The sequence below is a fragment of the Anaerotaenia torta genome, assembly GCF_050433395.1.
GTDB lineage: Bacteria > Bacillota > Clostridia > Lachnospirales > Lachnospiraceae > Mobilitalea > Mobilitalea torta.
In genome coordinates, this window is record NZ_JBNPXH010000006.1 from 57,672 (window position 1) to 115,342 (window position 57,671).

The following is a 57,671-nucleotide window of genomic DNA, read 5'->3' on the forward strand; positions in this document are numbered from 1 at the left end:
GGTGAAATACTGCATGAAACACCCTTGCAGGACGGTGAAACGGCAGCACGGTTACTATCATACTATGCGGTTCCGAAAACACATCCGCTTGTTAAGAATTTTGTTGCTGCCATGCGTGATGAGGATATTCTCCGAGAAGAGTTTTCCTATATTCCTCCGGAAAAAGAGCGTTATGAAAATCGCTTCCGTGGAATTGGCAGTGGTTTTTGCCTTATGCTTTTAATCTATACCATGCAGGCAATGCTTGGCTATGGTGATGACGATTATGTAAAGCCCTTTCAAAATGTTGCCTTGGAAGCGTTTAAGAGCATATTGCTGCTTTCATCATTTAGTGAAATGACGAAGAGGCGTCAGAGCAAGGCAAGATACAATTATCCATATATTGAGGAAAGTGCAAGTTTCCCCTGTCAGTATCATTTAGAGACGCTGGCTTATACAAATGCATGGCGGACGCCTGAAAATATACGGTTGATGGCGGATGCACTCAATCACTATAATGAGATTCTACAGGGTGCAAATCCCTTTCATGTCAAGATCGGTACAAAGTATTATGTTCCATTTCCGTTAAATATGCAAAACAGCCCCATCCGGCCATTTCATCCGGATTTGATTGACATCATAACGTACCGTCGTTTATTGACGGAGATCGCCATGCTTGGTGTGGGTGACAGTGTCCGGGTTATAAAAGAGTCAATGATCAATGTTGAGAACGCCATCGGCAGTGACGGCATATTGAAAATACACTTTGATTTGCCGCACAACAAGCGTTATTCGCCAAAGAAGATAGAATACCCTACTGCCTATGTTGATGTGCGGTTAGAATCAGACTATAAACGCAAATATGCTCTTGAATGCGATCTGACCTTTTGGGCGGTGCAGTTCTTGCATTTATGTGATGGTGAGAGAGTGCGTATCAAGAATTAGAATACGGAGTCATAGTTCTTTCTTGAGAAAATGGAAACGAACGGTTATGAATATTTTGGATAGGGGTTGATATTTTTGAAAAAACTTATATTTGTTTGTGGAGCAAGTGGTATCGGTAAATCGACAACATGTGCAGCTTTATATAAACAATTAGACAATTCTGCATTAGTTGACAGTGATTATTGCAGAATGATTCATCCGTTTGAATTTTCAGATGAACTTAAGGAAGTAGTTACAAACAATATGTTCACCATGTTGCGTAATTATATAAATTGTTCCTCTATCAATAACATAATATTTTTATATGGGTTTCATGGACCAAGGAAGCAAATATTTGATAATATTATTGACCAGCTATCTGAAGCAGGCCTAACATATACATTTGTGCCAATAATTTTGGAATGTGAGCTTGAAGAAAATATTCGCAGGGCAAGAAATGATGGCCGTCATGAACAACGTATACAATATGGAATTGAAGCATCAAGAAACATTTATCATCAATATGATTATCCTCGTATTGATATAACACATTTAACTGTGGACGAGGCAGTTAAGAAAATGATAGAACTTATAGGTTGAACGGTATAATTCCAATGGTGAGATAGAAAAAGCCTACCGCTATATTTATGATACTTGGCTGCCAAACTCCGAGTATTGTATGCCCGGTATCGTTCATAGTATCCTGCCAGAAAAAAACATCGAACGGCAGTTTTTGATATCTGCTTCCCCTACTTTGTTTCATGATTTTTTTGTGCATGGATTATCAGGAGTGCAATTGAAAACATTGATATAATTTATCTCGAAAGGAGGGATAGGATGGATTGGCTTGACAGAATGAACTGTGCAATGAACTATATTGAAGAAAACTTAACAGATAATGTTGACTTTGACAAAGCTGCTAAAGAAGCCTGCTGCTCGACATATCACTTCCAGCGGATGTTTTCCTTTATCACCAATGTGCCGATTTCAGAATATATCCGGCGCCGCAGGCTGACCCTGGCCGCTTTTGAACTGCAAAATACCAATACAAGGGTTATTGATTTGGCGTTCAAATACGGATACGAATCGGCAGAAGCATTTTCCAGAGCTTTTACAAAGCTGCACGGCGTTACACCAATGTCAGCGCGCGACAAAGGGGTTATCCTGAAAGCTTATCCTCGTATGTCCTTTCATATTTCTATTAAAGGAGACAGCGAGATGAATTATCGTATTGAAGAAAAGGAAGCGTTTGAAGTATTTGGGCTGGAGCTTCAGACAAATGTAATTAATGGCCAGTGCTATAAGGATATTCCTGCTTTTTGGGAAGCCTGTGAAAAAGATGGCCGTTGTATCAGGCTTGCGCAGGAAGCGGGTAAAAAGCCCGGAGAACTTTTAGATGCCGGAGTAACCTATGATCATAATCCGGACGGAAGTATGAAATATATGATCGCTTGCATTAAGAAACCGGATATGGTTGCCCCGGAATACACCTTACTCAAGATACCAAAACAGACATGGGCGGTTTTTTCCGTTGCATGGAAAAATGAGCAGGACGATGGTAATCTCCACGATACATGGGGAAGAATTTATTCCGAATGGTTTCCTTCGGCGAGCTTTGAGCATGCTGATTGTGACTTTGACTTGGAAATCTATTTCGGCAGTCAAGAATCAGAACACGGAGTTGAAATCTGGATTCCGGTTGTGAAAAAATAAGGATTTGTATCAAACTTCTTCACATTGTTATTCCCAAAGCATATCTTCCATGAGGGGGAAGATATGCTTTGTCTTATACAATAAAATATATTACGGTAGATATAAATGATCATATCATTCATAGACAAATTTCTACTTGCCTTTTGACAGGCATAGTTGCCGTTCTCGCTGCAGGCCAGGCTTTCCCTGATGTAATAACGAAAGCCTGTTCTTGTCCTTCAACAAGTTCATTGGTAATATCATTGTACTTCGTGGTGAAATTTGGTATAATAAGTCAACGGTGGAGCATCTGTGTCCGCGCAATAGTATTTTGTGTGACAACATATTTAACGGTGGACGAGGCAGTTCAGAAAATGGTATAATGATCCATAGATTTCATTCCTATTCTTTACATCACAAAATTGCATAAGTCATAGTTATTGAAAATAAAGATACACTGCAAAAGCTGGGGAACTGCCGGGATCCGAAGCAGTCGTTTTTACCGGAGACACCTCTTGCCATCGTGGTGTTGGGCAATACACAGAAAACCGATACCGAGTGTTCGAAGCCTTCCCATTCAAGATATTATTCGTGATACCATTACAGATGGTCCTGTTCCTGAACTGGAAGAACAGGTTCACCAACTTCATTGTCGGTATCATACAAAGGGACGCTGAGATTTAAATTGCTTTATCGGAATAAAACAAAATCTATATTTGCAGGTGAGCGTATCATGATTAATAAATTAAACTTATTGCATTATCTCTCCGAGAAAACTTATAAAAGCATCTGCCGTAATTTGGGATTAGATGAGGGCGACAGCAAAGTGAGAAACAATCACCTGTTACTTTCTGATGAACTGGTGTGCCGTATCCATCCGTTTAATATTTTATATAACCAGTTTGGACATGTATGGTTTTTATCAGTGGGAATAAATTTTCAGAAGTTTCAGCAGGCTTATGAAAATTTTGAAAAAGTGTTATTTGGTGAATATGAAAAACTGTTTGGAAAAGATGCTATGAGTGATTTTCCGGTGTTTCAGGATATTTATTGTGACTATATTGAATATTCCAATGTTATAAAGATTAACAGTGCTGAAGAAACAATAAGAAGCATGGCAGCATCCGGCTGCTTGCCGGAGCAGCTTGAAGAGAGCAGATGGGAAGAGTACAAAAAACCACATGGAACCATTGAGTTTTGTGTTTCCAGGGTTGATGATACCCATATGAAAACACTGGCCAGATGCCATGGGACCGCTTTGCAAAAACGTATTAAAGATACGTCACTGCATCATATGGGTGCGGGAATAAAAGCTGCAAAAATGGTTAGTGAAGAAACAGAAAGTGAAATTATGAATTGGTTATATTCAAAACAGAAGATTACCATTATACGATAGTACCGGAGAAAACTTTCGTGTGAAAATCTGATCGATTGATTGGAGGATGACGGCTTTATATACGAGCAAGCCGTTGCCGCAGATGAAAACGGACTTCAAGTTGCTGGCAGTTAAATATTGGCTATAGAAAAATTATACTTTAGGTGGTTAATGAATGATGAAAATTAAGGAACTTAGCAAGTATGATTATCCGATATTGGAAGAGTTCAGCTATTGGGCTATCTTTACGCCACCCGGCATAGAACTGCCGGATAGAAATGTTATCTTTCATCCCGATTTATTTATCTATATTGAGAATTACGGCAATGAGAAGGATTGCGGAATATTCGCAGAAGTTGACGGGAAAGCGGTTGGCGCGGCGTGGACAAGGATTGTCCCCGCTTACGGGCATGTTGATGATGATACGCCTGAGCTTGTAATCTCTGTTTTGCCGGAATACCGTAATCAAGGGATCGGATCAAAGTTAATGGAAAAATTGTTTGAACTTTTATCCCAGCGTGGATATAAACAAACGTCACTTTCCGTTCAAAAAGAAAACATTGCCGTCAATTTCTACCGTCGCTTGGGATATGAGATAATAAAAGAAAAATCAGAGGAATATATAATGCTGAAAATTTTAGCAGGTTAAACCGGCGTCAGTCCCATGGACCCATGCTGATTGAAAGGCAATCATCTGTTTCCGCGGTTAATCTAAGCAGTACAAATCCGAACCTATTTATGATGGAAGAAAGGTTCGGATTTGTTTCATTATAGGGTTATTATTGAATGGATTTCAACATTAAGGCGAATAAAAATCAAATCGTACGAAATTTTCGGGTACAGAGAAGCTTAGACTTTCAGACTTTCGCCAAGGGAAAGGTATACCTTTCTTTATGCATAAAAATCTGGTATTATATCGATGGAGATTATTTTTGCAGTGATTGAAAGAATGACATTAATTGAACCTGAAAGGAACGATAGGAGGAATACCGTAATGAAGATAGGATTTATCGGAGTAGGCATCATGGGAAAATCCATGGTGAGAAATTTAATGAAGGCTGGATTTGATGTTTGTATCTATACAAGAACCAAGTCAAAAGTGTTAGATGTTATAGAAGAAGGAGCTGTTTGGACGGATACCATCCGGGAATGTGCTGCTGATAAGGATGCAGTAATCACTATGATTGGATATCCAAAGGATGTAGAAGAGGTATACTTTGGACAAGATGGAATTATGGAATGTGCAAAGCAAGGGGCGTATCTCATCGACATGACGACAAACAGTCCCGAATTAGCGATTCAAATATATGACAGAGCGAAGGAAAATGGCTTCTTTGCCCTTGACGCACCGGTTACCGGAGGAGATATCGGAGCGAAGGAAGGTACTCTGACTATAATGGTTGGCGGAGAGGAAGGGGCATATCATACATGCAAAAGAATATTTGAGGCAATGGGGGACCATATTGTCTATGAGGGTAAGGCTGGCAATGGGCAGCATACTAAGATGGCAAATCAAATTGCAATTGCAGGCACCATTTCTGCCGTATGTGAGGCAATGACTTATGCGAAAGCGGCCGGTCTGGACGTTGAGACGATGATCAATACCATAAAAAAAGGTTCTGCGGCAAGCACTCAGCTGAGCAGTGCCGCCCCTAAAATATTAAAAGGAGATTATGCACCTGGGTTTTTTATCAAGCATTTTATAAAGGATATGAGAATTGCCGCTTCCGAGGCAAAGGCAAGAGGCCTGGAGCTTCCTGTTTTGGAAGAGGTTCTTAAGATGTATGGGAGTCTGGAAGAAAGAGGTGCAGGAGACTTGGGCACACAGGCATTAATCAAATACTATGAAGAATAACGCTGTGGGAGTTGTCAAAACTTATCCGGATTGCAGATAAAAGTAAGTAGGAAGAAATATTTTATCCAAGGAGGAAGGCATCGGGAAACCGATGCCTTCCTCCTTGATCAGAAAGTAAGGTATGTCAGCGCCGGAGGTTTCTCTGTGGTTGATTTTGTTAATAAAAATCAACCACAGATCCATTGAAGTTGATTTTGTCAACCTGTATAATAACAGCAGAGGTGAAAAGTTTGAAAGAAACGGAATATATAGATGAAAGGGGGACCGGGTCCATGCCAGCACTTCCATGGTGATTTGTAAGAGACAGGGTATGGACATAAACATGAAAGAAATCAATATTGCACGGATGATTGTAAATAAGCGCAGGGAAAAAGGACTGACACAGGATGAACTTGCAAGCTACATTGGAGTATCCAAGGCGTCCGTATCTAAATGGGAAACAGGCCAGAGCTATCCTGACATTACTTTTCTCCCGCAGCTTGCAGCCCTTTTTAACATTAGCATTGATGAGCTCGTGGGCTATGAGCCGCAAATGAGCAAAGAGGATATTCGTAAATGGTATCTGGGACGATCCGCCGATTTTGCTTCCAAACCCTTTGATGAAGTATTGGAGCATTGCCGCGAGACGGCTAAAAAGTATTTCTCCTGCTTTCCCCTGCTGTTCCAAATTGGCGCGTTGCTGATAAACAACAGCATGGAATCAGGTGACATGGATAAAGCCTTCTCTGTGATTGCAGAGGCCAAAGAGCTGTTTATCCGGGTGAAAAAGGAAAGTGAAGATGCGGAGCTTAAGCAGCTGGCCTTGAATATGGAGGCCTTCTGCGCCTTGACGCTGGGCAATCCCAATGAGGTGATAGAACTGCTTGAGGGAACAAGCCGGAAGATCATTTCCGCGGAATCCCTGCTTGCGCCGGCTTACCAAATGATCGGCAAGTCCAGAGAAGCAAAATCGGCGCTGCAAGTCGGCGTCTACCAGCATATGGGTTCCCTGTTTGGTGCCTGCTCCGATTATCTCCTGCTCTGTGTAGACGAACCGGAACAGTTTGATGAAACATACAGGCGGGCGATGGCCGTCGCTGAGGCTTTTGATTTGAAAAATCTTCACCCGTCGCTGCTCATGAAGTTTTTCATCTTCGCCGCGCAGGGGTATACGATGCTCGGAAATACAGACAAAGCTCTGGAAATCCTGGAAAGATATGCAGAGCTTGTTACAGGAGATATTTATCCGCTGCAATTAAAAGGAGACGGTTACTTTAATCTGATCGATGAGTGGCTTGATGAGCTTGATTTAGGAACCGCCCTGCCCCGGGATGAGAAAATCGTCCGCCAGAGCATGATCGACGGGGTAGTAAATAATCCCGCATTTACCGCGTTGGCTGACGAGCGTCGTTTTCACAGAATTGCGGAAAAACTAAAAAACAATTGTTAGGGAGGATTATATTATGGGTTTGGATACGCTGAAAGAATATTTGCCGTTTCTCATTCCGCTGGCTGTCGCGCAGCTTGCGCTTGGCATTACTGCCCTTGTTCATGTGCTGCGGCATCCCAATTACCGTTTTGGGAATAAGGTGATGTGGGCCTTGATCGTCATGCTCGTGCAGACCATCGGCCCGGTTGTATACTTTGCTTTTGGCAAGGGGGAAGAATAATGGATGTATTGGAGGTTAACCAGCTTTGCAAAGGGTTTGGAAACCATGAAGTGCTCAGCGGATTTGACATGCATGTGCCGGAGCATTCGATATTTGGCTTTGTCGGGCAGAATGGTGCGGGCAAAACAACAACGATGAAAATTGTTCTCGGATTATTGAAGCCGGATAGCGGGAGTGTAAGGGTATGCGGGGAAAAGGTTGCGTTTGGCGAAACAAAAACCAACCGCAATATAGGTTTTCTCCCGGATGTTCCTGAGTTCTATGGATATATGAGGACCATGGAATATCTGAAGCTATGCGGTGAAATAACCGGCCTTACGAAAGCGAAGACCAGGCTGAGGAGCGAGGAATTGCTCTCGCTGGTGGGGCTGAAGGATGAAAACAAGAAAATCAACGGGTTTTCACGGGGGATGAAGCAGCGCCTTGGTATCGCACAGGCACTGCTGAACGAGCCTAAGCTTCTCATATGCGACGAACCGACCTCTGCCCTTGATCCAATCGGAAGAAAGGAAATACTTGATATCCTGCTTGCGGTGAAAGGAAAAACGACGGTTGTCTTTTCGACCCATATCCTGTCGGATGTGGAAAGAGTGTGCGACCGCATCGCGGTATTGCACAAGGGCAGACTGGCATTACACGGTACGCTTACGGAAATCAAAGAGCGGCATAGGCATAGCGGGTTTATCATCGAGTTTGCCAGCCCGGAGGAAGCGTCTTCCTTCGAGAACACGGAGGAACTCAGGCAGCCGGCAATTAGTTTGTCACGCAATGAAAACACGGTGACGGTGCTTTTTGCTGATCACAATATGGATGGGCATTTTCTGCTGGGCGTATTATCGCGGAAGCGGCTTCTTCCATTGAAGTTTGCGGTTATGGAGCCGACGCTGGAAAGTCTGTTTGTGGAGGTGGTAGGGTGAGAAACTACTATGCTTTTCTGAAAAAAGAGATTCTGGAATATGCAAAAACCTATAAGCTGCTCATTATGCTTATTGTCTTTGCGGTTTTTGGAATCACCAATCCCCTTATGGCTAAGCTGCTGCCTGACATACTTGGAAGCCTTATGACGGACGGCATCACCATGACCTTGCCGGAGGCGACTGCCTTTGATGCCTGGACGCAGTTTTTCAAAAACGCAACACAGATGGGACTCATCGTGATGGTGATCTTATTCAGCCCTGTTCTGTCATCGGAGCTGAGTAAGGGGACACTGATCAATATGCTGACCAAAGGCTTGTCCCGGACGGCGGTCATACTTTCAAAATACACCGGTATGGTTCTGATTTGGACGGCCAGTATCGCGCTATGCTTCGGACTGACTTATGGCTACACGGTATATCTCTTCCCGGCGGGTGAAACAGTAAATCTGTTGTTTTCTGTATTTTGCCTGTGGCTGTTTGGCGTGTTTTTGCTGGCTATACTATTGTTTTGTGCAGCTCTGACGAAAAGTAATTACGGATGCCTGCTCGGCACAGGTGCGGCAGTAGTAGTCTGTATGCTTGTGAACATCATACCGGTCGCGCATAGGTATAATCCGATTTCATTAGCGACGGATAATTTGGGACTCATAACAAACTCCATAGAGGTATCTTCGCTCTATTGCAGTGTTTTGATCTCCGGCCTGCTTTTATTACTTTTCACGGTATTATCAATATTGATATTTAGAAAGAAGCAACTATAAGTATTTGTTCTTCCAATATAATTTACATAAGATATAGTATTTAACCGGAGCAGAGAGGGAGAGGAATATCACTAAAAATGCTTTGTTATAATAAAGTAATTATACTCCTTTTGATTTTCATTTTAATAGATAAACGCCCACAGACATTGATCTGCGGGCGTTGTTATTATCGCGGTATAACTGTAAAATCGTATTCTTCAAGCACCTCTCCGGTACTGACAAGAGATACTGTCACATATCCTGATCCAATTCCGCCTTTTCCTGTCTCAAAAATATAGAATACACGGCCGTTGTTCTCTACACTATCAATTATTTTGGTCCGCGTTTCCCCATTTGGGAAATAGCAAGTGATAGAAACATCTTCAGGAGATGATATACCGCTTAATGTACCCTCAATCGTAATTAAATTCTTGAATTTGGTTTCTTTAGTAACCTCTGCTGTGAATTTGGGCTCATTAACGATTGGAACAGGTGTAGGTGTAGGGGTAGGGGAAGGCGTTGGTGGTTCCGGCGTCGGAGTGTTTGTCGGTACGGAAGGTGTTGGCGGTTTTGGTGTCGGAGTATTCGTCGGAGCGGAGGGTGTTGGTTGTTTCGGTGTAGGAGTATTCGTAGGGGCGGATGGCTTGGTTTGTTTTGGTGTGCTGGATGGTGTTATTTGCGGAGAGATATTCTGTTTTGGCTGCGATGTGGGCTGCGTTTGTTTACATAGAACAAATGTGATATACTCTATTCAGACAGAATTGAGCAAACCAGGTTAGGACAGAAGGGAAAGAATGCCTTACAATCTAAATGAGGTGATGAACAATGGATTGTATTCAGAGTTTACAAAAAGCAATCGATTATATGGAAGAACATATCATGGACAAAATCAGTTATGAGGATGTTGCAAGGCAGTTATACATGTCAAGCTATCATTTTCATCGGATTTTCAGTATGATTACGGGGATAACGGCAAATGAGTATATCCGAAACCGAAGGCTTTCCATGGCAGGGCAGGAGCTTATCATGTCAGACAGGAAAGTAATCGATATTGCACTCAAATATGGCTATGAGTCCCCTGAAAGCTTTACAAAAGCTTTTTCCAGATTTCACGGAGTAACGCCCAATGTGGCAAGGCGCTCCGGAACCGGATTGCGGTCCTTCAATCGCCTCATAATAAAAATCAAATTGGAAGGCGGTACAGTTATGGACTACAAAATTGTAGAGAGGGAAAAATTCAAACTCCTGGTAAAAACACAGGCATTCAGGAATGAATCTATTTCCGAGGAAGGAAATACCGAGATACCGGATTTTTGGAAAAGTTGCGGTACAAACGGAGTTTTTGACGTGCTGAAGAAGCATACGAAGACCCACGACATTTATGGTGTATGTGCTCCAATCTCAAAAGAAAATACACATTTTCGATATGGTATTGGGATGATCTATGAGGACGGCGATGTTCCGGAGGGTTTCTTTGTCTGGGAAGTAACGCCCACTCTTTGGGCAGTATTCAAATGTATCGGAGAAGACGGAAACTGCATCGGAGAGACATGGGAAAGAATTTTCAAAGAGTTTCTGCCTGGCTCGGATTATAATATGTTGGATGCGGATGATTTTGAATTGTATCCGAACAGCAGTAATCTAGATTGTTTTTGTGAAATATGGATACCGATAGAGAAAAAGTAAGATTAATGAAACCTGCCGAAGAAGCTAAAATTGTTTTTTCGGCAGGTTTTTGTTATAATGGAAGCGTTCACAGAAATTCTAATGAAGATCGCGGATATTCAGACTGAGTGAGAACATTCCGTGCATTTCAAACTCCAACATTCCGGTTACTTGTATTTTGTGCAGTTTATTAAAAGGATGACTAAAAAATGATTTCTAAGAAAAACATAGAATGTTATCAGGGAATATCCTTAAGCCGTGGGGAAGACTTTTTGTATATACCGCCCAATGTTTTGCTACGGCCCTATATTTCCTGTTATACCATTACATTTCCGGCAAATATGTCGGATGAATATACCATATTACCCTCTGCAAGCTCAACAATGGTAATATCCGTAAGCGACCAAAAAATCACCGGTGCATTACGGGGAGTAAACACAAAAATCTGTAATGTTGGAAAACATGCAAATAAAATGAGATTCTTATTGCTGGTTGAATTTCATTCCGGTTGTTTATTCCCACTGATCCGGGCAGACCAATCCGAATTTGTCGATTTATCCTTTGATCTGAAGGATATCGATAAACCGCTGATGCAGGCCATCGAAAACGAACTGCTTAATTCGGAAAGTATCGAAGCCTTAGTCGTGTCACTGGATAGCATATTTCTTAACCGCCTGGCGGATTTGCGGGAAGAAAAAACAATCATAGCAATAAAAAACAAGATATTAGCACATAATGGGAATATAGGCGTACGGGAATTATCTTCCGAGTTCTTTTATAGCGAAAAGCAGATACGGCGTTTATTCTTACAGCAGATCGGTACAAGCCCTAAGACATTTTCTCGTATTGTACGAGTAAATTATGCTTTGCAATTACTGCAAAGTACCGATATGCGTTTTACGGATATAGCGGTACAGACAGGTTTTTTTGACCAGCCCCATTTTATTCACGACTTCACGTCGATCTGCGGAATGACTCCGCAGAAATATGTGCAGGGTATGTCCTTTTTTTACAATGATAATTACAAGTTTTAAGGTAGGATAGAAGAAATAAAATAAGAAAGGACTTAAAACATATGATTATGCCTTATTTACGGTTCAACGGCAATTGCGAAGAAGCCTTCCGCTTCTATGCCAATGCCTTCGGTGGGAGGATCACCGCTTTATCACGGCTGAATAACGACCCGAATAACCCGGTAATGCACGCCATGGTTACATTGACAGAATCAGGCGGCGGGGTCAGCGGCGGCGATACGGATGCGGCGGTTCCGGTCTCTGGGATGCCTATCCTTGTTCTTCTTCCGTCCCGTGAGAGAGTGGAGGAAATAATTCCCAATCTTGCCGAAGGAGGTACGCTCGTTCGCGGTTTCCTGCCTCATCCGCCCCCGGATGATAACGGCGGAGGAGCAGAGGTGCTGGACAAGTATGGCTATACCTGGTTTTTATGTTCGTGAAGGCATCCGTATCCTTCATAGAACGGAAACGAATGAGCAATATAAGGAAGCGCAGCCTTGCGCTATGGAAAGGGTAGACGGTAGCGACAATGCCAATTTTAACGAAGCAGCAGATGGAAGGGGGGTATTTCTATCCAATTGGAGGGTTTCCTCTGCTGAATGTGACAGAGGATAGAAGTGACTACGCACGGGAAGTTAAGGAATACAGGGGACAGGATAAATTATGTATCTGTTGTACCCAGCTTGATCATTATGGATACAGCGAGCGTGAGAAAAAGCGTGTATTGTCTGAGTGGATTGATTTTCTGCGGACAAATACAAAGGCTTTCACAGCGCTGCACTTTAATTCCTTGGTTCCGTAAGCCCTGTTTAATGCAGCCTGCTGCCAGGAGAAGCTGGAGGAGCTCCGGTTCAAATGGGGGTCGTATTCCGACCTGTCTTCACTGGAGGTGCTGAAAAAAATTAAGTTTTTGTATCTGGGCTCCGGCACAAAGGTGCAGGATGTTCAAGAAATCTTGTATTTTTTCCTGTAAGAACTGGGAGTTATCCCGTTAATTTGTCTAAATAATTTAGTAAAATATGACAGAGTATCAATTCCAATTGCTGCGGCTACTTCTGAAATAGGCATAGAAGTAGTTAGCAGCAATTCTTCTGCTCGATTAATTCGTAGAAGATTATTAAAATTAGCATAGTGAAAACCAGTTATTTTTTCAAAGAAGCGGCTGAAATGAGAATAACTCATTCCGACGATATGGCTCGCTTCCTGCATACTGATTTGTTTCTCAGGATGCGCCAGTATTTTGTTGATTAACGGATTAAGGCTTATAATATCTGAATAGGTGGCACCATTCATATCAATAACTAGTTTTTTTTTGCTTAACATAAGAGAAATCAATTGAAGACATAGGCTATTAAGGTTTAATGCTAAGCAAAACTTTTCGTTAAGAAAACTATCGTCTTTATTCGCAAGCGTATCTCGTAAATGACAAAAATCCTTTATGGATTTCAGAATTTGGCATAGATCATCGGAAGGCTCTAATTGAAAATAATCCCCTTGTTCCGCCATTGGCTTTAATAAATATCGATTATCAAATAAGGTGGAGGAATTGCGTAAAAATTGATGATCAAATTGGATAACAACATCTTCTACATCGGTTATGTTATGAAGATGATGTATGACAAGCGGAGGGATGAAGATTAAAGAATTTGTTCCAACTTCATACCTTGTGTTATTTAGCATTTCATAACGTTTTCCTTGGATGATATATGAAATTTCATAATAAGAATGGCAATGCCTTGATACATTACCGTGTGAATCACCGGTATAGGTATAACAACTCAGATGAGCCTGCGATGGAGGTTCCTGCTGTTGGAAAGTATTTTGGTAATACATTACCTATTCTCCTTTGAAATAGTTTTTAATAATATATAAATTAAGCTTAGCATAATTACAGGATTGTATCAAGTGATGACTACAAAATGAGGCACCCACGTCAACTGGCGCAACAAGTAAAACTCTTCCATAACGGTATCAAAGGTCGTTTTCTATCCGTAGGTTTTACTCGATAGGATAAAAATATATAAGAATTATCATATATATCATAAAGTACTCCATTGTCAATGATTTTCATGACTTTGGAGTATTTTTATGTGAGGTTATTATTAATAGGATAAAAATTAAAGCAAAAAAAGATAAAAACGGAGCAAAGTACTGAGTTGTCGAGTGACGGGTAATACTTTACTCTTAAATAAACTGATGAAATGAGGTAGAAAATTTAATGTCTAATCCATATTTACCAAAATGGGAGTATATACCGGATGGCGAGCCTAGAGTATTTAACAACCGGGTGTATGTGTATGGTTCCCATGACCGAGTGGCTTCTGAGGATTTTTGCGATTTTAAGTTAAAAGTATGGTCAGCTTCTGTTGATAATTTGAACAATTGGGTCTGTCATGGTGATGCATTCCACACAAGACCTGATGTAGATCATATATCCGATACCGCTGATTGGACGGATTATGAATTATATGCTCCTGATGTTGTGGAGAAAGATGGAAAGTACTATTTATATGCTTATATTATTCATTCCAGGGGGTGTGTAGCTGTCAGTGATAATCCGGAAGGCCCGTTTAAGCTGCTATCACAATATCAGGTTACGGATGAAGAGATAAAAGATTTACAAGAAGGAATTTTTATTGATCCCGGAGTATTGGTGGATGATGACGGGAGGGTATATATTTATTGCGGATACACACATTCCTTTATGGCAGAGCTAAATGCATCCAATATGTATGAGGTACTGGGAGGAACTTATCAAAGGGATATTATACCGGCGGACGAACCGTTTGAATTCTTTGAAGCATGTTCGCCTAGAAAGGTCGGCGATACTTACTACTTGATTTATTGTCCAAAACGTAGCACCAGATTGGTGTATGCCACTAGTAAGAGTCCGAAGGGACCTTTTGATTATCGAGGAGTTATTATTGATAACGGTATTGATTATCCGGGAGGGAATAATCATGGATCAATAATCAAGATTAAGGATCAATGGTATATTTTTTACCACCGGACAACCAACAATACCATCATGTCACGAAGAGGATGCGTCGAAAGGATTCGCATACTGGAAGACGGTACTATTCCACAGGCGGAGATGACATCATTAGGTTTTGAAGAAAGTCTGTCTCCCTATGAGGAAATAAAAGCTGAAATTGCCTGTGTTTTAAAGGGCGGTTGCTTTGTTACAGAAAAAAACGTCCTGGAGCGTCCTATTGTAAATATTATGTCAGGTGCTGTAATTGGTTATAAATATTTTGATTTTGGTCAGGATTATTCATCAACAAGCATGACAGTATATATCAAGCTATATGGAAGAGGTCAATTAGGGATTGTCCGTATTAAATTGGACAGCGAAGACGGCGTTGAGCTGGGGCAGGGAGAGATTACCACGGATAGCGGTATTCTGCAGATTCAGATACCTAATGTAACTGGCCGGCATGCGATATTCTTTACCTTTGAAACAGGAAGAAAAAACTGGTTTAAAGACAGCTTTGAGGGCAGAGAATTGTGTCAGATGGTCAGCTTTACATTTTATAAATAGGTATGAGGGTGTAAACAAAAAGAAGGAGGATTATTTATGAAAAGAAGCAGGAGAAGGGTATCATCAGTAGTTGTAACCGTACTTATGGCATTCGTTATGACGGTATTGCCGGGTACAAAGGTATCAGCAGCAGAGGTGGGAAGGGAAACGGTGCAGATTAATCAATCCCTTACCTACACAGGGACACAAGCTCCGGGCTACACCTTTGAGAGTTCTCAGCTATCCGCTCAGGAGAAGGTCGGTGCAATGGTATTTAATATAACCATTGATCTTCCGCTGGAAGGAGAGGTCAGCTGGAATGACTGGTGCGGAGAAGCGCTGGCAGTAAGAATAGGAGATACCATAAAGTATTATGATTTTGGCGGTGCACAGGTTGGCTGGGGAACGGATCTGACAGGAGATGATACTCCGGATACTACCGGAGTAGGAACACCTAGCTGGGTTGGTACTGCCGCAAATGGAACCTGTACCGTTGTGGTCCCGATTAATGCAGCTGAATTTGCGGTGGATTTCTATGATAATTGCTGGGATACAGCTGCCGATATCAATCATTACACAATTAACAGTGCAACGGCAGTCTATGGTGAAGTAGCGGTCACGGAGCTGGTAACTATTGCAGAGGATCTGAGTTATACAGGGCTGGCAGCAGATGCCGGATATGTATTTTCCAGTTCAGCCTTGACGACAAAGGGAAATGTAACAGCAGTCGCATTTAACATCAGCGTGGATCTTCCGCTGGAAGGAGAGGTCAGCTGGAATGACTGGTGCGGGGAAGCCGCTGCTGTGAAAGCAGGCGATACAGTAACCTATTATGATTTTGGCGGTGCGCAGGTTGGCTGGGGAACGGATCTGACAGGAGATGATACTCCGGATACTACCGGAGTTGGCACAAGCAGCTGGGTTGGCAGTGCAGAAAACCGTTCCTTGTCGATTGTTGTTCCCGTTGATGCGGAAGAGTTTTCCATCACCTTATATGATAATTGCTGGGATACGGCAACGGATATCCCTCATTTGAAAATTAATAATGCAATTGCATTATTTGGAACTGCAGAAGCGATAGCTCAGGAGCCGACAGAGGCAGTGGAAAAACCGGAGATACCTGCATTTGATCCCAACGGTACATATCATGCATATTTAGGAATACAGTCAGAAAGCTTTATTTTCCGCAATCCATGGTCTGACGCCAGCTATGGAGCAAACGGAACAGAATGGGAAAAGCATGGGATAGGCAATAATTTTAATGGGCTGACAGGCTGGGATGGAGCAGATATCATAACGTATCCTGCAGTATTTACCGATTGCGAAATAAAAGGGAATGGTACCTATCAGGTTAGTATCTCGGATTTTGATTTTGGAAATGACAGCTCGTTCAACACCTTGTTTGTATCAACAGATATTCCTCTGGAAGGTAATAATCTGACATTTACAAACATTAAGGTCATTATGGGCGGAAGCACGAAATATACCTTCGACCAAGGCATTGTTCCTGGAATTGATTCGACTGATGAAAAGGATTATTATGAAGTTCATTGCATCAACATCTGGAATAAAGAGAAGCTGGGCGGAGAGGAAGGTTTGTTCGCTTATTCTATACCAAGAGACTCCATTATATTAGAATTCACAGTTAGTGGTTTTGCGTATGATAAGGCCGAGGAGACAGCGGTTACCGAACCACCGGCGGCAACCGAAGCAGCAGGTACGGAGGATGCAATTGAAGCGAACAGTTCTTCAGAACAAGAGGGAAGTCCTGTTAACCCTGTTGTAGTTGTTATTGCTGTGATTCTTGCATGTGCAGTTATCGGTGCTGTAGTGACCATCGTGGTAAAGAATAAGCCGAAGAAGCAATAATTAATATTATAACAAAGGTATAATGTATCGGAGGAAGCATAATGACAAGAGTAAAACCGGTTACAGAGCCAAAGGCGCTGAATAGTCATGTTTCTGGGCGTTTGAGCGTCGCATTGCAGCTCATGGCACTATTGAACGTAGTTATTTTGTTTTTATCAGGACTGAATCCCGCACGTATTACAAGCTATATAGGAAAGAATGTGTCTTTATTCACCAGCGGAATATCCTGGGGAATATTAACACGGAATATGGGGCGGGCCTTTAATCAGGGTTGGATTAACAGATCAACTATGGCAATTGTGTTTGGGGCCAGTATGATCACCATTATTGCCGCCATTCTTGGGATGGTAAATGCGTGTTTGTCCTTAGGAAATCTAAAATTAAAAAATAAGGGAATTCACCTGGCACTTCTCAGTGGTATTCTGGAAGTGATTGCGTGCACTGGCTTTCTCATCGCTTATAGGATAGCCGCCGAAACAGACAGACCGGATAAAGTAAATCCCCAATTTCCGAAGGCAGTGATTATTTATTTCATATTCGGTTTGCTTATGCTGCTTATATCCGTCATACAGCTATTGATACAACCCAAGGCTTCGAGAGATATGGAATACAAGCTGGATGCCAAATATAAATTATTTCTTATGTTCCTGCCGGTAATTATACTATCATTCCTGTTTAGTTATTTGCCGCTGCTCGGATGGAGATATGCTTTCTTTGATTACAAGGCAGGCGGGCAATTATCATCTGACAATTTTGTCGGAATGAAATGGTTTACACAATTATTTCTTAATGCAGCGACCCGCAACGATGTTGCCAGAGTATTGAAAAATACTCTGGCAATGAGCGGCCTGGGAATCCTGACAGGCTGGGCACCCATGGTATTTGCCATGTTCCTGGCCGAAATAAGCAGCCATAAGTTAAAAAGATTTATTCAGACTTTAACAACAATCCCTAATTTCATAAGCTGGGTGCTTGTGTATGCAATTGCTCTGTCTATTTTCTCGACCGATGGTTTTATTAATACGTTTATGTCTCAAATAACCGGGAATGCATACGGAATTAATTATCTGATGGACAATTCGCACATGTGGCTGAAAATGTTGGCATGGGGGATATGGAAAAGTCTTGGATGGAGTGCAATCATATATATATCCGCCATCTCCGGCATAGACAGGCAGCTTTATGAAGCGTCTACCGTGGATGGTGCCGGAAGATTTCAGAAGATGTGGTTCATAACAGTTCCAAGCCTGCTTCCTACCTACTTTGTTCTGCTGTTGATGTCAATCGCCAATATCTTAAGCAATGGAATGGAACAATACCTGGTATTCTCTAATCCTGCAAATGTAAACAGCATTGAAGTGCTGGATTTGTATGTCTATAAGCTTGGTATCGGGAGCGGGGCGATTCCACTGTCTACCGTTGTTGGAATGATGAAGTCGCTGATTAGTGTGATACTGCTGTTTGCTGCTAATCGATTTTCAAAAAGTGTCCGCGGCGAGAGCATAGTGTAGGAGGGATAAACAATGAGTAAATCACAAAGATTTAAACAAAAGCCGGGAGATATTGTATTTAATATAGTAAATAGTTTGGTGTTCCTGGCATTTACCATCAGCTGTATCTTCCCGTTTTATTACTTATTCATCAATACCATCTCAGATAATGACCTGGTAAAAAGAGGATTGATCAACTTTTTTCCCAAGGGGCTTACTCTGAGTAATTATATTGCTCTTAGTAATGTAAAGGATTTATGGAACTCCTTTGTGGTCACCTTGGGAAGAACAATTATAGGAACAGTTCTGATGGTGGTAATATCTGCCTTCGCCGGTTATCTGGTTACAAAACGTGAGATGTGGCATCGTGTGTTCTGGTATCGCTTCCTTATCATTACCATGTACTTTAATTCGGGATTGATTCCATGGTATATGAATATGTCCATGCTTGGGTTAACGGATACCTTCCTGTCGTATATCATACCAGGCATTGCGGCTCCGTTTAACATAATATTAGTGAAAACGTATATTGAATCCATCCCGGCAGAGCTTGAAGAAAGTGCATTCATGGATGGTGCCGGGTATATGACCATATTTCGTAAGATCATATGGCCGCTAAGCAAACCAATTCTTGCTACTGTAGCTATCTTTGGTGCCGTGGGAAATTGGAACTCATTTCAGGATTCCTTGATATTGAATTCAAATTCCCCCAACCTATATACGCTACAGCATCGGCTATACATATACCTGAACAGCGGATCCAATCTGGCCTCCATGATGGGAACCGGTGTCAGCGCAACACAGGCCGCCAATGCGATGCAGAGTGCTTTAAACACCAAAACAATACAATATACAATCTCTATGGTAACAATCATTCCGATTTTATGCTTATATCCTTTTATGCAGCGCTACTTTGAGGAGGGTATTATGCTGGGGGCGGTAAAAGGTTAAAATTAAGCGATGAAAGGGGTAATACATTGATGAAAAAAAGAAGAAAAATAATATCAATTCTATTGATATGTACTCTTTTGATAGGAATAGTACAAGTAACAGGCTGCAGCAATAAAAATAATAACGAGTCCATAAAAAGTAAAGAGCCGGTTCAAATAGTCGTGTACAGCCAGCTGGCTAATTATTCCGGTAAGCTGACAGGTTGGTTTGCTAAGGTTCTTTTAGATAAGTTTAACTGTGAAATGACAATTGTTCCGGATACGGACGGAGCCTTTGAAACACGGCTTGAAGTTGGTAATCTTGGAGATATTATCGTGTTTGGCAGTAATTCGGACGGTGATTATCATCGTGCAGTTACAGGCGGATACCTGTATGACTGGAACGAGGATGATTTATTGCAAAAGGAAGGAGCTTATATTCTTGAGAACATGTCAAACGCACTGGAGGGTAACCGCAGGTTGACGGGAGAGATATACAAGGAATACGGAATCGACAAAGAACCCTCTGTTTATGGCTTCTCGCAAAATGTGGCAACCTCCAATACAGATCATAATGACTTTATATATACCTGGGATATTCGCTGGGATTTGTACATGGGATTGGGAGCACCGAAGATTATCAATTTAGATGATTACTATAATCTTTTAATGGCAATGAAAGAGAGTAACCCGTTGGATGAGAATGGAAACCCTGCGTATGCATTTTCAATGTGGCCGGAATGGGACGGTCATATGATGATGTACGCGAAGTGCATTGTGACGACCTATTGGGGCTATGAAGGTGATTTTGGCGTCGGAATATTTAATACAGAAACGGGTGACTACTATCGTCCCATTGATGAAGAGAGCCATTACTTCGATGCACTTCGTTTCTTAAACAAGCTTTATCGTGCAGACTTAATTGATCCTAACTCGATGACACAGACAACTCAGATGGCCAGTGAAAAGGTGTTAAATGGAGGGGCCTTTGCCAGTGTGTTTAATTATGCGGGCTCCGCGGTATACAACACAAAACAGCATCAGGAGGAAGGGAAGATGATGCTTCCGCTTGTGCCTGAGGAAGCGAAGCCTATTGTCTATGGCATGAGTACAGAGGGAAGCGGAAGCTTATGGACGATAGGAGCGAATACTGAGTATCCAGAATTATGCATGAATATCATTAACTGGCTGTCAACTCCGGAAGGTTACCTGACCTATCTGTATGGTCCGCAGGCAGAATATGACGAGGCGGCGGGAGAATATGATCCGGAGAGCTGCTGGTACATCAAAGATGGTCATGCTTATTTTACCGAGCTTGGAGAAGCCGCTTATAAAAGTCGCAGACAGACACAGATGCCGGAAAAATGGGGCGGCGGTACATTCCAGGACGGCGTTTGCGAGATAAATTGCAATACTTGGGATAATGATGCCTCCAATCCTTTAACGAATGGTGAAACCTATAATGCCGTAAACTGGAGCAGCAGGCAGGATATGCCGTCAAATGATACGGAACAAAATTGGCGTGAGTTCACTGGAGCCAAAACAGCAAATGAATATATGGGTAAGCGTGGTAATTATGTAGTCAATCATTCCACAGGATCTTTTAATTATGTATCTTTGCCGGATGAACTGAAGGTTATTGTATCGCAGCTGGATAATTGTGTGTCTACCTATAGCTGGACTGCCATTTATGCAGAGACCGGGGAAGAATGTGAAAATGTACTTAAAAAAATGACTGAGGAATATAAGGCATATGATCCTGAGAATCTTGTTTATGACTGGTATCTTGAGGAAGCAAAAAAAGCTTATTCCATAGAGCTGCAAAGAAGCAGTTTGGATTAGGAGGATCAAAGGTATGAATTTTACTAAGATACGTAAAGTTGTGACCTGTTTGATGTTTATTTTACTGACTGTACTGTTATATGGGTGCCAGAAGGGGCCTCAGGATAGTAAGGGACAGAACAGCGGAACTTCAGCCGATGATAACGCTAGCAAAGATCAGACTGCCGGGGATATCTCTCCGGTCACGGAATACGAGGGAATGCGGGTGGAATTAACATCTCTTGAGCTGGTGAGACTGATGGGGAATGGAATCAATCTCGGTAATACGATGGAGGCCTACGGACGCGCGAGTCTGGGTACGCAGGCAGAGGTAAAGCAATATGAGACCTATTGGGGACAGCCGGTTACAACACAGGAAATGATCAGCGGTATGAAGGCAGCCGGCTTTGATACTTTGCGGATTCCTGTTGCATGGACCAACGCCATGAACTTTGAAAACGGAGATTATACCATACGAGAGGATTACTTAAATCGTGTCGAAGAGATTATCAATTATGCTTTGAAGGAAGAAATGTATGTCATCGTTAATGATCATTGGGATGGCGGATGGTGGGGAATGTTTGGCTCAGCATCTCAGGAAATCCGTGATAAGGCAATGGATATCTTCATATCGATGTGGACGCAGATTGCTGAAAGATATAAAAAATATGATGATCATCTTATCTTTGAGGCGGCTAATGAAGAGCTTGGTGACAGGCTTAATGATATTGATCTTACCCCGGATGGCAATACCCTTTCAAAGGATGAATGCTATGAGATGTTAACGACGATAACCCAGGTGTTTATTAATACGGTCAGAGGAACCGGAGGGAATAATGAGCAGCGTTTCTTATTAATTCCAGGTTACAATACAGACATTGAGGCTGCCAATGATGAGAGATTTGTCATGCCTGCAGATCAAGCTAAAAATAAGCTTCTGCTCTCTGTTCATTATTATACGCCATGGGGATATTGCGGAAATTCCAGTTTGAACAGCTGGGGTTCTGAAAGAAACTATAAGGAACAGAATGAATTACTCGCTATGATGGAGAAGTTCACCGGGATGGGTTATGGTGTGGTTATCGGTGAATATGCAGTAGCCTTCGCTGAGGATGGCTCTCTTAAGAATAATATCATTGATTTTTTGGATAACTTCTTAAATAACAATGATTTGTATGGCTATTGCCCAATTCTGTGGGACTGCAACGGATTGTATAATAAGGAAGCAAATACGATTATTTATGATGAGGTCGCTGAGCTTTATGCCGGAAGGAGTTATACAGCACAGTCCTCCATGACGGAAGAAGAAATAAGAAGCAATGCCCGACAGGCAATGGACAAGGCATATGAACAGGCACGGGCGGCTAATAGCACTCCAGTTCAGGAAGCTGACAGTTCAACAGCATGGATCATGTTTAACAGCAGTGACTGGAGTTTGATGTATAGTGTTGGTGATTCCTATGATCCGACAGCAATGACGGAAGGAATTATGGCAACTGACACCGAGGTTACAGGAGCAGGAACCTATACGGTTGCATTAGATTTTACCGGGACTGGTGCCGGGTTTGCCAATGGAACATTATTTTCTGCGATTGCCATAAGCAATGGGGAGGTGCTGTACCCAGGGTATATTATAACAATCAAAGAGGTATTAGTTAATGGAGAACCGATTGGACTAATAGGAAAGCCATATACCACAAGTGATGATGATATATGTACCAGGGTTAACCTATATAATTCCTGGGTTGCAAAAGCACCGGACAAGGCACGTACCATGGATGGTGACCTGTCAGATGCCACTGCAACAATATTGGATAATAACTTGCTTGGTCACCTGGAAACCTTAAGCATTACCTTTGAATACGGTTTACCTGAATAAAAGTACATTAAATGATAAAGCCTGATCCTCTTGAGAGTCAGGCTTTATCTATACTGTTTTTTTGTAAATCGGAAACTATGATTATTTATATCTGAGGTCGTTTGCCCACGAATTTATTTTTTCGCATGGTTTATACTTCGTTTTGTATCCCGCATCATCAATGATGAAAAATGGATTAAATGCAGTTGCTTTTATTTGTGTACCGTCAGTTTTTGTTATTGTAATTACCACTCCCTGACCTGCATAATCTCTGTAAGAATTGTCTTTATTGTAAATCACTACGGCATGGAGCATTTCAACTATTTCTTTCATCTCGCTGTCAGTCAATTCAAAGGTCACATCAGGCGGTGACAGTTTAACAGAAATATCGGAGATTTCCGACGTGGATAAGTCCTGAAATGGTTTTGTTCCCCAAAATGATTTTCCATTAAAAATGCCTATAATTACTATTATAGCTAGAAAAAATATTGTTAGATATCTTTTTTTCATGTTGCCGCCCCATCCCCTTTTTAATAATTAGACGAATCTTTCATCGTCTGGGTTCCACTAAATTCCAATTTTATCTGGCACTTCCATTATATAAATACTATGACATATTTAAGGCATCAATCAAAGAAGAACGGATCAGAATGATCAGCGCAAGCAGGGATACGATGGCAGAGGTAGCAGGTGTATTCAGCCACAGCCCATCTAACTTTAGCGGCCACATAACGGCCTAAGTTGCGGTTGGCTTCCTGTCTATTCTATGATAGAATATTGAAATAGCTAAAGCAGCGCATCGCAGCGATAAAAACTTGTCGTCTGTTTGGAGCGATTGCGTCCGAACGGAGTGGCGGGATAGATGCCATTCTGTTAAAATGATTAGCAGTCCTGCGAGATAGAGCAGGCAATTTTTTGACACTGCAGTTAGTGATGACTAACCGATTAGATGTTACAAATATAATAGGAGGGATATTGGTTTTGAAAAAGGAAAAATCAAAAACAGGAATGGCAAGACTTATGCAGTTAGCCGCGACAAAGAAGCCTTTAATCATCGGCGCAATTTTCTTATCCGCCCTGGCATCCATTGCCGGGTTTATCCCCTACATCGCCATCTATCTGGCGATCCGGGAGATTCTTGGTGTCTGGCCTGAGTTCGGCGGACAGAGCGGGGCGGCTGTCATCGGGTATGGATGGCTTGCTTTTGGCGGCGTGGCCGCAAACATACTGCTTTACTTTGGAGCCCTCACCTGCTCCCATCTGGCGGCGTTCGGTACACTGTATGATTTAAAAGTGAACTTTGCCTCCCATCTTGCCAGAGTTCCGCTAGGATTACATATGATGGTGGGCAGCGGCAAGCTGCGTAAAATTATGGATGAGAATATTGAAAAAATCGAAGGATTTATTGCACACCAGCTCCCCGATCTGGCGGCTTCTCTCATTGCACCGGTGGTCATGGTGGGAATTCTGCTGTATGTGGACTGGCGCATGGGACTGGCGGCCTTGTTAGGTGTTGTGCTGGCCTTCGGGATTCAAATGAAAATGTACGGTAACGAGGGAGCCAAAAAAATGATGGATCAATATCAGGCTTCCATGGAGGATATGAACAACGCCTCGGTAGAATATATCCGGGGCATTTCGGTGGTGAAGGCCTTTCGTCAGACCGTCTACTCCTTCCGCCGTCTGCGGGATACCATCAAAACCTATACCTCCTTCGTTATTCCCTTTACCCTGAGCTGGGAGACGCCTTATTCCGCCTGTATCGCTATTGTGAATAATATTTATCTGTTTGTCGCTCCGGTGGGGATTCTCATCGGCAGCAGGGCCGCGGATACGGAGTGGATCAGCAGCTTTATCTTTTATTTAATTTTTGTGCCTTCCATAGCGTCGGTACTGATGAAGGTCATGTATGTCAATTCCGGGAGCATGCGGATATTGGGCGGCGTGGAGGCGATGGACGCCATCTTGAACGAGCCGGAGCTTACACAGCCGGCAAAGCCCAGAACAGTTTCCCGTCATGATGTGGTATTTCAGCACGTTCATTTTTCCTATGATAAGACCGGCGGCAATGAGGCGCTGCGGGATGTTTCCTTCACCGCGAAGCAGGGGGAGGTTACGGCCATTGTAGGTCCCTCCGGCGGAGGAAAAAGCACCATTGCCCATTTGATCCCGCGATTTTTTGATGTTGACAGCGGTGCCATTACCATCGGGGGCGAGGATGTGCGGGAAATGAGCAGTACATACCTCATGGATCAGGTCAGCTTTGTATTTCAGGATGTGTTCCTTTTCAAGCAGAGTGTGATGGAGAATATACGCATGGGAAATCAGGATGCCGCCGACGAACAGGTCATCGAAGCGGCAAAGGCAGCCCGGTGCCACGATTTTATTCAGCAGCTGCCGGACGGCTATCACACGGTGATCGGTACGCGGGGAGTGCATCTCTCCGGCGGAGAGCGCCAGCGTATCGCCATTGCCCGCGCCATTGCCAAGGACGCTCCCATTGTGGTGCTGGATGAGGCCACGGCATTTGCGGACCCGGAAAACGAGCATCTGATTCAGAAGGCCTTTGAAACCCTTATGAGAAATAAAACGGTTATCATCATCGCTCACCGGCTCTCTACGATTCAGAGCGCGGACAACATCGTGGTAGTGGACGAAGGCAGAATCGTTGAGCAGGGTTCCCACGATACCCTTCTTGCCATGAAAAACAAATACAGCGCGATGTGGAACACCTATATGAATACGGCAAACTGGACAATGGATCAAATCAAGGAGGCGGCGGGACATGCGTAAACTGAAATCCTTTTTCATGCTGACAGACAAGGGCTACAAGGATCTGAAGGGCGCCATTGCCGCCTGTACCCTGACTAATTTTTCAATGATGATTCCCTTTGGGGTAACCATCCAGATGATCATCGAGCTGCTGGCACCGTTGACAGGCGGTGAGATTTCCTGGAAGCGGATGTGGCTGCTGGTTGCAATCGGCATAGTTGGTACCTTTATCGTCTTCCTATGCAGTAAAAACGATTATAAAAAGACCTATGTGGTTTCTTATACCGAAGCGGAACATACCCGTATCGCCATGGCGGAGCATATCCGCAAGCTTCCCATGAGCTTGTTTAATTCCAAGGATCTGTCCGAGCTGACCACCAACCTCATCGGTGATGTGGCCACCAGTGAGCATGTGCTCAGCCATATTGTACCGCAAATGATTTCTAATTTTATTTCAATTTCGGTAATTACCATCATGCTGGCATTTTTCGACTGGCGGATGGCGCTGGCCATGTTCCTCAGCGTGCCGGTTTCCTTTGGAGTCATTATTTTCAGCCGCAAAATATACGGCAGGCTGCATAAAAAGCATATGGATTCCAAACTGGCGGCGGCAGAGCAGGCACAGGAGTATATTGAAGGAATCAAGGTGATCCATGCCTGCAATCTGGACGGGGAAAAGTTTTCCGCTCTGGAGAACGCCCTGCGCAAGCTGACTAAAATGTCCGTCCAGATGGAGTTCGGAACCGGCGTCTTTGTCACCGGGGCACAGGCAATCCTGCAATCGGGCATCGGTTTCACCGTGCTGCTGGGTACGAACCTGCTGACCGGCAAAGAGATATCCCTGGTTCCCATGCTTATGTTTTTATTGATGGCCGCGCGGATTTACGGGCCGTTTCTCACAGAGCTCACCCTGCTGCCGGAGATGTTCTACCATCAGATTGCCGTGAACCGCATGCGTACCCTGATGGGAATACAGCCGATGGAAGGGGACAGCCAGACGGAAATCAAAAACTATCAGATCGTTTTTGATCATGTGGATTTCAGCTATAACAAGGGCAAAGAGGAGACCATCCGCGATTTGAGCTGCACCATATCGGTGGGCGGTATTACCGCCCTGGTAGGGCCCAGCGGCAGCGGAAAGAGCACCATTTCCCGCCTGATTGCCCGTTTTTGGGATACCGACAAGGGCAGGGTGACCATTGGCGGAATCGATGTGAAGACTCTTGATCCCGAACACCTGATGAGCTATATGTCCTTTGTATTCCAGGATGTGGTGCTGTTCAACGATACGGTCTATAATAATATCCGCATCGGTAATATGGAGGCTTCCGAGGAACAGGTAATGGCCGCGGCAAAAGCCGCCTGCTGTGACGAGTTTATTGCACGTCTTCCGCAGGGATACCGGACCATTCTGGGGGAAAACGGCGATACCCTTTCCGGGGGAGAGCGCCAGCGCCTCTCCATCGCCCGGGCCTTGCTTAAGGATGCGCCGATTGTGCTGTTGGATGAGGCAACCGCTTCCCTTGACCCGGAGAGTGAGGCTGCCATTCAACAGGCCATCGCCACCCTCATCCGCGGAAAAACGGTGGTGGTCATTGCCCATCGTCTGCGGACCATTGCGAAAGCAGACAAAATCATTGTTATGGATAAGGGCCGTTTAGTGGAGCAGGGAACCCATGATGAACTTATGTTGAAAAAAGGTTTGTATCATAAGCTCTATCGCATCCAGCAGGAAAGCCTGGGTTGGTCGGTAGGTGCATAATCTGTTTGGACACAGCCGCGGCACCCCTGTATCAAACAGCCGTTGCTGTGGGTTCGGTCTTTCAAAATCCATGTCTAAAGCACTGCTATATGGTGATGCAGGATGTGAATCACCAGCTTTTCGCCGAAAGCGTGCTGGATGAGGTACTACTCAGTATGGAGCGGGAGGATACGGCAGAAGCAGAGCGTATTTTGGACAGTCTCCATCTTCTGGAGCTGAAGGATCTGCATCCCATGATCCCGAGCTGATCCTGTCCTGCTGCACCGATATTCTGCATTTGGAGCGGGGGAGGGTTGCGGCGCAGTATCCCCTGGACGGCGCGGGTGTATCCCGGATGTTATCCTTCTTTCTGGGTACATCCGGTGAGAGTGAGAGAGAAAGACAGGTGGTGTGAGAATGTTTCAGTATACCGTTCCATTTGGACAGAAGGGTTCCCTCATTTGCCAGGATGAGCATTGCAGTGTCTATCAGGTGAAGGATGAAACCGGGGAAGGGCAGGTAACCTGTTACCCGGTTTTTCCTGGTATTGTACTGTACTATAGTGACTTTCATATGGAGGCATGTGATTCGGGATTTCAGGCATCGGGAGATGTACTTTCCATTAACCACTGCCGGGAGGGACGCATGGAATGGGAGTTTCAGAGAAATCAGTTCATCTATCTGGAAACCGGTGATTTACAAATCAGCAGCCGGCACAGCCAGAGGGGGCGGTTCTGCTTTCCCTTGCGCCATTATCATGGCTTGACGGTCAGTATCAGCCAGGATCACGCGATGCTTCCCGTGACGGGGTTTCTGAAGGAGTACAGCATTGATTTACCCCGGCTTTTGGAGCGCTTTGCAAGCCGGGACAAGCCTTTTGTTATACGGGCTGACGCCCATACCGGGCATATTTTCACCGAGCTTTATGATGTGCCAGAAAAGATACGCTCCGGCTATCATAAAATTAAAGTGATGGAGCTGCTCCTGTTCCTGAGCACTCTGGATTTGTCAGAGCAAAGCGGTGAGCGCCCTTATTTTCATCGGGCCCAGGTGGAGAAGATCCGGGAAATGCGAAATTTTCTGGAGGAAGCTCCAAATCACCACTATACGCTGGAGGAGCTTACAGAGATCTTTGATATTGGCCTGACCACGATGAAACAATGCTTCAAGGCCGTATACGGTGTATCGATTTACAGCTATATGCGCACATACCGCATGAACGCCGCCGCTGTGCTGCTGCGCCGTGGCAATCAAAGCATCGGGCAGATTGCTGTGGCTATGGGATATGAAAATCCAAGCAAATTTTCCTCCGCCTTTAAGGAGGTCATCGGCCTGACTCCAAGTGAATACCGAAAATCCAGTATCTGAAACATTCAGGGAGAGGAGCAGTATCTGGACTGCTTTTGTGAAACATGGATACCTGCCGAAGAAGCTAAAATTGTTTTTTCGGTAGGTTTTTGTTATAATAAAGAGCAGTGTATTTTCCAACTAAGCTTGCCGAAGGAGGCATCAATATACTTCACGAAATGGAAATAGTATGGATAAGAGACCAGTGTCCCAGGAAACACAATGCAGTTTTGTTTTCACTTTAATGAGTCGGATACCCATATCATAGAAAATGCTTATGAAGTGTTAAGCGAGAATGCTGATATAAAAAATCCACTAGGCCCCTGCTTTTTCAGCCCTTGTATGTTTGGTCTCATTGATAGGTTTGGCGTAAATTGGTGTTTATTTAACTGACGATCCGAGTGAAAACCTGTCAAAAAGCAGAAATGCTATTGACTTAAAATAGGCTTTCCGTTTTCTGATTACTGCTTTCGCTGGCGGCGACAAATTGCTTTCTTCCCATACGAATTAGGATGATGACCGCAAGTATGGATACGATGGCAGAAGTAACAGGTGTGTTCAGCCACACCCCATCTAACTGCAGCGGCCACATAACGGCAAGCAGAATAACCGGGAAAATAAATGCATTGGCTACGGACAGCGCAGCCGCCGGAAACGGTTTATCCAATGCGATCAAAAAGCTCTGAATTGCAAACCCAAACCATCGTGTCAGATAGGTAAGACTGTATAATTGCAAACCGCGGATTGACATCGTAAGCAAGTCTTTTTCATTTCCCTTTAAGAACAAGGAGACAATCGGATCGGGAAAGAGCAGCATAATCAGTGCTCCGCCTATGGATATGACAGCACTTGCGATCAGACAGCATTTTGCTATCGCTTTTACTCGTTTCCTGTTTCCTGCACCCCAGTTATATCCTATAGCGGGCTGCAAGGAATCGCAGGTTCCATACAAAAGCTGCTGAAACATATCACCTGCGTACATCAGAATGCCGTATACGCTGACAGCACCATGGCCGCCAAGACGAAGCAGAACAATATTCATCAGGATGGAAGTCAGCCTTGCGGCCACATTGTTCAAAAAGATAGGACTGCCGCTGGAAACGATCTGCCGCACCAACCTAAAGCTAAAACGTGGTTTACAAAAGCGCAGCGGGAGTTTCTTTCTCCAGAATGGATATAGCGCAACAAGGGCACAGATGAACATTCCGAAAGAAACAGCAAAAGCCGAGCCGCCAATTCCCATATGGAACACAGACAGGCAGAAGAATTCCATCACCAGTATCAAGACAGACATTAAAATATTAAGGGCCATACTTCCTTTAATTTTACCGCAGATACGCAAGAAATTATCCATAGCAAAAACAATAGTAGTGAAAGGGGAGCAAATCGCATACACCCGTATATAGGTAACAGCCAGCCGGGCCAATTCTCCGTCTGTCCCCATAAGCTGGATTAACATCGGTGCTGTAAAGTAAAGGACAGCGCCCATACCAATTCCTGTCATCATTATTAGCAGGCAGGCACAGGTGAAATAATTATTTGCTTCTTTTTCCTGCTTTTTGCCAAGGGATATGGAAATAGGGACTGCTGATCCCACGCCGATTAAATCGGCTAAAGAGAAATTGATGAGTACGAATGGGAAGCCTAAGTTAAGGGCGGCAAAGGCTGTTTCGCCTAAAATCTGTCCGACAAAGATACCGTCAAATAATCCCCATAAGGAAGAAGCAATCATACTGATTGCCCCCGGAACCGCTACCATAAAAAACATTTTCAGCGGTGAAGTTTTTGTGTATAAACTAAAGCTGTTCAATTTTAATGTTCTCCTTGTCCAAAATGCTAAGGTTCTTTTTCAATAAGTCTGTGTACTTACGAAATAATCCAAGAAACTCCTCTTGTTCTTGTGGTGTAAGGCTCCCCATCGTTTCCATTTCAATGGTAAGCACTCTGTCCGCTGTTTGTGCGGCAAGCTGTTCTCCTTTTTCGGTCAGACGGACTTGTTTTTTTCTTTTGTCACTGACAGTGCAAAGTTCCACAAACCCTTCGGCTTCCAATTTCTTTAGTGCAGAATTGATTGTTTGCGGGGGAAGGTAATTTGCATTGATAATATCCTTTTGGGTTATTCCCCCTTCTGTTTCCCGCAAAGCATATAAAATCCAAAAAGCACTGTCAGAGAGTCCCAAGGCTTTTGTGACGTTTCGATATAGCTGTTCGTTTTCTTTGATGATTCCGTTATAGTTCGAAAGCAGTTTGCTTATCTCATTCATCTCATATCCTCCCAAATAAAAAATCCGAAATCGGATAAGTGGGATTATACTCCGAAATCGGATTATCGTCAATGAGTTTTAAAAAAATATATAAAAAGGTTCTGCCTATGCTGTTGAAAAAGCTATCATTCCTTTTGATGAAAAACCTGGAAAATTTCAAGATTTTATGGTATAGTAGTTCCTGATTACCAAGGAAAGTGAGATAGATAGTGAGTAATACTTTACAAATGGTTGGCGGTCTCCTGATTATCGGTTCGGTTTTTTGTAAGCAAGTGGAAATAACAGGTCTTACCCGCAAGCAGCTAAATTTATATTGGAGGTTAAATAAAATGAGCCTTACAGAAAATCAAGTAATCTCAAATCAATTACAAAACACGGTAGTGGGTAAGACCATCGTGACCGGGCGCTAATGTTCGGTATCCCCACCCGCTATTACGCCCCAGGCGAAAAACTGCCGAAACGTCATCAACTGCACCTCACATTTGACGATGGATCATCGATGGCGTTGTGCGGTTCCCTTGGCGGGACGATATACCTTTTTCGGGTCAATGAAAATGGGCTGGCGATTGACTATCTGCCGTGCGAGTCAATCCGAAGAGTGTCATGGCAGCACTTGGACAGGATGAATATAAAAGTCTGTATGCGGCGATAAAGAAGGTATTTCCCGCAGTGATAAATGCCGGAGGGCGGGACACGGAAAAAGATATTTTCGGTAATTTCGGCGGTTATGCCACGAAAGCCAGTAAAAATACACTTGGCAAGCCCTGTGAACGCTGCGGTGAGTTAATTGTAAAAGAAGCCTATTTGGGCGGCGTGGTCTATTACTGTCCGAAATGCCAGCCTTTTATTAAAAATTGACGGAGGACAAGATGGTATCAGATCATTTACTTTCATTCGCAGCAAATAATTATGGATTTGATAAAGGAACATTACACTTTATCAGTGAATCCACCAATCAAATATACTCATTTCAAAAAAATGATAAATGGTATATATTACGGTTTTCGGAGCGTCCGGCGGAGCAAATATGCCAAACAAAAGCGGAAATGGACTGGTTATATTACTTAGCAAATAATAATATAAGCGTTTCTTTGCCGCTGCCAGCCGATAATAACCAGCTTGTCATGTCAACGGAAATGGATGGAAAACCATATATCATTTCCGCTTTTGAAGCATTGCCCGGTAAGTTTTGGAATAAAAATGACCCTGATTTATGGAATGAAAAGATATTTTTTAATTGGGGCAAAGTGATGGGAGATATTCATAGGCTTACGAAAGAATATTTACCTGCTGATGAGAGCAGTGTAAGAAGCGTATTTACGGGACATAACGCACTTTTCTTAGATGAAATAAAGGGCTGTCCCACGGTACATAAAATTGCCGAGGATTTAATAAGCGAAATAATGGCGCTGCCCAAGGACATAGATTCGTATGGATTAATTCATTATGATATTCACCCGTGGAATTTCATAATAGAGGGTGAAAAAATCAATGTGTTTGACTTTGACGATAGTCTATATGGCTGGTTTGCCTTAGATATAGGAATCGCTCTTTATCATGGCTTATGGTGGGGACGCAAGAACGACGAAGGATATGATTTCACCAATGAAATAATAACCAATTTTATGAAAGGTTATTTATCTGCCAATCATTTAGACGATTTCTGGATATCGAAGATACCACTGTTTATGAAGTTTCGGCAGATATGCAAGATTAGTTGGTTTTACAGTCCCGACAATGAGGATGATCATCAAAAGGAATGGATACACAATGTAGAAAATGATATTTTATTTACTGGCTGCGAGTTAAATTCTTTGTTTAAACCTTGATTAGGTATCCTTATTTATCTGTTCCCATGATACCGCTTGTAAAATACTGTCGACTGCTTTATACTGTTTATGAAAGAGGTTTTGGCTTCGATAGCAGATTACAAGTCATCAGACAATATTTTGAGGTGCGGCATGAAAATTGATATACCCAAATACCAACAGATTGCGGCGGATATTGCAGCCAAGATCGCCTGCGGCGATTATCCGGAGGGCGAAAAGATTTACGTCCGCTCGGCTCTGGCGAGCCAGTACGGAGTATCCTCTGAAACCGCCCGGCGTGCGGTCAGCGTTTTAGCCGATATGAAAATCGTGGAGATTACAAAGGGCAGCGGCGTTCTAATCAAATCCAGAAAGCAGGCCGTAGATTTTATTAACAAATTTGATTCCGTCAGACAGATGAGTGATCTGAAAAAGTATATCATGGACGGCTTGAACCAACAGATTGCCCAAAGTACAAATTTAAAAGAGATGGTTTCGGAGCTGATGTATAAAACCGAACGATTCCGCGTGGTGAATCCTTTCTCCCCCTTTGAAGTGGAGATTACCGGGCAGGCGTCCTCTGCCGGTCGGAGCATTTCCGAAACCCAGTTCTGGCACAATACCTCGGCGACTATTATCGCAATCCGCCGGGGGGAAGAAATCATCATATCGCCGGGGCCGTATGCAGTTATGACAGAAGGTGATATACTGTACTACGTGGGAGATGAAAACTGCCATGAGAGGGTGAAAAACTTTTTGTACCCAGATAAATAATAGTAGTAAAGGTATCAGTTGAGAAGATTTCCGGATCACGGGAATCTTCTTTTTTTTCGTATAGGTAGATGCTGCCTAAAGACAACTGCGGGGCAGCGAAGGTGTCTGCAAGCGGACTCTTTATTTCGTATGGGGAAGCTCACCCGACTGCATCCCATAGATTGGATTGTAACAATAAATGTAAAAAAAATCAGCCTCCAGTTTGACAAACGAGGTTATTTGTGGTAACCTACAAAGCAACAACATGAAAATAAATGAAAGTTGTTACTTTGTAAATAAGGAGGGAATTATGCCGAAAGTAGAGGTAAAACAGGTATACAAAATATTCGGCCCATCGCCCAGACAAGTGATACCCTTGTTGGAAAAGGGTGCAAATAAGGCTGGGATTTTAAAAAAGCACAAGCACAGTGTTGGTGTAAACAACATCTCATTCTCGGTGGAGGAAGGGGAGATCTTCGTAGTAATGGGGCTCTCGGGCAGCGGCAAGTCAACGCTCATACGTTGCTTGAACCGCCTGATCGAGCCCACCAGCGGAAGTATTCTAATTGACGGCAAGGATATTACTAAAATGTCTGTTCCGGATCTGAGAGAAGCCCGGCGGAAGAAACTAGCAATGGTTTTTCAGAACTTTGCGCTCTTGCCGCATAAAACCATACTGGAAAATGTGGCGTTCGGTCTGGAAATACAAAAGATGGATCAGGAAAAACGCAGGGAGAAGGCAAGAGAAATGCTGGAGATCGTCGGATTAAAGGGCTATGCCAATGCAAAGCCCAATGAACTGTCAGGGGGCATGCAGCAGCGGGTGGGGCTTGCGAGAGCCCTTGCCACAGAAGCGGATATCCTCTTGATGGACGAAGCCTTCAGTGCTCTTGACCCGCTGATTCGCAAGGATATGCAGAATGAGCTGCTGGCCCTGCAGCAGAAAATGAAAAAAACCATCCTATTTATCACTCACGATTTAGATGAAGCCCTGAAGATCGGAGACAGAATTGCCATCATGAAAGACGGCGAAATCGTGCAGATGGGAACCGCGGAAGAGATTCTGCAAAATCCGGCGGATGATTACGTCCGGGAATTTACCCAGGATGTAAACCGTACAAAGATTATAACCGCTTCCGCTATTATGCGGGATGCAGAATCCATCGTACTTGAAAAGTCGGGGCGGAGGATTGCCGCACGTAAGATGAAGGACTTGGGTATTTCCAGCATCTTTGTTACCGACAAAAGCGGTGTTCTGCGCGGGATCATTACAATTGACAAGGTATCCGCCCTGATTCAGGAGGGGGAAGAGAAGCTGGAAACGATTATTGATGAGAATATTCAATCGGTGGATCCGGAAACATCCATTGATGAAATCATACCTTTGTTTTTACATTCCAGTTATCCTGTCGCTGTAGTTGATTCGGATAAAAAGCTAAGAGGGATTATATTTAAATCCACGGTGTTGGCCGGAATAGCCGGAGAGGGGAGGAATGGTCATGACGCTTAGCACGAAGATACCCATCGGTAATGTCGTTGAAAAAGGAATTGACTGGATGACCCAGAACTTCAGCGGCTTTTTTACAGCCATTAAGGAAGCCCTTTCCGGTATCATTGATGGGGCGGGCTGGTTCCTTTCTATCATACCGGCTGTTATCTTTATTATTGCCATCGTCCTTCTTTCCTGGTGGATTGCGGGAAAAGGAATTGCTGTCTTCGCGGGAATCGGTCTTTTTCTCATTCATAATCTGGGTCTTTGGGATAAAACCATGCAGACACTGGCATTGGTTACCGCCTCGACCTTGATCGCCTTAATCATCGGTCTGCCTCTGGGCATCTTAATGTCAAAAAGTGATACGGCAAACAAGATGATACGGCCGATACTGGATTTTATGCAGACTATGCCTGCATTTGTGTACTTAATCCCCGCGGTATATTTTTTCGATCTGGGAACTGTGCCGGGTTCGGTGGCCACCATTATCTTTGCCATGCCGCCCATTGTGCGGCTGACCAATCTCGGTATCCGTCAAGTACCCACGGATGTGGTGGAGGCGACCAAATCCTTTGGTGCGACCTCGTCGCAATTACTTTTCAAGGTGCAGGTTCCCCTTGCCATTCCCACCATTATGGCAGGACTCAATCAAACCATCATGCTTTCCCTTTCGATGGTTGTTATCTCCGCCATGATCGGCGCAGACGGACTTGGAAAAACCGTCTATGAAGGTATTACACAGATGAATGTCGGAAAAGGCTTTGAGGGAGGGCTTGCAGTAGTGATTATGGCCATGCTGCTTGACCGTATTACCCAAGGCCTGGGTTCCGCATCTAAAAAGTCTGGAAGGGCATTTGTGAAGGAATTAATAAGCAAGCGCTCTGCAAATAAATCCACATAAAAAGAAGGAGGAAATTATGTTTAAAAAATTAACAGGAATGGTCTTAGTTGTATTAATGGTGACAGTGAGCCTGGCAGGATGCGGGAATGACCCGGGCAAAGAGTCAAAGGGAACCGTCAAGCTGGCTTATGTGAATTGGGCGGAAGGAATTGCAATGACGAATCTGGCCGCTGCGGTTCTGGAAGACAAGATGGGTTATAAGGCGGAGCTCACTATGGCGGACGCAGCTCCGGTATTCGCTTCGGTCGCCAGCGGAAGCACCGATGCATTTCTGGATGTCTGGCTTCCCATTACCCATCAGGATTATCTGAAAAAATACGGAGATAAGATGGAAGATCTGGGTATTTGCTATGAAAATGCACTTCTGGGGCTGATTGTGCCCGCATATGTTGAAATCAACAGCATTGAAGAGCTGAATGCGAATAAGGATCAATTCGGCGGCGAAATCGTGGGAATCGACGCGGGCGCCGGTTTGATGGGAGCCGCGGAAAAGGCGCTGGAGGAATATGGGCTGGATTATAAGCTTCTTACCGGAAGCGGCCCGGTCATGACGGCGGCACTAGGAAAGGCCATTGATGCCGGTGACCCCATTGTCGTAACCGGTTGGGCACCCCATTGGAAATTTGCAAAATGGAATTTGAAGGTGCTGGAGGATCCCAAGGGCGTATTCGGGGAGGTTGAAAATATTTATAAATACTCCAGAAAAGGTCTGGAGGATGATATGCCGGAGGTAACGGCATTTTTGAAGAGCTTCAAAATGACAGAGGCCGAATTAGGCGACCTGATGGGTGCAATTGAGGAGGCCGGCGGCGAACCGCTGGATGCTGCCCGCAATTGGATGAACAGCCATGAGGAGCTGATTAATGGATGGATAGCCCCGTAGGAAAGGTTCCGGAAGGTCTTAGGAAATATACAATATCGGCATAGTTCCTAATTGACGTGACAGGCTTTCCCGTAAAAAGGCTTCCGCCTCTGCCCGGACATCGTTTCGGTAGCAATATTTGCCGCGCCCGCGCCCGGTCATGGTTTCCCGGTCGAAAAGCTGCACGGCGCCCGGAAAGGCCTCCGTGTTAATTGCGTTTTGTACGAAGCTGTAGGTCATCAATATAATCTCCAGGAAGCCATTTTGTTTGACCTTAACGCTCAGCTCCTCTGCCAGCTGGGCGATCAGCTCCCCGTACATGCGCTTCCAGTCCGGAAGCAGAATCACAGGAGCAATCAGCAGCCCCACAGGATAACCCGCCTCCGCCATGGCGTTAAGCGCGCGGATTCTTGCGGGCAGCGGGGAGGTTCCCAGCTCTGCGCGGCGTATGATTTCCTGGGGATTCACGCTCATTCTGAAGATTGTCTTCCCCTTATGGTCGAGGCGAAGCAAGGGCTCCACCATATCAAATTTTGTCGGAAATGTCAGGCTCCCCCGGCCTTCCTGGGAAAAGCGCTCAATGGTATAGAGTAAATTATCCGTTATTGTGTTTTCCAGCAGTAAATCACTGTTGCTGCCAATCTCAAAGGTCTGGGGCACCGGGGCCTGGGCATCCTTTTTCAGGAGCCTGTCCAGCATTTGCTCCCGGTTGACAAACAGACGCAGATAGGCACATTTGTTATAATTACAGACCAGATAGCAATACAGGCACATCGCTTTGCAGCCGGAGGAGGTATATGGCACCAGCCAGTCAGAAACCTTATAATTCGGTACATACCGGTGTGTCTTTCTGATTCCGACAATCAAATGATTCTTTAGCTTTGGAAAATCCCGGTTGTGCGCCGCTGTCATTTCCGGTATACGGTTATGATTTTCTATCGGTATCCAGGGCAGGTCTGCGTATTTGCTCTGCAGCAGCAGTCCCAGCTTATAATTGAGCACACCCGGTTCATAATAAACCGCATCAAAGCGCATATTCATGTGAACACCTCCTATGATATAGTTTACCAAAAATTACGGAAACTATTTCGGCGGAAGAATTCAGTTCGCAAAACTTTTTCGATGTTTCTCCTCCAGGTCTTATTTCGTGGACCTCTTGTGTAATATATAATACGATATTTTTGTCATTTCTTTATACTGAAAAAATGATATAATGAAAGTGCAGTGAGCAGTGCGAGAAGGGCACTCGCACATCAGGCTTGCTTGAATCATGCGAAATCTCTACAAGGTGATTTTCCCTTTTAAAATACAATATTTATTATGAGGTGCTGCAATGAAGAAATATTTCGGTCTCTTTTTTCTTTTGATCATTACATTATCAGCGTGTGCTGCAGAGAACTCACAAGAAAAGGAAAAGGTAAAGAGTGAAATCCAATCTCTTTTTGAGGAAGCGGATAATCGCAGCTTTGATCTCTCCTTTCCCATAGAAGTGGAAGGCGAAGAGTGCTATAAAGTGGTGGTCAGCGGGAAATTAAAATCCAACCGGACATATGATATGGATACCTTTGCCATCCATCCCGATGGGGAGAAGCAATATTTTCTTAACAAAGAAACCGGAGCCTATGAAAGATTTTATACAACCCCGACCTTTGCATGCAAGACTTCGCCGGATGGAGAACTGCGAATGGAGAGTGTGGGAATGTATCTGGATGGGCCCGGCGGGCTCCACAGTCTCAGGGAGATGAGAATAATCGATGCTTCGACTGGCGGCGTACTATGGAGCGGAAGCAGTTTTTTAATGAATGATTTCCAATGGTCTGAGGACAGCCGTTTCGTTGCAGCGGGATATGCCGGAAGACAATGGGTACAAACGGACATGATTGATACGAAGGATTATTCGGTAGTACCCATTCCGGACATGGATGATATTCTGAAAGCAGTTCCGGGTACTTCAAAACCAAGTGATAATGTTCCTCTCCCCACATTCAAAGCGGTCGGCTGGCTGAGCCCGTCTGTGATCTGTATTCAGTTCCAATGGGCCACGGATATCGATACCGAAGTTTCCGGCCAGTATGAGTATGATGTAATAAATAAGAAAATGGAGATAAAAGAGATAAAGGAAGAAAGCTTTGGATGAAAATATAAATTTAAAGAATTTGACAGAAGGGGAGTAAAGATAGTAGTGGACTTACGTAGAAAGCTGGTGCTGAAGAAAAATCCATATGATTTGCAGAAAACCGGCGGATTGTTTTTAGAAGCAGTCAGGAAAGATGTTATATTCCATATGGAGCATTGCCCGGAATATGCCCGGATATTGGAAGCAGAGGAGTTTTCCATTGATCAGATCCTTTCAGAGGATATGCTCTATCAGATACCGGTTATTCCAACGCTTTATTATAAGCGTAATTACCTTTGTTCCATGCCGGAGAAGAAATTGGCGGTTAGGGCCACATCTTCCGGTACGAAAGGACGGCAAAGCAGGATTGAATTTGATAAAAAGACAATTTGCTATGGTATATTAATGATGATAAGATATTTTTCCTATCATAAATTAATATCACTTCTTCCCACCAACTATATTGTCCTTGGATACGAACCAAGCAGGCATACGCAGATGGGCGCCATAAAAACAGCTTATGGCGCTACTAAATTTGCCCCTGGACTTCACAGAGAATATGCGCTGAAGGATACCGGAACAGAATATGAATTAAATATTGAAGGAATTAAAAGAGCACTGGCAAGATATGCAAAAAGCGGGTTGCCCGTAAGATTTGTGGGCTTTCCCTCGTATCTATTTTTCCTGATTAAGACTCTTAAGGAGAATCATATTTCATTAAAATTGAATCGCCGTTCCAAAGTACTTCTGGGCGGTGGCTGGAAACAGTTTGCCGACACTGAGATTGATCGGGATCTCTTTTTCCAGTTGATTTACGACACGCTGGGGATTGAAAAACACAATTGTTTTGAATTTTATAGTGCAGTCGAGCATCCGCTGCCCTATGTCAAATGCAGAAACGGATATTTTCATGTCCCCATTTACAGCAGGGCCATTGTCCGGGATGTAAAAACGCTGGAGCCGGTTCCCATGGGAAGCATGGGATTGTTGAGCTTTGTATCTCCGTTGGTATCCAGTACCCCGCTTACCAGTGTGGTAACAGATGACCTGGCTGTGCTGTATGATGGAAAGGATTGCGGCTGCGGAATTGATACCCCTTATTTTGAATTAAAAGGCAGGGCAGGTGTAAGTCAGATAAAAACCTGTACAACCGATGCGTTAGAGCTGGCCCAGGGAGGTGCGCGGTGAATTTAATTTCAGGAAAACGGATGAATGAGGCGGAGAGCCGCATAGAGCTTGAGCGGCTTGAAGCCTTAATACTGGAGACACGAGAAAAGACATCTTTACCTCTTGCAGCGGTAATGAATGCCTGTGATGTTCTCTCCCGGAAGCTCAATGAGCCGGAGCATCTGCATTTATTGCTGGACCTTGGGATGACCGAGGATAAAGCCCGCAAAGAGCTTCAGATGGTGAAGCGGATCATGTCCAGGGGATATATAGAAAACAGAATGAAAATAGAATTCGGCATGCCTCCTGGAAGCTTTTCGCCCTATGGTGAAACGATATCTGTGCGGCAGGAATGGAAGCCTCTTGGCGTGCTGCTTCATATTGCGGCAGGAAATGTTGACGCACTGCCTGTTTTCAGCGTGATTGAAGGGTTGCTGACGGGGAATATCAACATTTTGAAGCTGCCTGGAGATGATGATGGACTATCCATCCCCATATTGCAGGAACTTATCATGATTGAGCCGCTGATTGCACCGTATGTTTTTGTATTTGACTACCCCTCCCAGGATATCGAAGCAATGAAGAAGCTGATGAATGCGGCAGATGCCATCGTCGTCTGGGGCGGTGACGCTGCGGTTTCTGCCGTAAGAAGCGCGGCGAGTCCGAACACGCGTATCATTGAATGGGGACATAAGATCAGTTTTGCCTATATCGCAGGGGATGTTTCAGATTCTGATCTGGAGGGAATCGCCTGGAATATTTGCGATACCAACCAATTGTTTTGTAATTCCTGCCAGGGACTCTTAATTGATACGGAGGATTTTGAAGAGGTTGTGCAGTTTGCCCGGCGGTTCGCGGGAATTCTGGAGCGGGCGGCGGTTGTGCTGCCAGAAGATGATCCATATTTAACAGCGCAAAAAACCCTTGAATTGTATACAGAAAGGCTGGAATCGGTGAAAGGTCAGAAACGGGTTTTTTCTTCCGGCAATAGCAGTGTAATAGCATATAACGATATGTCGCTCACGCCCTCCTATCTGTTCCGGAACTGTTGGGTAAGGCCGCTTCCGCGGGAAAGGCTTCTTAGTGAGCTAAGCAAGTACAAGAATCATCTTCAAACAATTGCGCTGGTATGTGAGGAGCGTGATAAAGATGAGATTGAAACCATACTGGCAAAGACCGGTGTCGTTCGTATTACCAGCGGAGCGCGCATGTCTGAAGGCTATTGCGGAATACCTCATGACGGTGAATTCTCTCTGAGAAGATATATGAAGATCATGTCTTATGAGTATTAATAGTATCACAGCGAGGCTTCAAGCAATCGGCAGCTACGAGCAAAGCCGAAAACCGAGCCGGTGAAAGCGGTTTTGCCTGCGGCGGCGAATCAATAAGGGAGAAGCGGATACTTCACAATTAGGTATCCGTTTTTTTGGCTGAAGATTATGCTTATACTGCGAATAGGTTGATTACTTTAAGTAACTCGCTAATATCGACTTCTTTGTTAAGGTAAAAGCAAATACAGAATCCGCCTGCTATTTTTATTTCTGCTTCTTTTAAGCTCTTGCATAGTTCGCCGCCGAGAGGCTTTTTATATAGATAATCCAAATGAAAAGGAGATTTTATCATGGCAGACAAGAACGAAACTTTGCGGATTAACGGATACCTACTTGGATTTTGAAAACTGCGTATGATTTGCGTATAGAAAACCGCAGTTTTCAGGTGAAATGCTTGTTTTCCTGTGTTAAAATGGCTATATAAGATGTGGCTGGGAGATGAGAACATGGAAACAAGAAAAAGTATATACATTGCAGACGATGAAGAGAATATTCGGGAGGCGATCAAGACCTTCCTTATGAGTGACGGGTACGAGGTTACTGCTTTTGAAAACGGCGATCTTTTGTTGGGTCATTTCAAGAAAGAACCCGCGGATCTGGTTATTCTTGATATTATGATGCCGGGCTCCAACGGTTTTACGGTTTGCACAGAGATACGCAAGCTGAGCACGGTTCCGATTATAATGCTGACAGCCCGGGATTCCGACCTTGATTACGCAACCGGGCTCAGCCTTGGCAGCGACGATTATTTCACAAAGCCATTTTCGGCCATGTCCCTTGTAATGCGTGTTAAGGCTATATTCCGGCGTATTGAGTTTGAAAAACAAAACAGCGGGCAAACAGATGATCTGCGCCAGCTTAGCTTCGGAGATATTGTAATTGATATCAAAGGGAAGACCGTGAAAGCCGCCGGGCAGGAGCTAATACTTACACCGAATGAATACGGTTTGTTAAAATATCTGATCGAGCGCAATGATCAGGCAGTCTCGCGGGATGAGCTGTTGGAGAGCATCTGGGGCTACAATACGGAGATTGAGACAAGGGCGACGGACGATACGGTGCGCAGGCTCCGCAAGAAGCTGGAGAAAAGCACGGTTCTCATTGAGGCCGTATGGGGGTTCGGTTTTAGGCTGAAGGTGCGTGATACGAATGATTAAAAGACTGCTTCATCGGAAATGGCATATAAAACCTAGAATTTTCGCCATGCTTCTTCTGCTTATGACCATCGTGTTTTCCAGTATCCATATCGCGTTTAATCTCTTTACAAACCAATATATCCGTTCCAATGTGGAGATACAGCTGGATGACCTGACGAATAATTTTGGAATGAAGGGCGGCAATCATCAGAACAATCCCCAAGACGAACTGCGGCTGCCTGATCTTTCGGGTCAGCGGCCAAACAAGATCGGTGCGCATGGCGAAGTGATTGTTTTGAACTCCAATTATGAGGTAAAAGAATACAATGTATTTAGTATAAACGAAGACACGGACGAGCTGGTACAAATCGCAAATCATCTGAAAAATAAAAATATTGATTTGGCCGATGCGAAATATGTGCGGGTTGATACGGCGGAAGGCGTATACTACGTGTCGTCAGTCAAAGATGCAAATCGGCCGGACCGCTATTTTGTTTTCTATGTTAGCGTTGCGGGCATCAATAACTTAGTGGACGCAATCAATTTTGCAATGGCAGTGATTATGGCTATCGCTATGCTGATTTGCTTTGTCATTGCTAACCGGATTGCAGGCTCTGTGACACAGCCGCTGAAAAAGCTTTCAAAGTTTGCCGAAGAGATCGGAAAAGGAAATTTTACGAGAAACAGATTTGAGTTCAGCGATATTGAGTTTGATGAGCTTGGTGAGGCGATGAACCAGTCAGCGGAAAAGCTGGATCTATATGACAAAGATCAGCGGGCTTTCTTTCAAAATGTATCCCATGAACTGCGTACTCCTCTCCAGTCCATCCGCTGCTATGCCGAAGGAGCGGAATGCGGTCTGATGGACGCCAAAAAATCGGGCGCTACCATCATAACCGAGACAGACCGCCTGAGCGAGCTAGTTGAGGATTTACTGTATATCTCGCGCGTTGACAGTATTACAAGCCATGTGGAAAAGCATGAGAATGATTTGCGTGACACCCTGGCCCTATGCGCTGAGGCGCAAAAGCCGCTGGCGGATAAAAACGGTATCCGGTTCGAGTATCTCTTTGACGATCAACCCGTTATGTTTTCTTATAATGAAAAGCATATGTACCGGGCTTTATCAAATCTCATTTCCAATGCGCTGCGGTATGCACAGACGAAGGTGACGCTTATCTGCCGTCAATCCGGCAAACAGATTGAGGTATCTGTAATTGACGACGGTAAAGGGATATCGTCCGAGGATCTTCCCCATATATTTGAACGGTTTTACAAGGGGAGAGACGGTAAACATGGAATTGGGCTGGCTATTGTAAAGTCTGTTATTGAAATTCATGGGGGTAAAATCTCAGTCAGCTGCGAACATGGAACTTGTTTTACAATGATTTTTAATAGATAAAAGGGAAGGGGCTGGCTTGGTGCCAGCCTTTCCTTCTGTCCGCGCAAGCGGGATTTTTTTACGTGAATTTTGCGTGTAAATCGCTTTTTCTTTTCGGAGAAGTCAGTTTGTATCTTTGTTATGATGTACTCACAGATGGCATCAAAGGAGAGGAACAAAGCGGAAATCGAAGTGTTTAACCAATTTGAAAATAAGGATATGCCCAGTCAGAGCGTATTTGTAAAAGTATTTCCCATTGAATTATAAGGAGTGGAGCATAATGTTAAAAAAACAGATGAGAATTGTTCTCATCCCCGCGTATCAGCCTGAGAACTCATTACTCGATTTAGTCCGGGAAGTAAACACTTCAGGTTTCCTATCCATTGTTGTGGACGACGGAAGCGGTTCCCAATATATAGAGTTATTTGAAAAGATATCAGAGCTGACAGTTGTATTAAGGCATCCGCAAAATTGCGGTAAGGGCCGCGCGATCAAGACCGGTCTGCAATATATTTTTGAGACTATTGCTGACGAATACACCGTAGTAACTATGGATGCGGATGGACAGCACAGGGTGGAAGATGCCGCTCGGATTTGCCAGGTGTCTGAACGGCATCCCGGTGCGTTGGTTTTGGGAAGCCGTAAACTAAAAGATCACGTGCCGCTGAGAAGCCGCTTCGGCAATACGGTTACCCGTTATGTATTCCGCCTTTCAACAGGACAAAAGGTATACGATACACAGACCGGCCTACGCGCTTTTTCAGCTTCGCTCATACCGGCAATGCTTGAAATAGCGGGAGAGCGATACGAGTATGAGATGAATGTACTGCTTGAGTTTACCTGTAAAAAAATACCGATTGAAGAAATTGAAATTGCAACGATATACATGGACAACAACGCCGGCTCACATTTTGATATCCTGAAGGACTCCTTCCGTATCTATAAAGAAATTTTCAAATTCTCAGCCTCCTCTTTCCTGAGTTTTATCGTGGATTACAGTATTTACAGTCTGATGAGTGTATTGACGGGAGGGCTTGGCGCAAGCGTCAGTCTTACGATGTCGAATATCATAGCACGTATTTTGAGCGCAAGCATGAATTATTCTTTAAACCGCAAGTGGGTGTTTAAGAGCAAAACCAATGCTGCAAAATCCGCTTTGCAATATTTTGCGCTGGCCATTGTCATACTGGCCGCCAATACATTTGCGTTAAGTATACTCGTTGAGCAGATTTGGATGAATCGTTATAGGGCAAAGCTGCTCATCGAACTATGTTTCTTTGCCCTAAGTTGGTTCGTGCAGCATTTCGTCATCTTTAGAAAAAAGGAAAGGAAGTGATGCTTTGAATATTTTCTTCAAAAGATACGTATGGGCGGTTCTGTTTGCCATTGTACTTACTTCGTTTACATTGTATGCGGCGTTGGATACTTTCGTCATAACGCGAGTGTATTCGGTAGTGACAGCGCAGGACGGCTTTCCGCAAAATACTTCGGTTTCAGAACCGGAAACAAAGGATGGTAAAGCAGCAATTACAAAGAACACATACCGTGACTCCAACATCATCATAACCATTACAGAGCATCGGGAGTACGACACGGCCATATATGTGGCGGATGTTCAGGTGTCATCGCCGGAATACTTGAAAACGGCGTTTGCGCAGAGCGCATATGGCAGAAACATCACTGAAAAAACATCTGTCATAGCCGAAGAAAACAAAGCGATATTAGCTATAAATGGAGACTATTACGGCGTTCAGACAAAAGGTTATGTTCTGCGGAACGGCATACTTTATAGGGAAAGCGCCGACAGCGGACAAGAGGATTTGGTTGTCTGGGGTGACGGCTCTTTTGAGATTATCACAGAGAATGACATTCTGGCGTCAAAACTGTTAGAAAAAGGTGCGGTTCAGCTTTTATCTTTTGGCCCGGCTTTGGTTAAAAACGGGGGTATTGCAGTATCGGAAAACGATGAGGTCGATAAAGCGAAAGCAAGTAATCCTCGCACTGCCATGGGAATCATTGACGGCTTGCATTATGTTTTTATTGTTTCGGATGGGCGCACCAGGGACAGCAGTGGTTTATCTTTGTATCAACTGGCAGAATTTATGCAGGGACTTGGTGCAGACATTGCTTATAATCTGGATGGAGGCGGTTCTTCCACAATGGTATTTAATGGAGAAGTCATCAACAATCCAACAACAAACGGAAACCGAATCAGCGAAAGGAGTGTGAGTGACATTGTCTACATCGGATATTGAGGGACGGTATAAACAAATAAGTAAAATCAGTTTTGTATATTTAATTATTGCACTTTTCTGTGCGTTGTTTGGAGCGATCTATGAGCATTTTAGTCATGAGGTGTATTCAGACTATATGGTTTATGCGTTTGCATTTCCCTTGGCCGGAGGAACACTGCCGTATATGATATTATCAATGTTTGGTTGCAAATGTCTGCCAGGCAGATTGTCCTTAAATCTTTATAATTCCGGAATCGCAGCGCTCACGGTGGGCAGTATTATGCAGGGTGTGCTTGATATTTACGGGACGTCCAATGATTTACTGAAGGTGTATTGGTTTGCTGGGGTGGGCTTCACATTAACGGGTCTGTCGGTTTATGCATTGAGAGATTCGAAAATAATGCATGGGATGGAAAAACTGCCATAAGATACCGCTTTTCGTATATTTTACGTATAAACCGCTTTTGATTTTCGGAGATATCCATAAAATAAAGTGCTATTCTAATGATTAGAAAGCAAAAACAATAAAATGGAAAGGATGATAATCATGTTTGAAGACAATATCAACACCTATGCGGACAACTTTTCCGTTCAGAATTACATAATCTCCAATATCCCCAAGACGGCGAGTGAAATACCGTCCCACCGTAGTTCGAAGAAGTCGGGAACCAAGTTTCCAGCCCTCGCTCTGGCAGCTTGTGTTGCAACATCCGGGCTGTTCGGTTTTGCGGGCGGGTATGTTTCGAATCAGCTTCAAGGAGTATCGTCCATAACGGTTGCCGACACGGACACCGCTTTTCAAACCGAAGTGTTATACCAGTCCGTTATGCGTACGGCTGCTTCCGGTAACAGTTCAGGAAATACAGCGATGACAGTTCCGGAAGTCGCGGCCGCGGTAAAGCAGACGGTTGTAGAGATTACCACGGAAACTATGACTACCAATGGCAGGATGGGACAGCTTATCAGCGAAGGGGCCGGAAGCGGTGTCATCATCAGCTCTGACGGATATATTGTTACCAATCATCATGTAGTTGAAGGCGCGAGAAGCATCGCTGTACGGTTATCCAATGGGAGGGAATATACGGCGTCTCTGGTCGGCACAGACGCAAAATCTGATCTTGCGGTGCTTAAAATTAACGCAACCGGCCTGACGCCTGCTGTATTGGGAGACTCCTCCTCGCTTATAGTTGGTGAAACGATGATTGCGGTGGGCAATCCTCTTGGTGAGCTAGGCGGTACAGTAACCTGCGGCATCCTGTCTGCGCTTGACCGTGAAATCACGATTGACGGCGAAGCGATGCGGCTCTTGCAAACCGACACGGCTATCAACCCCGGTAATTCGGGCGGCGGACTGTTCAGCCTTTACGGGGAACTGATTGGCGTTGTAAACGCCAAATCCTCCGGCACTGATGTGGAAGGGCTCGGCTTCGCAATCCCGATTAACAGCGCGAAAACTGTGATTGAAAGCATTATTAAGTATGGATATGTGCAGGGACGTATTGACACCGGCTTTACACTCATCGACCTCACAAACGCACAGACAGCCATGATGTACCGTGTAAACAAAACCGGCTTATATATTTACGCATCTACCAGAAGCGAACTCAAAACCGGCGATAGAATTATCTCAATTGATGGAACCGAAATAATCAGCATGGCCGGCTATAACGCCGTTATGAAGTCGTATAATGTAGGCGATACAATTAAAATCACCGTTTCACGTAACAATCAAAATCTGACGGTTTCAATCACTTTAGGCGAGCTCAAGGGTTAGAGCCTGCAAGATGCTGAAAGACAGCGTTTATTTCTATTTCCAAATGCCTTCGTCACCATGAAAATAGTGCGGGGGCATTTCTGGTGTCCCGTGTACCCCGTATAGGCGTAATCCTGTGAAAACGTTTTACCGCTAAAATATCTATTGCTTAACCATATTTCCTTTTGTTATCATTTAAATACGGCCTCTTCCGCGGAAAAAGCTTCTTAGTGAACTGAGTAAGTATAAGAATCATCTTCAAACAGTTGCATTGGCCTGTGAGGAGCATGATAAGAAAGAATTGGAAACTGTCCTGGCCAAAACCGGTGTTGTACGCATTACCAGCGGAGCGCGCATGTCGGAAGGCTATTGCGGAACGCCCCATGACGGTGAATTTTCTCTTAGAAGATATAGGAAGGTTATGTCATACGAGTATGAATAGGATTACCGCAATGCTTTAGGCGGAATATGATCAGGGACAATGAGACTTATAGATAGGAAAATAAATTAACATATAAGTGATCAGGCATCATTTATGGTAAAAAGTGATTATAACTGTTTTATAAATAGTTTTTTCTCACGATCAATTATAGAATTATATTGTCTATAAGCATGTTTATACCATTAATATTATTTCGATTATACCGCAAAGGAATTTGCGTGGTGTAATAATAAATGGAGAGAAAGGGTGAAGAATATGAAAAATACAATTATAGTTACCAGAATCAAATCAAGGAGGGTGACTATATTATAACCCTTCTATTATGGAGGATTGTATGACATCAAGTAAAAAGTTTCAAAAAATACGTAAGTTTCTATCCTATTATGCACCATATAAGGGATTGCTGATTGCGGATCTTGTGTCCAGCATTTTTGTCGCGGCTCTTGCCCTTATTTTGCCCGTCTGTGTGAGATATATTACGAAAGACGTCATGGAAAACGGTACAGAAAATATATTAACCGCCATCTTGCAGACCGGTGCGCTAATGCTGTTTATCATTGTGCTTCAGACCGGCTTTGCAATGTTTTCTGACTATAAAGGCCATGATATGGGGGCAAAAATTGAACGCGATATGCGAATGGAGCTGTTTGGACATTTTCAGAAGCTTTCCTTTCGCTTTTACGACAGCCAGAAGACGGGGCAGTTGATGTCCCGGTTGACAAATGATCTCTTAAACTTAACGGAGCTGTATCATCATGGGCCGGAGAATCTGGTTATTTACGGTACGCAGTTTATCGGCTCCCTGATTATACTGCTTCACATTAATGTGAGACTGACCTTGGTTATCTGCTTGTTTTTGCCTGTTATGGGAATCTATTCGTTTGTATTTTTTGGCAAGCTCCAGAAAGCCTATGCAAAGAGCCGCAGCTGTATCGCTGAGGTCAACCGGCAGGCAGAGGAGAATCTGTCCGGTATCCGGGCGGTGAAGAGCTTTGCCAACGAGGAATTGGAAATCAGAAAGTTCTCAGAGGAAAACAGCCGCTTTTATCAAAGCCGTGCCGCCATATACAAGAATGAGGCATTGCATTATACGGTAATCGAGACCTTCTTCACACAGCTGATTACGGTGGCGATTATTGTGGCAGGGGGTATCTGGATTGCCGGTGCCAAACTGGATGTGCCCGATCTTCTGGTATTCATCCTGTATGCCGCCTATCTTACCTCGCCGGTCCCGAAGCTGGCATTTATGGTACAGCAGTATCAGGAGGGGATATCCGGTTATGAGCGTTTCCGCGAGATAATGGAGCTGACCCTTGAAATACAGGATGAGGAAAATGCTTTAGAGGTACAAGTGAAAGAAGGGCGTGTGGAGTTTCGCAGCGTAACCTTTCGATACAGCGAGGGGCAGGATTATGTGCTGAGGAATATCAGCCTGGATGTGCAGGCGGGTGAAACCGTTGCCATCGTAGGCCCTTCCGGCATCGGGAAGACAACCTTATGCTCCCTTATTCCCAGATTCTATGATGTTCTTGAAGGGGAGATTTGTATCGACGGAATCAACGTCCGTGATATGGCATTGCATCCCCTCCGGCAGCAGATCGGCATCGTGCGCCAGGAGACCTTCCTGTTTGCAGGTACGGTTATGGAAAATATTTTATACGGCAGGCCCGGTGCAACAGAGGCGGAAGCAGTAGAAGCCGCAAAAAAGGCAAACGCCCATGAGTTTATTATGGAGCTGCCCAATGGGTATGACACGGATATCGGACAGCGCGGCGTAAAGCTTTCCGGCGGGCAACAGCAGCGAATCAGTATAGCGCGGGTTTTCCTGAAAAATCCTCCCATCCTTATTTTTGACGAGGCAACCAGTGCCTTGGATTATAAGAGTGAAAAGGCCGTTATGGACAGCCTGAGGACACTGGCAGAAGGCCATACGCTGTTCATCATCGCCCACAGACTGAGCACAGTGAGAAATGCCGACCGTATTGTGGTTCTCACAAAGGAAGGGATTGCAGAACAAGGCACCCATGAACAACTGTACGGACGAAACGGCATCTATGCAAAGCTCTACAATGCACAGGAGCTATAAAATCATTCTCTGCTGATTTAAATCTGACTTATGGATTTACCCGGTTAAAAAAGATTTTTGTTTCCGTCTTTTTTGGCCGGGTTTTCTGTGTTATAATGGACGGAAGAAATGGTTGGAAAATCATTCATATCGGGTGGGGGAAAAACAATTGAATATAAAGGAGTTTTTATATGTTTAGAGAAATGCGCCGTAATAAGCAAGCTTTATCCATGGAGGAGAACCTGGAGGTTTTAAAGTGCGGAACATCGGGAGTGCTGGCTGTATCCGGGGACGATGATTATCCCTATGCCGTTCCCCTCAGCTATGTATATCATGACAATGAAATATATTTCCACTGTGCCAAAACCGGGCATAAGCTGGATGCCATCGCCAGAAATGAGAAGGTTTCCTTCTGTGTGATCGACCAGGATCAGGTGGTGCAGGAGGAGTATACCAGTTACTTCCGCAGTGTTATTGTATTCGGCAGGGCCCGTATTCTGGAGGATGGGGAAAAAAGAAAGGCCCTTGAAATTCTAACGGCAAGATATTCGCCGGCCCTGGAGAAAGGTCATCAATTAGAGGCGGTTGAAAAGGGATATAACAGTGTATGCATGATCGCGCTGAGGATTGAACACATGAGCGGTAAAGAGGCTGCTGAGCTGGCCAGACAAAAGAAGGACATCTGAATATTTTAAGTTTTCTAGGGTTCCGTAACAGAGAATGTTAGCCTGGACCGAGAGAAAACGCACAGTCTTTAGATTGTGTACACGGAAGGACAAAAACCTGGGAGTTGTTAATTCGGCTCCCAGGTTTTATTTTTTTGACTCAGAAGGAGGAAGAGATATGTGGGGATTATTGATTTCAACGATTGTAACAAGTGCGGCAGACAGCCTGAACCCCATTGCAATCACACAGCAGTTTGTTTTACAGGGCATGGTGAAAAAGCCGAAGCATATTTGGTATTTTATCATACCGACCGGTGTCACAAATTTAATAGGCGGATTTCTGGCGTATTTTGGGCTGGTCACATTGATTGGCCGTTTTTTTTGCAGTTTGATAGAACGGTATGAGCAGGTCTTACTGATTGCAGAACTAATACTCGGCATTGCTTTTTTGATTGGAGTCGGCTATTTGATCCAAAGCAATAAGCTTGAAAAACTAAAAAAACAAATCCAATCTTTGAAGTCGGACGAGAATAATAGCAACGAGAAAGAAGAAGCAGAGGTGGCACATAAAATAAAATCCGTCACGCCTATGGCTTTAGTCGCCTTCGGCGTGGGAGCAACTATTTCGGAGTTGACAACGGCATTGCCCTATTTTGCCTTCCTGGCCATTCTTTTTAATTACCGGCTAAGCCTTCTCCCGCTGACTTTTATACTTATTGTATATAATGTGATTTATACATTGCCTTTGGCAATCCTGTATTTTGTTTATATAAAGGCACAAGATAAATTTGATCTTCTTTACCGGGTGATTAAGGCCCAGGTTACCAAGCTGTCAAATTTTCTTGCCCCTGCGCTGGCGGGAGTTGTCGGTATTGCCTTGATCTATCACGCCCTGTCTCATTTCATTGTGTAGTTATTTTTGAAAATATAGTACTCGCTTCCGTTATACCGGATTTAGTTCGTGGTTTTCGACAAAAAACTGCCTATTTCTATTTATTGAGTAGTGTGTTACAATAATAACAAAGTATTTTTTCCAGCATGGTTTGACGTGACACAACAAATTGAAAGGGTAGAGGAGAGGTATTCATGAAATCAATCAAGCTAAGACTGGTCGCAACGTTTACACTAATTATCTTTTTGGTTACTGTCGCCCTTGGCGGTGCCGCAATCTACATCGTTAGTCAGGATCTGCTGTCGGACGCCCAGGACGATCTGGCGGAGATGGCAAAGGCACAGGCTCAGTATATTACCTCCAGAAGAGATGCCCAGCTCCAGTATATAGATGTGCTGGCCCAGGTTCCTGTGATTACCGACAGCTCAGTTCCGCTGGAGCAAAAGATTGCCTATTTTGAGGCCGAGGCAAAGAGGGCTGACTTTATTCTGTTCGGATTTGCGGATAAAAACGGCAAAGCCATCATCTTAAACAGCACAAGGGAGACAAATGATGTTGCAGACCGGGAATTCTTCCAGTCGGCGATTAAGGGTACCCCCGCCGCTTCCGATGTTATGTTCAGCAAGCTGGACGGAAAGCCCGTGCTGGTGTATGCGGCACCGGTGTATGAAAATGGACAGATCATCGGGGTACTGTACGGCAGAAGGGACGGACTGAGCCTGAGTGCAATCTGCGAGAAGGTCACCTATAAGACCACCGGATATGGTTATATTGTCAACAATCAGGGAGTCACGGTGGGCCACAAAAACACCGATCTTGTTCTGATGCAGGACAACGACATTGAAAATGCCAAGACCGATTCCTCCCTCAAGGAGCTGGGTGCCCTCACCGAGAAGATGATCACCCGCCAGGTTGGCAGCGGGACATATTCCTACAACGGTAAGGCAAAGCTGGTGGGGTATGCCCCCATTGAGGACAGCCCGTGGATCATGGCTATGACACTGGAAAAGAACGAGGTGCTGGAGCGGACGGTTGCCCTTACCTGGATGCTGGTTGGGTTGTGCCTGGTTATGGCGGTTGCCGGCGCGGTCATCACCTATTCCATCAGCAGCGCTATCGCAAAGCCCATCAAAGCCATTACAAAGGCCGCCCAGCAGATTGCGGACGGAAACTTTGACATAGAGCTGTTTGTGAAATCCAAGGATGAGCTGGGCAGGCTTTCGGATGCCTTCCAGCTCACCATACAAAGACTTGTTAACTACCAGGGCTATATCGATGAAATTTCCGGCGTTCTGTCCAGCGTGGCCCAGGGGGATCTGACCGTTGAACTCCGGAGGGAATATACGGGCCAATTCAAAAAAGTCAAGGACAACCTGCAGGCGATGCTGGCCAACCTGGATAACACGCTGCTGCAAATTCATCAGTCCGCCAATCTGGTGGACAGCGGCTCGGATCAGGTATCCGGCGGTGCTATGGCTCTTTCCCGGGGGGCGGCCCAGCAAGCCAGCGCCATCCAACAGCTGTCCGCGTCCATCGCGGAGGTCACCGAGCAGGTCCGGCAGAATGCGAAGAACGCCAAGCTGGCCCAGGAGAAGGCAGAGTTTGCGGGAAGAGAGCTGCGCAGCAGCAATGACCATATGAAGGAGATGGTCATTGCGATGGAACAAATCACCCTCAAATCCTCCGAAATTATGAAAATTATTAAAATTATTGAAGATATTTCCTTCCAGACCAATATTCTGGCGCTGAACGCAGCCATTGAGGCAGCCCGGGCCGGACAGCACGGCAAGGGCTTCGCCGTGGTAGCGGATGAGGTGAGGAACCTGGCCGGGAAGTCGGCAGTGGCCGCCAAGGACACTACCGCCCTGATCGAAGAAACCCTGGCGGCAGTGCAAAATGGCAGCCGGACGGCGGACATCACTGCAAACGCGCTGGAGGAAAGCGCCAAAGAGACCGACGAGGCCGTCGGATTGATCAACAAGATCGCGGAAGCCTCCCAGGAGCAGGCAACGGCCATTACCCAGCTCAATCAGGGAATTGAGCAGATTTCATCGGTGGTACAGACCAACGCCGCAACCGCGCAGCAGAGTGCGGCAGCCAGCGAGGAGCTGTCGGGACAATCCAATCTGTTGAAAGGACTGCTGGCCAGATTCAGGCTGAGACAGACCGACTCCTACCCCATGGAAGGGGCGGAGCATACCCATCAAATCGGCGGCCGGGTGAACCAACGTCTTCTGCTGCCGCCAGAGCGTGAGATGGATGAATAACGAATGCCAAATTGAAAGGAGACCATGCCATACGTGCAATGGAGCTTATGTGAATCAGATGGAGCTGAAAACAGAACGGTTACTGATACGAAATTATAAAGAAGAGGATTTGCAGGATTTATTTGAAATTTTTTCAAACCCCGTAGTCATGGAGCAATGTGAGCCGCCCTATAATATGGAGGAGTGCACAAAATGGCTGGACTATTTCATAGAAAAGCCCATTGCCTTTGCGGTGGAGCATATACAGACAGGCAGGCTGATCGGCCATGCTTTATTTAAACAGCTGCCCGGCGAGGAAGCCGGTATTTATGAAATCGGCTGGATCTTCAATCAGCAGTTCTGGGGGCAGGGCTATGCTTACGAGGCCAGCAGGGCGTTGATGGACTATGGCTTTGACGTGCTCCGCCTTCACAAAATCACCGCCGAAACTACCGATCCGGTAAAATCTGTTTCCCTTATGAAAAAGCTGGGCATGAAGCAGGAAGGTGTTTTAAGGCAGCAAACAAAGGATATCAATGGTAACTGGGTTGATATGCATTGGTATGGCATACTCATGTCGGACCGTACATAAGATGTCAGGGATAAAACACGGAATAAATGAGAAGGAAAGCAGGTAGCAATTGTGGGCTGGGAACCGTGGACAGGGTGTTACAAAATAAGTGATGGCTGTACGTACTGTTATTATTACGGGTTATATTCGAAGCGGTATGGGCAGAATGAAGTTGTGAAAACAGATGATTTTTATAAACCAATTGAAACGCTGTATATGCCGCGTAAAAAAATAACCAAATATAAAATGGAGGGCGGTAAAACGGTAGATACCTGTTTTACAACTGATTTTTTTCTTCCGGAGGCCGATGAATGGCGGAAGGAAGCGTGGAGCATTATGAAACAGCGCCCTGATTTGCATTTTTTCTTTATTACAAAAAGAATTGACCGTTTTCCTGTTTCCCTGCCGGAGGATTGGGGAGAGGGGTATGATAATGTGACTATAGGCTGTACGGTGGAAAACCAGGAAATAGCGGATGATCGGCTGCCCTTGTTTTTATCTTATCCCATCAGGCATCGTATCATAGTGTGTGGTCCCTTGCTGGGTGAAATCAATCTGGAACCGTATCTTCATGGCGTGGAGCATGTGACAGCCTGCGGCGAGTCCGGAAGAGAGGCGAGAGAGTGTGATTATGACTGGATTTTGAAACTGCGGGAGCAATGTATAAAATCCGGTGTTTCGTTCCAGTTCAGAAGCACAGGCTCCCGGTTTCGCAAGGATGGCGTATTACACAAAATCAATCCGAAAATGCAGCACTGTACCGCACGTGAATGTAACATAAATATTATGGCTGTATAAATCCTTTGAGCGGAACGGGAAGAATTATACTGCCGATATAGAAATCTATGAAACAGATGACAGATTAGATATAACCAGCAGCCGGACATGAGAGAAGCATGTCCGGCTGCTGTATGATCAAATACTTTGCTTCATAATTTCCACGGCTTGGATTTCGTTCTTCTGAGCCGATTTCAGCAACGCTGCAATTTTGGCCCGTACCTCCGGCAGGCTGACATCCTGGCCGGTTTTGATCTGGAATGCTTCCTGCCACGCATCATACACCGATTGGTAAAGGGCGGCGAGCCTGTCCTGTTTCATTTTCTGAAAATACTTCCATGCGTAATATTTCAAGGCTCCAAAGGTGCCGAGGAAATATTCCATGTTCCAGGATGCATCGGGATTGAAAGCCTCTTCAAAATGCCGGATCAATGCGGGATAGGCTTCCAGTCCTTTGGCGTTATCACACCATTCCCCGCCTTGTAAATGGGAAACCGCCAGCCTCATGGTATCGAGCAGGATATCCTCTTGTGACTTGTCTGTCTTTCCTGTGATTGTCAGCACTGACAACAGGGGCAGTTCCCTCTTGCCAAGCTGCTGATAGGGCATTTGTGCGCCGTTATAAGAGGGGCTTGTCGGATCTGCGTGTTCCGAGTTAATGGATAAAGTATAGAACATCTGGGTTTCATCATCATAGCCGGTAATCAGGCCCCATTCAGGAACGCCGATATCCCATGAAACAGCAGGGACGCCGCTGTCGATGGACTTCTTAATAATCGTGACAGCTTCCAGCCGCTTTTCTTCTTCTATGTCCTCCTGTCCCCAGTAACGGCCCACATAACCGCAAGTCAGCCCTCCGTTTTCCACCCAGGCGCTCTGAGATCCAAAGTCCCAGATGCTGGTAGCAGAGGGACAAAGGTCAGCGGACACCCACATACGGAACGCAAAGCCGCTGGTTGCAATGATATCCTCCGCATATTCCGGCCAGGGACTGTTTTTAACGGCGCAGGCCAGGGATTTCGCGAGGGAGAAGAGATAGCCGGTACTGTCATGGATTTCATCCCATGTGATGTTTAACCTTTTCATAAATGGAACCTCCCTTATTTTAATGTATTGTGCATATTCTGTTTTGTTATTGATATTTTTCCGAAAGAGTCAGGTTTTCTCTTCGATAGGGATATAGATTTTCTCGCTGAAGGTCCGGCTGGCCTCAACATAGCTTTCAAACTCATAACTGCCGGTGCGGCGGTAATTACTTTTTGGCAGCCAGGTATCAGAGATATAGCCCCATGTCCGATGGATTGTATTCACAAAATCAAAATGCGTTGCCAAAGGAGTGGCAAATACAGCATACAATCCTCCCGGGATATGAATTTGAACGGTTCCGGCAGCATTTCCCTGAGCCTCCTTCGTGGGAATTCCGTTCCAATAATCCAATCGGTTTTCTTTCGCGTTCCACAGGGAAACACCGTAGTCTTCACAGACCTTTCCCCCGGAGAGCCGTTGGGACAGCTTTTTACAATTATACTTGTTCCAAAAGTTCGGAGCATAGTCTTCATCACTTTTAAACACCGTCAATTCAAAGTCGGATAAGGTAACAATCTCAGGTATTACTTCAAAAGATGCCGCCTGTAAACGAAGCCGGTCATACAGCTTCAG

At 44.5% G+C, this 57,671-nt stretch carries 55 protein-coding genes and 1 riboswitch (2 of these 56 cut by a window edge); of the genes, 47 read left to right on the top strand and 8 right to left on the bottom strand.

All coding sequences use genetic code 11. The annotated features are described in order from the left end of the window. The 15 genes from HNQ56_RS11155 to HNQ56_RS11225 form a co-directional block, all read left to right on the top strand. Positions 1–924, top strand: the 3' portion of a protein-coding gene (locus tag HNQ56_RS11155; protein ID WP_429145792.1) for a hypothetical protein. It extends 219 nt beyond the left edge of the window; 924 of the gene's 1,143 nt are visible here — the last part of the coding sequence; its start codon lies off the left edge, out of view; it ends in the stop codon at positions 922–924. Positions 925–999: 75 nt separating this feature from the next. Further along, positions 1,000–1,503, top strand: coding sequence for an AAA family ATPase (locus HNQ56_RS11160; RefSeq protein ID WP_429145794.1), 504 nt, complete (start codon positions 1,000–1,002; stop codon positions 1,501–1,503). Between the two features lie 237 nt (positions 1,504–1,740). Further along, positions 1,741–2,616 (top strand): AraC family transcriptional regulator, encoded by an 876-nt coding sequence (locus HNQ56_RS11165; protein ID WP_429145797.1) that lies wholly within the window; start codon positions 1,741–1,743, stop codon positions 2,614–2,616. A gap of 712 nt (positions 2,617–3,328) precedes the next feature. Next, positions 3,329–3,991: a hypothetical protein gene (locus tag HNQ56_RS11170; RefSeq protein ID WP_429145800.1), complete on the top strand. Its 663-nt coding sequence runs from the start codon at positions 3,329–3,331 to the stop codon at positions 3,989–3,991. A 154-nt stretch (positions 3,992–4,145) separates the two neighbouring features. Further along, on the top strand, positions 4,146–4,619 hold the full coding sequence (locus HNQ56_RS11175; protein ID WP_429145803.1) for a GNAT family N-acetyltransferase: 474 nt from the start codon (positions 4,146–4,148) through the stop codon (positions 4,617–4,619). Between the two features lie 345 nt (positions 4,620–4,964). After that, positions 4,965–5,825: an NAD(P)-dependent oxidoreductase gene (locus tag HNQ56_RS11180; protein WP_429145806.1), complete on the top strand. Its 861-nt coding sequence runs from the start codon at positions 4,965–4,967 to the stop codon at positions 5,823–5,825. A gap of 310 nt (positions 5,826–6,135) precedes the next feature. After that, a complete protein-coding gene (locus HNQ56_RS11185; RefSeq protein ID WP_429145809.1) occupies positions 6,136–7,254 on the top strand; it encodes a helix-turn-helix domain-containing protein in 1,119 nt (372 codons plus the stop codon). Positions 7,255–7,267: 13 nt separating this feature from the next. Continuing rightward, positions 7,268–7,474, top strand: a complete 207-nt coding sequence (locus HNQ56_RS11190; RefSeq protein ID WP_429145811.1) for a PLD nuclease N-terminal domain-containing protein — start codon at positions 7,268–7,270, stop codon at positions 7,472–7,474. Then, positions 7,474–8,391 (top strand): ABC transporter ATP-binding protein, encoded by a 918-nt coding sequence (locus HNQ56_RS11195; RefSeq protein WP_429145814.1) that lies wholly within the window; start codon positions 7,474–7,476, stop codon positions 8,389–8,391. Before HNQ56_RS11190 ends, HNQ56_RS11195 begins: the two co-directional genes overlap by 1 nt. Further along, entirely contained in the window at positions 8,388–9,152 is a 765-nt protein-coding gene (locus tag HNQ56_RS11200; protein WP_429145817.1) for an ABC transporter permease, read from the top strand. Before HNQ56_RS11195 ends, HNQ56_RS11200 begins: the two co-directional genes overlap by 4 nt. Before the next feature lie 347 nt (positions 9,153–9,499). Continuing rightward, positions 9,500–9,910: a hypothetical protein gene (locus tag HNQ56_RS11205; protein WP_429145820.1), complete on the top strand. Its 411-nt coding sequence runs from the start codon at positions 9,500–9,502 to the stop codon at positions 9,908–9,910. 46 nt (positions 9,911–9,956) lie between these two features. Further along, a complete protein-coding gene (locus HNQ56_RS11210; protein ID WP_429145823.1) occupies positions 9,957–10,817 on the top strand; it encodes an AraC family transcriptional regulator in 861 nt (286 codons plus the stop codon). A gap of 320 nt (positions 10,818–11,137) precedes the next feature. Continuing rightward, positions 11,138–11,830, top strand: a complete 693-nt coding sequence (locus HNQ56_RS11215; RefSeq protein WP_429145826.1) for a helix-turn-helix transcriptional regulator — start codon at positions 11,138–11,140, stop codon at positions 11,828–11,830. Between the two features lie 41 nt (positions 11,831–11,871). After that, positions 11,872–12,249, top strand: coding sequence for a VOC family protein (locus tag HNQ56_RS11220; protein WP_429145829.1), 378 nt, complete (start codon positions 11,872–11,874; stop codon positions 12,247–12,249). Between the two features lie 89 nt (positions 12,250–12,338). After that, complete coding sequence (locus HNQ56_RS11225; RefSeq protein WP_429145831.1) at positions 12,339–12,611, top strand: hypothetical protein; 273 nt, start codon at positions 12,339–12,341, stop codon at positions 12,609–12,611. Between the two features lie 143 nt (positions 12,612–12,754). On the opposite strand, the gene HNQ56_RS11230 is transcribed toward HNQ56_RS11225, so the two are convergent. Further along, positions 12,755–13,642, bottom strand: coding sequence for a helix-turn-helix domain-containing protein (locus HNQ56_RS11230; protein ID WP_429145833.1), 888 nt, complete (start codon positions 13,640–13,642; stop codon positions 12,755–12,757). 385 nt (positions 13,643–14,027) lie between these two features. Here HNQ56_RS11230 and HNQ56_RS11235 point away from each other — a divergent pair, with 385 nt between their 5' ends. The 6 genes from HNQ56_RS11235 to HNQ56_RS11260 all read left to right on the top strand — a co-directional run bounded on the left by HNQ56_RS11235 (position 14,028) and on the right by HNQ56_RS11260 (position 23,317). Continuing rightward, positions 14,028–15,350 (top strand): family 43 glycosylhydrolase, encoded by a 1,323-nt coding sequence (locus HNQ56_RS11235; protein WP_429145836.1) that lies wholly within the window; start codon positions 14,028–14,030, stop codon positions 15,348–15,350. A gap of 36 nt (positions 15,351–15,386) precedes the next feature. Next, entirely contained in the window at positions 15,387–17,198 is a 1,812-nt protein-coding gene (locus HNQ56_RS11240; protein WP_429145839.1) for a hypothetical protein, read from the top strand. Between the two features lie 41 nt (positions 17,199–17,239). After that, the gene (locus tag HNQ56_RS11245; RefSeq protein WP_429145841.1) at positions 17,240–18,709 is read left to right on the top strand and encodes an ABC transporter permease subunit; all 1,470 of its coding nucleotides are present in this window, start codon (positions 17,240–17,242) and stop codon (positions 18,707–18,709) included. A 12-nt stretch (positions 18,710–18,721) separates the two neighbouring features. Next, positions 18,722–19,639, top strand: coding sequence for a carbohydrate ABC transporter permease (locus HNQ56_RS11250; RefSeq protein ID WP_429145844.1), 918 nt, complete (start codon positions 18,722–18,724; stop codon positions 19,637–19,639). 77 nt (positions 19,640–19,716) lie between these two features. Next, positions 19,717–21,459, top strand: a complete 1,743-nt coding sequence (locus HNQ56_RS11255) for a type 2 periplasmic-binding domain-containing protein (RefSeq protein WP_429145847.1) — start codon at positions 19,717–19,719, stop codon at positions 21,457–21,459. A gap of 13 nt (positions 21,460–21,472) precedes the next feature. Beyond that, positions 21,473–23,317 (top strand): cellulase family glycosylhydrolase, encoded by a 1,845-nt coding sequence (locus HNQ56_RS11260; RefSeq protein ID WP_429145850.1) that lies wholly within the window; start codon positions 21,473–21,475, stop codon positions 23,315–23,317. Between the two features lie 81 nt (positions 23,318–23,398). On the opposite strand, the gene HNQ56_RS11265 is transcribed toward HNQ56_RS11260, so the two are convergent. Further along, positions 23,399–23,806 carry a hypothetical protein gene (locus HNQ56_RS11265; RefSeq protein ID WP_429145853.1) on the bottom strand — a complete coding sequence of 136 codons (408 nt, stop codon included), beginning with the start codon at positions 23,804–23,806 and terminating at the stop codon, positions 23,399–23,401. Positions 23,807–23,903: 97 nt separating this feature from the next. Continuing rightward, on the bottom strand, positions 23,904–24,026 hold the full coding sequence (locus tag HNQ56_RS11270) for a hypothetical protein (RefSeq protein WP_429145856.1): 123 nt from the start codon (positions 24,024–24,026) through the stop codon (positions 23,904–23,906). Between the two features lie 251 nt (positions 24,027–24,277). Here HNQ56_RS11270 and HNQ56_RS11275 point away from each other — a divergent pair, with 251 nt between their 5' ends. The 4 genes from HNQ56_RS11275 (at position 24,278) to HNQ56_RS11290 (ending at position 29,177) form a co-directional block, all read left to right on the top strand. Further along, positions 24,278–26,089 (top strand): ABC transporter ATP-binding protein, encoded by a 1,812-nt coding sequence (locus tag HNQ56_RS11275; RefSeq protein WP_429145858.1) that lies wholly within the window; start codon positions 24,278–24,280, stop codon positions 26,087–26,089. After that, the gene (locus tag HNQ56_RS11280; RefSeq protein WP_429145860.1) at positions 26,082–27,830 is read left to right on the top strand and encodes an ABC transporter ATP-binding protein; all 1,749 of its coding nucleotides are present in this window, start codon (positions 26,082–26,084) and stop codon (positions 27,828–27,830) included. Before HNQ56_RS11275 ends, HNQ56_RS11280 begins: the two co-directional genes overlap by 8 nt. A 5-nt stretch (positions 27,831–27,835) precedes the next feature. Next, on the top strand, positions 27,836–28,078 hold the full coding sequence (locus HNQ56_RS11285) for a P-loop NTPase family protein (protein ID WP_429145863.1): 243 nt from the start codon (positions 27,836–27,838) through the stop codon (positions 28,076–28,078). Positions 28,079–28,226: 148 nt separating this feature from the next. Beyond that, complete coding sequence (locus tag HNQ56_RS11290; protein ID WP_429145866.1) at positions 28,227–29,177, top strand: helix-turn-helix domain-containing protein; 951 nt, start codon at positions 28,227–28,229, stop codon at positions 29,175–29,177. Positions 29,178–29,592: 415 nt separating this feature from the next. On the opposite strand, the gene HNQ56_RS11295 is transcribed toward HNQ56_RS11290, so the two are convergent. Next, entirely contained in the window at positions 29,593–30,966 is a 1,374-nt protein-coding gene (locus HNQ56_RS11295) for an MATE family efflux transporter (RefSeq protein ID WP_429145869.1), read from the bottom strand. After that, positions 30,953–31,420, bottom strand: a complete 468-nt coding sequence (locus tag HNQ56_RS11300) for a MarR family winged helix-turn-helix transcriptional regulator (protein ID WP_429145872.1) — start codon at positions 31,418–31,420, stop codon at positions 30,953–30,955. The genes HNQ56_RS11295 and HNQ56_RS11300 overlap by 14 nt, the downstream gene beginning before the upstream one ends. Positions 31,421–32,023: 603 nt before the next feature. On the opposite strand from HNQ56_RS11300, the gene HNQ56_RS11305 reads away from it, so the two are divergent. From HNQ56_RS11305 to HNQ56_RS11330, 6 genes are all read left to right on the top strand, one after another. Next, positions 32,024–32,278 carry a zinc finger domain-containing protein gene (locus HNQ56_RS11305; protein ID WP_429145875.1) on the top strand — a complete coding sequence of 85 codons (255 nt, stop codon included), beginning with the start codon at positions 32,024–32,026 and terminating at the stop codon, positions 32,276–32,278. 11 nt (positions 32,279–32,289) lie between these two features. Continuing rightward, the gene (locus HNQ56_RS11310; protein WP_429145878.1) at positions 32,290–33,249 is read left to right on the top strand and encodes a phosphotransferase enzyme family protein; all 960 of its coding nucleotides are present in this window, start codon (positions 32,290–32,292) and stop codon (positions 33,247–33,249) included. A 132-nt stretch (positions 33,250–33,381) separates the two neighbouring features. Next, positions 33,382–34,002 (top strand): GntR family transcriptional regulator, encoded by a 621-nt coding sequence (locus HNQ56_RS11315; protein WP_429145881.1) that lies wholly within the window; start codon positions 33,382–33,384, stop codon positions 34,000–34,002. A 289-nt stretch (positions 34,003–34,291) separates the two neighbouring features. Then, entirely contained in the window at positions 34,292–35,491 is a 1,200-nt protein-coding gene (locus HNQ56_RS11320) for a quaternary amine ABC transporter ATP-binding protein (protein ID WP_429145884.1), read from the top strand. Continuing rightward, positions 35,481–36,374, top strand: coding sequence for an ABC transporter permease (locus tag HNQ56_RS11325; RefSeq protein ID WP_429145886.1), 894 nt, complete (start codon positions 35,481–35,483; stop codon positions 36,372–36,374). Before HNQ56_RS11320 ends, HNQ56_RS11325 begins: the two co-directional genes overlap by 11 nt. Positions 36,375–36,390: 16 nt before the next feature. After that, positions 36,391–37,257: a glycine betaine ABC transporter substrate-binding protein gene (locus HNQ56_RS11330; protein ID WP_429145889.1), complete on the top strand. Its 867-nt coding sequence runs from the start codon at positions 36,391–36,393 to the stop codon at positions 37,255–37,257. An 18-nt stretch (positions 37,258–37,275) separates the two neighbouring features. Here HNQ56_RS11330 and HNQ56_RS11335 read toward each other — a convergent pair whose 3' ends face one another. Beyond that, positions 37,276–38,271 carry an SPL family radical SAM protein gene (locus HNQ56_RS11335; RefSeq protein ID WP_429146427.1) on the bottom strand — a complete coding sequence of 332 codons (996 nt, stop codon included), beginning with the start codon at positions 38,269–38,271 and terminating at the stop codon, positions 37,276–37,278. 298 nt (positions 38,272–38,569) lie between these two features. On the opposite strand from HNQ56_RS11335, the gene HNQ56_RS11340 reads away from it, so the two are divergent. From HNQ56_RS11340 to HNQ56_RS11415, 16 genes are all read left to right on the top strand, one after another. After that, positions 38,570–39,373, top strand: coding sequence for a hypothetical protein (locus tag HNQ56_RS11340; protein ID WP_429145891.1), 804 nt, complete (start codon positions 38,570–38,572; stop codon positions 39,371–39,373). 45 nt (positions 39,374–39,418) lie between these two features. Then, positions 39,419–40,540: a LuxE/PaaK family acyltransferase gene (locus HNQ56_RS11345; protein ID WP_429145894.1), complete on the top strand. Its 1,122-nt coding sequence runs from the start codon at positions 39,419–39,421 to the stop codon at positions 40,538–40,540. Then, entirely contained in the window at positions 40,537–41,811 is a 1,275-nt protein-coding gene (locus tag HNQ56_RS11350; RefSeq protein WP_429145896.1) for an acyl-CoA reductase, read from the top strand. Before HNQ56_RS11345 ends, HNQ56_RS11350 begins: the two co-directional genes overlap by 4 nt. A gap of 485 nt (positions 41,812–42,296) precedes the next feature. After that, on the top strand, positions 42,297–43,007 hold the full coding sequence (locus HNQ56_RS11355) for a response regulator transcription factor (RefSeq protein ID WP_429145899.1): 711 nt from the start codon (positions 42,297–42,299) through the stop codon (positions 43,005–43,007). Further along, on the top strand, positions 43,000–44,388 hold the full coding sequence (locus HNQ56_RS11360; protein WP_429145902.1) for a sensor histidine kinase: 1,389 nt from the start codon (positions 43,000–43,002) through the stop codon (positions 44,386–44,388). The genes HNQ56_RS11355 and HNQ56_RS11360 overlap by 8 nt, the downstream gene beginning before the upstream one ends. Before the next feature lie 259 nt (positions 44,389–44,647). Beyond that, positions 44,648–45,703, top strand: coding sequence for a GtrA family protein (locus HNQ56_RS11365; RefSeq protein ID WP_429145905.1), 1,056 nt, complete (start codon positions 44,648–44,650; stop codon positions 45,701–45,703). A gap of 4 nt (positions 45,704–45,707) precedes the next feature. Continuing rightward, positions 45,708–46,622, top strand: coding sequence for a phosphodiester glycosidase family protein (locus tag HNQ56_RS11370; protein ID WP_429145908.1), 915 nt, complete (start codon positions 45,708–45,710; stop codon positions 46,620–46,622). Further along, complete coding sequence (locus HNQ56_RS11375) at positions 46,603–47,028, top strand: hypothetical protein (protein ID WP_429145911.1); 426 nt, start codon at positions 46,603–46,605, stop codon at positions 47,026–47,028. The genes HNQ56_RS11370 and HNQ56_RS11375 overlap by 20 nt, the downstream gene beginning before the upstream one ends. 120 nt (positions 47,029–47,148) lie before the next feature. After that, complete coding sequence (locus tag HNQ56_RS11380) at positions 47,149–48,375, top strand: S1C family serine protease (RefSeq protein ID WP_429145914.1); 1,227 nt, start codon at positions 47,149–47,151, stop codon at positions 48,373–48,375. A 178-nt stretch (positions 48,376–48,553) separates the two neighbouring features. After that, positions 48,554–48,796 carry an acyl-CoA reductase gene (locus HNQ56_RS11385; RefSeq protein WP_429146430.1) on the top strand — a complete coding sequence of 81 codons (243 nt, stop codon included), beginning with the start codon at positions 48,554–48,556 and terminating at the stop codon, positions 48,794–48,796. Positions 48,797–49,130: 334 nt separating this feature from the next. Beyond that, positions 49,131–50,882 carry an ABC transporter ATP-binding protein gene (locus HNQ56_RS11390; RefSeq protein ID WP_429145917.1) on the top strand — a complete coding sequence of 584 codons (1,752 nt, stop codon included), beginning with the start codon at positions 49,131–49,133 and terminating at the stop codon, positions 50,880–50,882. A gap of 170 nt (positions 50,883–51,052) precedes the next feature. Then, positions 51,053–51,547, top strand: coding sequence for a pyridoxamine 5'-phosphate oxidase family protein (locus HNQ56_RS11395; protein WP_429145920.1), 495 nt, complete (start codon positions 51,053–51,055; stop codon positions 51,545–51,547). 3 nt (positions 51,548–51,550) lie between these two features. Continuing rightward, a riboswitch (guanidine-I (ykkC/yxkD leader) is annotated at positions 51,551–51,653 on the top strand. A gap of 51 nt (positions 51,654–51,704) precedes the next feature. Continuing rightward, the gene (locus HNQ56_RS11400; protein ID WP_429145922.1) at positions 51,705–52,439 is read left to right on the top strand and encodes a GAP family protein; all 735 of its coding nucleotides are present in this window, start codon (positions 51,705–51,707) and stop codon (positions 52,437–52,439) included. Positions 52,440–52,612: 173 nt separating this feature from the next. Beyond that, positions 52,613–54,685 carry a methyl-accepting chemotaxis protein gene (locus HNQ56_RS11405; protein WP_429145925.1) on the top strand — a complete coding sequence of 691 codons (2,073 nt, stop codon included), beginning with the start codon at positions 52,613–52,615 and terminating at the stop codon, positions 54,683–54,685. Between the two features lie 58 nt (positions 54,686–54,743). Then, the gene (locus tag HNQ56_RS11410; RefSeq protein WP_429146433.1) at positions 54,744–55,256 is read left to right on the top strand and encodes a GNAT family N-acetyltransferase; all 513 of its coding nucleotides are present in this window, start codon (positions 54,744–54,746) and stop codon (positions 55,254–55,256) included. Positions 55,257–55,307: 51 nt separating this feature from the next. Next, on the top strand, positions 55,308–56,033 hold the full coding sequence (locus HNQ56_RS11415; protein WP_429145928.1) for a DUF5131 family protein: 726 nt from the start codon (positions 55,308–55,310) through the stop codon (positions 56,031–56,033). Between the two features lie 117 nt (positions 56,034–56,150). Here HNQ56_RS11415 and HNQ56_RS11420 read toward each other — a convergent pair whose 3' ends face one another. Beyond that, positions 56,151–57,098, bottom strand: coding sequence for a hypothetical protein (locus HNQ56_RS11420; RefSeq protein WP_429145931.1), 948 nt, complete (start codon positions 57,096–57,098; stop codon positions 56,151–56,153). Between the two features lie 69 nt (positions 57,099–57,167). After that, a protein-coding gene (locus HNQ56_RS11425; protein WP_429145934.1) for a helix-turn-helix domain-containing protein crosses the window boundary here: on the bottom strand, positions 57,168–57,671 show its 3' portion. The gene runs 327 nt beyond the window's last position; only the last 504 of its 831 coding nucleotides appear in the window; its start codon lies off the right edge, out of view; the stop codon is at positions 57,168–57,170.

Excerpts from the sequence above, each read along its gene's own strand:
- HNQ56_RS11305 (WP_429145875.1), top strand. The coding sequence starts at position 32,024 with ATGGCAGCACTTGGACAGGATGAATATAAAAGTCTGTATGCGGCGATA.
- HNQ56_RS11335 (WP_429146427.1), bottom strand. The coding sequence starts at position 38,271 with ATGCGCTTTGATGCGGTTTATTATGAACCGGGTGTGCTCAATTATAAG.
- HNQ56_RS11355 (WP_429145899.1), top strand. The coding sequence starts at position 42,297 with ATGGAAACAAGAAAAAGTATATACATTGCAGACGATGAAGAGAATATT.
- HNQ56_RS11180 (WP_429145806.1), top strand. The coding sequence starts at position 4,965 with ATGAAGATAGGATTTATCGGAGTAGGCATCATGGGAAAATCCATGGTG.
- HNQ56_RS11300 (WP_429145872.1), bottom strand. The coding sequence starts at position 31,420 with ATGAATGAGATAAGCAAACTGCTTTCGAACTATAACGGAATCATCAAA.
- HNQ56_RS11410 (WP_429146433.1), top strand. The coding sequence starts at position 54,744 with ATGGAGCTGAAAACAGAACGGTTACTGATACGAAATTATAAAGAAGAG.
- HNQ56_RS11390 (WP_429145917.1), top strand. The coding sequence starts at position 49,131 with ATGACATCAAGTAAAAAGTTTCAAAAAATACGTAAGTTTCTATCCTAT.
- HNQ56_RS11270 (WP_429145856.1), bottom strand. The coding sequence starts at position 24,026 with ATGTGGCCGCTAAAGTTAGATGGGCTGTGGCTGAATACACCTGCTACC.
- HNQ56_RS11315 (WP_429145881.1), top strand. The coding sequence starts at position 33,382 with ATGAAAATTGATATACCCAAATACCAACAGATTGCGGCGGATATTGCA.
- HNQ56_RS11330 (WP_429145889.1), top strand. The coding sequence starts at position 36,391 with ATGTTTAAAAAATTAACAGGAATGGTCTTAGTTGTATTAATGGTGACA.
- HNQ56_RS11280 (WP_429145860.1), top strand. The coding sequence starts at position 26,082 with ATGCGTAAACTGAAATCCTTTTTCATGCTGACAGACAAGGGCTACAAG.
- HNQ56_RS11245 (WP_429145841.1), top strand. The coding sequence starts at position 17,240 with ATGACAAGAGTAAAACCGGTTACAGAGCCAAAGGCGCTGAATAGTCAT.
- HNQ56_RS11235 (WP_429145836.1), top strand. The coding sequence starts at position 14,028 with ATGTCTAATCCATATTTACCAAAATGGGAGTATATACCGGATGGCGAG.
- HNQ56_RS11260 (WP_429145850.1), top strand. The coding sequence starts at position 21,473 with ATGAATTTTACTAAGATACGTAAAGTTGTGACCTGTTTGATGTTTATT.
- HNQ56_RS11365 (WP_429145905.1), top strand. The coding sequence starts at position 44,648 with ATGTTAAAAAAACAGATGAGAATTGTTCTCATCCCCGCGTATCAGCCT.
- HNQ56_RS11210 (WP_429145823.1), top strand. The coding sequence starts at position 9,957 with ATGGATTGTATTCAGAGTTTACAAAAAGCAATCGATTATATGGAAGAA.
- HNQ56_RS11290 (WP_429145866.1), top strand. The coding sequence starts at position 28,227 with ATGTTTCAGTATACCGTTCCATTTGGACAGAAGGGTTCCCTCATTTGC.
- HNQ56_RS11230 (WP_429145833.1), bottom strand. The coding sequence starts at position 13,642 with ATGTATTACCAAAATACTTTCCAACAGCAGGAACCTCCATCGCAGGCT.
- HNQ56_RS11250 (WP_429145844.1), top strand. The coding sequence starts at position 18,722 with ATGAGTAAATCACAAAGATTTAAACAAAAGCCGGGAGATATTGTATTT.
- HNQ56_RS11380 (WP_429145914.1), top strand. The coding sequence starts at position 47,149 with ATGTTTGAAGACAATATCAACACCTATGCGGACAACTTTTCCGTTCAG.
- HNQ56_RS11190 (WP_429145811.1), top strand. The coding sequence starts at position 7,268 with ATGGGTTTGGATACGCTGAAAGAATATTTGCCGTTTCTCATTCCGCTG.
- HNQ56_RS11400 (WP_429145922.1), top strand. The coding sequence starts at position 51,705 with ATGTGGGGATTATTGATTTCAACGATTGTAACAAGTGCGGCAGACAGC.
- HNQ56_RS11405 (WP_429145925.1), top strand. The coding sequence starts at position 52,613 with ATGAAATCAATCAAGCTAAGACTGGTCGCAACGTTTACACTAATTATC.
- HNQ56_RS11320 (WP_429145884.1), top strand. The coding sequence starts at position 34,292 with ATGCCGAAAGTAGAGGTAAAACAGGTATACAAAATATTCGGCCCATCG.
- HNQ56_RS11360 (WP_429145902.1), top strand. The coding sequence starts at position 43,000 with ATGATTAAAAGACTGCTTCATCGGAAATGGCATATAAAACCTAGAATT.
- HNQ56_RS11165 (WP_429145797.1), top strand. The coding sequence starts at position 1,741 with ATGGATTGGCTTGACAGAATGAACTGTGCAATGAACTATATTGAAGAA.
- HNQ56_RS11395 (WP_429145920.1), top strand. The coding sequence starts at position 51,053 with ATGTTTAGAGAAATGCGCCGTAATAAGCAAGCTTTATCCATGGAGGAG.
- HNQ56_RS11240 (WP_429145839.1), top strand. The coding sequence starts at position 15,387 with ATGAAAAGAAGCAGGAGAAGGGTATCATCAGTAGTTGTAACCGTACTT.
- HNQ56_RS11185 (WP_429145809.1), top strand. The coding sequence starts at position 6,136 with ATGGACATAAACATGAAAGAAATCAATATTGCACGGATGATTGTAAAT.
- HNQ56_RS11170 (WP_429145800.1), top strand. The coding sequence starts at position 3,329 with ATGATTAATAAATTAAACTTATTGCATTATCTCTCCGAGAAAACTTAT.
- HNQ56_RS11420 (WP_429145931.1), bottom strand. The coding sequence starts at position 57,098 with ATGAAAAGGTTAAACATCACATGGGATGAAATCCATGACAGTACCGGC.
- HNQ56_RS11265 (WP_429145853.1), bottom strand. The coding sequence starts at position 23,806 with ATGAAAAAAAGATATCTAACAATATTTTTTCTAGCTATAATAGTAATT.
- HNQ56_RS11215 (WP_429145826.1), top strand. The coding sequence starts at position 11,138 with ATGTCGGATGAATATACCATATTACCCTCTGCAAGCTCAACAATGGTA.
- HNQ56_RS11195 (WP_429145814.1), top strand. The coding sequence starts at position 7,474 with ATGGATGTATTGGAGGTTAACCAGCTTTGCAAAGGGTTTGGAAACCAT.
- HNQ56_RS11340 (WP_429145891.1), top strand. The coding sequence starts at position 38,570 with ATGAAGAAATATTTCGGTCTCTTTTTTCTTTTGATCATTACATTATCA.
- HNQ56_RS11225 (WP_429145831.1), top strand. The coding sequence starts at position 12,339 with ATGCCAATTTTAACGAAGCAGCAGATGGAAGGGGGGTATTTCTATCCA.
- HNQ56_RS11310 (WP_429145878.1), top strand. The coding sequence starts at position 32,290 with ATGGTATCAGATCATTTACTTTCATTCGCAGCAAATAATTATGGATTT.
- HNQ56_RS11175 (WP_429145803.1), top strand. The coding sequence starts at position 4,146 with ATGATGAAAATTAAGGAACTTAGCAAGTATGATTATCCGATATTGGAA.
- HNQ56_RS11220 (WP_429145829.1), top strand. The coding sequence starts at position 11,872 with ATGATTATGCCTTATTTACGGTTCAACGGCAATTGCGAAGAAGCCTTC.
- HNQ56_RS11325 (WP_429145886.1), top strand. The coding sequence starts at position 35,481 with ATGACGCTTAGCACGAAGATACCCATCGGTAATGTCGTTGAAAAAGGA.